Raw genomic sequence first — 55,495 nt, 5'->3', positions numbered from 1 at the left:
CGACAGCCTTCGGGTCCAGCGCCCCACGCTGCTGGAACAGCGACACGTTGAACAGCCCGTCCGAGTACGAGAACTGCAGCACTCCGGCCCCGGTGTCCTGGTGCACGTCGTACAGCTGCAGCGCCCCCGGCAGCTCGCTCGTACAGGTCCAGCCCTGTGTCCGCAGCCCGTCGACCCCGCTGAGCCCCATCGAGTCCGACCCACCGGGCAGCATCGGCGGCAGGTGCCCGAGGAACTCGCTGTTCTCGATCTCCAGGTCGGTGAACACCGTCGCCCGCACCAGCGCCTTGCCGTCGGCACCGAACAGCTGCCGCTGCAGCAGCAGCCCGGTCGCCTGGTCGATCCAGAACCGCGCCGCCAGCGTCTGGTCGCCACGCAGCGCCTCCACCAGTACGGCGGCCCGCCCGATCGTGTCCGTGCAGCACCGGTAGACCAGCTGGTACGTCGCCTTGAGCAGCGCCAGCGGTCCGCCGTCGACAGAGGGGCTCTCCCCTTCGGTGGCCCGCTGCACGAACGACTTGGCGTCCGAGTCGCTGGAGCCGACCAGACTGATCTCCGACCCCTGTGAGGCCGCGTGCACGATGTCCAGCATCGCGGAGCTCGAGCCCTGCGGTCCCCACGAGGTGACGATCTGAGTGCCGTGGTACGAGATGTGGTCCGGCGCGGCAGCAGCTCGCTCCAGCCAGCTGACCGCCAGCGGCGCGTCCGCCCGGGGAGCCGCCGGAGCAGGCATAGCTGTGGCGGGCAGGGGCAAGCCGATGCCGATCAGGACAGTGCTGACCAGCACCGCGAGCCGGGCAGGGCCGACCAGACGGGTGGTGCTCACGACTCAGCGCCCGCTCAGAGCCACCGGCTGCAGCGTCGGGCTCAGCCCGGCGTACCCAGTCCCGTTGTAGGAGTTGAAGAACGCCACCGGGTCACCGAACGGGCTGCCACCGGTCGTGGCCGCGTGATCCGCCGAGAAGCTGGCCACCGGGGGGGCCAGCACCGGCGGCTGCTCGGTGCCACGCGCCGGGTCGCCCAGCACGAAGGCCGTCCCCAGCAGGGACGCCACGGCAGCAGCCGACCCAGCAGCACCCAGTACGCCGGTACGCCGGCGCGACCTGGTCGTCGTACGGGCAGCAGGCCTGGTGGCACCGGTCCGGGCAGCCGGGAACGCCGAGCGCTGCGGGCTGAGCGTGACGGACGGCGTGAGCACCGGCCGCACCTCCTCGCGCGGCTCCAGCGAGAACGCGGGCACACCCATCAGCCGCTGCATCAGATCGGTCGACGGCTCCGGAGCCTCCAGCGCGGACATCCGCGCCTTCAGCCGGCGCTGCGCCTCGACCTCGGCGCGGCAGGAGTCGCAGCAGACCAGGTGGCTCAGCACGCGGTCACGCGAGTCGTGGTCGAGCTCCCCGTCGACGGCGGCACTCAGCTTGTCCAGCGGGTGCTGCACGGTCATCGGTCGCCACCTCCACCGGGAAGGGGTCCGTCGGCGGGCGGGCCGCTGACACGGGAGTGGCCGGTCCGCGGCGCACGGTGCTCGAGGTGCTTGCGCAGCATCGAGCGGCCGCGGTGGATCCGGCTCCGGACGGTGCCGAGCTTGACGTCCAGCACCTCCGCGATCTCGTCGTACGTCATGCCTTCGATGTCGCACAGCACCACGGCCGCACGGAAGTCCTCCGGCAGCGCGGCCAGCGCGTGCTGGACGTCGTGGTCGAACTGGTCCTGGTCGAGCTTCTCGGCCGGGCCGCTGCCCTTGGCCGGCAGCCGGTCGTGCGCGTCCTCGGGCAGCCCGTCGAAACGGATCCGCTGCTTGCGGCGGGCGCCGTCGAGGAACAGGTTCGTGGTGATCCGGTACAGCCAGCCCTCGAACGTGCCCGGCGTGTAGCTCGACAGCGACCGGAAGACCCGGACGAAGACCTCCTGCGTGAGGTCCTCGGCGTCGTGCTTGTTGCCGGTCAGGCGGTAGGCCAGCCGGTAGACGCGCGCCGAGTGGGTCCGGACGATCTCGTCCCACGAGGGCAGGACGTCGGGCTGGTCCTGCGGGAGGGTCTGGGGAGCCAGAGCAGGCGCCACGGAGGTGTCGACCGGCTTCACGGCAACGCCTCCCTGGGTCCTCTCGGCAACGAGCGTGACCACCATGGTGCCGTGTTCACCGTCCTCTGCGCACGTCGGGGACACCCGGGCCGAACCCTGAGATGCCGGTACGACGGTCCAACGGCGCGCGCGGACGGGAAGTTCCCGGTGATCACTCGTCCCCAGTAGACGCCACCGCGGTGGCGATCGGTTGACCGGGTGACCTATTTCTCCTCGATCACCGCGATCGGGTCCCCGTCCCGCACCACTTCACCCTCGGCCACCTTGAACTCGGTGATCGTCCCCGCCACCTCGGCCAGCACCGGAATCTCCATCTTCATCGACTCCAGAATCACCAACGTGTCCTGCGGCCCGACCTCGTCCCCGGCCTGCGCGGTGATCTTCAAGACGTTCGCCACCAGCTCCGCCACCACGGTGTGACCCACGAGCACTCCTCCATAGCCGGACCCTGGCTGCCGATCCTAGGCGCTGCCCCACCCGGCACGAGACGACTCCCAGCCGGTCACCCACCACACCTGGCACGAGACGACCCCCAAGGCAGTCGCCCGCCAGCGCCACTCCTAGCTAGTGGCCCGCCGCGCCCGGTGCGAGGCGACCCTGGTGCGGCTCGCGCAGGTCGGCGTACAGAATCTCCGCGGCCTTCGAGCCGCCGGGTTCACGAACACCCGCTCACAGTCGCCCGCCGCGCACACACCGATCGCCCCGAAGCCGTGCGCAGCGGCAAACCCCGACAGCCCGAGCGCAGCCCCCGCCGCCAACCACTCAGCCCAGCTCGCCTCCGGCCTGGCGACATGCAGATGCCACGGCGTCCCATCGTGATCCGACAAATACGGCCGTACGGCGTACTCCGCCAGCAACCCATTCAGCATCCCCGCAGCCTTCCCCGCCCCAGCCCCTCCGACCGCGGCCGCGGCCCCGGCCCCTCCGACCGCGACCGCGGCCCCTCCGGTTGTCTCCGCCGCCCCGGGCGCGCCCGCGTGGAAGACCGGGCGGATCAGCTCGCGGACCTCGCGGACCTCGATCAGGTCCTGTTCGTTGATCCGGACCGGTTCGGGCTCGCCGTGGTCGAGCAGGAACCGCCGGAGGTCGGCCGGCTTCGTCAGCTTCTCCGGCTCGAGCGTCCGGGTGTTGACCAGGTCGACCGCGAGTCCGACCAAGCGGTTCGGCGTCAGCAAACTTTCCATTGGCGCCATCGTAACGCCATTGCTAACGTAACGCGTAACTACATGTTACGCGTTACAAGGAGTCCCAATGCGCGAACTGCTCGGCATCCGAGCCATGCCCGCGTACTTCCTCGCGGCGACGCTCGCACGGGTCGGCGACGAGATGGTCGCCTTCACGCTCGTCCTGCTCGTCCTCGAACGCACCGACAGCGCCGCACTCGCAGGAATCACCGGCGCCGCCTACGCACTCCCTGCGGTCATCACCGGCCCACTGCTGGGCGCCTGGCTCGACCGCACGGCGTACCGGCGTACCGCACTGGGCGTGAACCAGGCGGTGCTCGGCGCGGTGATGCTCAGTTTGCTGTTCATCACCGGGCACGGACCCGCGTGGACTACTCCGGCACTCGCGGCCGTGGCGGGCGTGACGCTGCCGATGGTCAGCGGTGGGTTCACCAGCATGCTGCCGACACTCGTCCCCGGCCGCCTCCTGGCGGAAGCGAACAGGTGGGAAGCAGCAAGCTTCGGCGCGGCCACGATCACCGGCCCGGCAGCTGCGGCGACCATCGCCGCTGCCGTCTCGGTCGACGCCGCCGTACTGGTCATCACAGTGACCGCGACGCTCAGTATCTTCGCCATCGCCCGGCTGCCCGCCCTGCCCGCCGCAGTCACAGCGGACGATCGCGAGCCGTTCCTGACATCGGTCGTCGGCGGCCTGAAGCATCTGGCCCGCACACCCCCGCTGCGAGCATCCACGATCAGCAGCACGATGCTGATGGGAGCTGTCGGCATCCTGCTGATCACACTGCCGCTCCACATGACCACCCTCGGCGCGCCCCGCTCGGCCGCCGGCTACCTCTGGACCGCTCTGCAGCTCGGCAGCGTCACCACCGCCGTACTGCTCGGCCGCCTGCAGGCCAGGTGGCGCCCTGAGCACATCGTCATGGTCACCGTGGCCGCCTACGGACTGGCGATGACCACCTGGCCACTGGCCTCCAGCTTCGTCGTACTGGTCGTCCTGGCGGCGGCCACCGGCCTGATCGAGGGACCGATGTTCCCGGCCATGCTTGCTGCCCGGCAGCAGTACAGCCCGGTCGCACTGCAAGGCCGAGTCAGTACGACGGCCGCCAGCCTCCGAGTAGGCGCAGCCGCCCTCGGACAGGCCGCCGGCGGCCTGCTGGTCCCGGTCATCGGCACCCACGCGGCGCTGCTGGCCGTAGCCCTCACACTGGTCGCCGCTGCAGCCGTCGGCCGGCTCTCTGCCTTCACCACCCACCAGGAGCCAGCTCAGGTCACCAGCCCTTGACCACCTGGAGGCCTGGGCTCCCTACAGGGCAAGCGGTAGGTGCGGCCCGGCATACGCAGACCACAGATCGCCTCGCTCAAGCCTCGGTCACTCGACCGTGCGGGCCAAAATGCCGAGCGTCGCGCGGAGGCCGGCTTCCGGGATGACCGGGAAGATCTCTGCCTCGCGGTAGCGGTCGGCGATCTGGCTCCAGTCGTAGTACGAGGTCACGAGCGTGCCGGTCTCCGACGGTTCCAGCCGGTAGCCGTACAGGTGCTTGATCGGTGGCTGGATCGTGCCGGAGATGGTCCACTCGATCTCCGTGTCCGGTACGAACCGGGTGATGATCACGGTGACGTCGTACTTGCCCATCGGCAGGTCGTTCAGCGACTCGCGATCCATGTGTACGACGAACTCGTCGCCCACAGCACCGACTACCGACCCCTCGGCCGACTGCAGCATCCCGGAACTGTCGATCGCGACATGCCCCCGCGGATCGCGCAAAACCTCGAACACCCGCTCCGGCGTCGCCGCAACCTGCCGCTGGACCTCGAACCGCTCAGTCGTCATACGCCCACCCTGCCACCCGCCCGGAGACCGGGCCGGGTGGGGCGAGCGAGCCGGGCAGCCAACTAGGCCGACCCCGCACGCGATCCACGGCGCTGCCCCGCAGAAGCACCGCGCGAGCGGGATCGTCCGCCAACTCGCCGTACCTACTGATCCAGGATGACCGACCGGCTGAGGCTCCGCGGCTGGTCCGGGTTGAGCCCCAGCGCCAGCGACTTGGCGACGGCGACCCGTTGGGCGACCACCAGGGACGCCATCGGGTCGAGGTCCTCGTGGTGGACGACCGTCGCGCCGGTGGCGGTGATGTCGTCGAGGAGGCCTTCGGGGGCGTCGCCGAAGAGCCAGGCGCCGCGGCCGGGCTGGGCGATGGCGATGGGGCCGTGGCGGTAGTCCATGGCCGGGTACGCCTCGGTCCAGGCCGATGCTGCCTCGCGCTGCTTCAGGCCGGCCTCGTGGGCCAGGCCGATGGTCCAGCGGGTGCCGAGGTAGCTGACCTGCTCGAGCTTGGCGAGCTCGTCGACGTCGATCGTCAGCGCGGTCTCGGCGTCGGCGGCGGCCTGGGTCAGGTCCTGGCCGAGGGACAGCCGCAGCAGCGCCAGGGCCGTGGTCGCGAAGCGGGTCTGTACGACGGACTGCTCGTCGGCGAAGTCGAGCATGATCGTGTGGTCGGCCAGCTCGACGATCGGTGAGCCCGGGGTCGCGGTGATCGCGATCGTCGGGACCGACGTCCGGCGGATCAGGTCGAGCACCTCGGTCGTCGTACCGGAGCGGCTGATCACCACGATCGCGTCGTACGAACGGCTGAAGGCGAACTCGGACCCGGCGAACGCGTCGGTCTCGCCCTGGCCGAGGTCCTCGCGCAGCGCGGCGTACGCCATCGCCATGAACCAGGAGGTGCCGCAGCCCACGGCCGCGACCCGTTGACCGGGCTGCGGGAGTGCGCCACCGTACTGCGCGAAACCGGCCGAAACCTGTCGCCACAGGGCCGGCTGGGTGGCGATCTCGGTGCTCACGAACGGGGTGTCGGTCATGTCGTCTCCGTCGATGTAATGGTCGAAACTGCTCGAACGTGATCGAATGGTGCCAACCGGCAGCCGCCCGGCTGACCGATTGTGTGCTGTGCCGACTCCTTTAGGAGGAGCCCCGGGTGAAGCGTTATGAACGGCTGAACACGTTGCTCGAGACGCTGGCCGAAAAGGGCGCGATCGACGTCGACGAGCTCGCCGAGCAGCTGCACGTGTCCGCGGCGACGATCCGCCGCGACCTGGACCACCTGGGCAAGCAGCAGCTCCTCACCCGGACCCGCGGCGGCGCGGTCGCCAACGCGGTCTCCTACGACCTGCCGCTGCGCTACAAAACTGCGCGTTTCGCGTCGGAGAAGCAGCGGATCGCGCAGGCCGCGGCCACGCTGGTCCGCCGTGGCATGGTGATCGGCATGAACGGCGGCACCACCATCTCGGAGGTGGCGCGCACGCTCGCGACCCGGCCGGAACTGTCGGCCGAGCACGGCGAGCCGGCCTTCACGCTCGTCACCAACGCGCTGAACATCGCCAACGAACTGATCGTCCGGCCGCACGTGAAGATGGTGCTCACCGGTGGCGTGGCGCGGCCGCAGTCGTACGAGATGATCGGCCCGCTGTCGCACCGGATCCTGGCCGACCTGTCGCTGGACATCGCCTTCATCGGGGTCGACGGCATCGACGAGACCGGCGCCACCGCCCACCACGAGGGCGAGGCGAACATCAACCAGCTGATCGTCAGCCGGGCCGCCAAGGTGGTCGTGGTCGCCGACTCCAGCAAGCTCGGTCAGCGCGCCTTCGCCCGGATCTGCGAGCTGAGCGAGATCGACACGCTCGTCACCGACGCGCAGGCCGACGAGTCCCAGCTGGCCGTGTTCAAGGAGGCCGGGATCGACGTGATCCGGTCCTGATTCACTGATTCTTCGCACTGGCCACCTCCTCGGGCGATCTCTGACTCGTCAACGCGATCATATCTGACTCAAGCGGCGGTGTAATGAGCAAGAGTGCGCAGTCTCAGCGCGGGAGGCACGGAACGAGGACCGCAGGGCGCTAGGCTTTCGACGGATGAGGACTGCAGCGGCGAGACATTGGGAGGGCATCATCGCCACCGGCATCGACCCCGCGTCCTGGGCGTACGCCGAGGACTACACCGGTGAGACCGAAGCGGTCACCGGTGCCCGGGCGAGCGCTGCCGACAGCGGGGTGTCCGCGATCGGGCCCGGCGCCGCCTCCGCGCTGAGCGTGCTCGCCGCCGCCGTGGGCGCCAAGTCGGTCGTCGAGATCGGCACCGGTACGGGGGTCTCGGGCCTCGCCCTGCTGCGCGGCATGCGCCCCGACGGCACGCTGACCACGGTCGACATCGACGCCGAGAACCAGCGGCTGGCCCGCAAGACCTTCCTGGACGCCGGGGTCCCCGCGAACCGGTTCCGCCTGATCGCCGGCTCCGCCCTGGACGTCGTCACCCGCCTGACCGACGGCCACTACGACCTGGTCTTCTGCGACGCCGACAAGCGCGAGTACACGGCGTACCTGCACGAGGCCCTGCGCCTCCTGCGTCCCGGCGGCGTCGTCGCCTTCGACAACGCCCTGCACGCGGGCCGCGTCGCCGACCCCTCCCAGCGCGACCCCGACACCACCGCCGTCCGCGACCTGATCCGCGCGATCCGCGACGACGACGACCTGGTCTCCGCCCTCCTCCCCTGCGGCGACGGCCTGCTCGCCGCCGTCAAACGCGCGGAGTGACTGCGTCGCGCACCGTTAGTCACTGAACGGGCAGGAAACTACCTAACAAAACCAACAAACATACTAAGATGGACTCTAGTTAGTATGTTTGTTGGTTCTTTGGGGGTTTCCTGTGCGCTCGTTCGCCACTCTCGACCGGCTGATCGGCCACGTACCGGCCGATGTCGTCATGCGCCTGCGTGCGATCGACACCGGCCGCGGCAGTGAAGCTCTCTTCCGCCACCAGTTGCCCGCCCTGCTGACGGAGCTCGCCAACCGGGCGCGGGTGCAGAGCATCACCGCCTCGTCGGCGATCGAGGGGGTCGTGGTTCCCGACGTACGACGAGCCGCAGACGTCATCGACGGACGCGCAGGGGTGCTGCGGACAAGGAGTGAGAAGGAGCTTGCCGGGTACCGCAAGACCCTCGACTACCTCTTTCAGGAGGACTGGCATCCCCTGAACCTGGGTCTGCTCCTGCACCTGCATCGGTTGCTCTGGTCGGAGACGGAGTACGGCGGCGGGCAACTGAAGACGGACGACAACCTCGTGGTCGACCGGTCGCCCGACGGAACCCAGACGGTCCGGTTCCGGCCTGTGCCGGCGAGTGAGACGCCGGACTGCCTGGTGAACCTGATCGACCGGTACGACGCGGCGCAGCGCGCCGGTCGGCATCATCCTGTGCTGCTGGTCGGGCTCGCGGTCCTGGACCTGCTGGTCATCCACCCCTTTGCCGACGGCAACGGGCAGGTTGCTCGGGCGCTGACGAACGCACTGCTGATCGACGCGGGGTACGAGGTCTGTCGGTGGGTCTCGCTCGAGCAGCTCATCGCCGAGTCCGCCGACGGGTACTACGACGCGTTGCTGGCCTCCACGAACAACTGGCACGAGGACAGCGCGGACCCCTGGCCATGGCTGAAGTACTTCGTGACCGTTCTGTCGTCGGCGTACGAGACCTTCGCTCAGCGCGCGGCGTCCGACCGCTCCGGTGGGACCAAGCAAGAACGGGTCCGGAAGTACATCCTCGAGCACGCTGCGCCGGTGTTCCGGCTGGCCGAGGTGCGGTCGGCGCTGCCGGGGATCAGCGACCAGACCATTCGCCTGGTGCTCGACCAGCTCAAGGTCGAGCACCTGGTCAGTCCGGACGGAGTCGGGCGGAGTGCCGTGTGGAGGCGGTCGCCGGACGCGAACCTGCGGTTCTGAGCGTTGTCAGGCGTGGCCGGTCAGGCGGGTGATTTCGTTCGTGACCGTGTGCCAGGCCTCGCTCAGGGGGTCGATGAGCTCGTAGTGGCCCACGCCCTCCAGCCGGTCCAGCTTGGCGGTGGGGTGGGCCGCGACGTACGACTCGGAGATCGACAGCGGGACCCGCTGGTCGCGGGTGCCGTGGATGAGGGCTACCGGGGCGATCGGCGCGGGCAGGTGGGTCGGGTCAAGGTCGTTGCGGACTCCGGAGCTGATGAAGTCCTGTACGGCGCCGTCGTCGAGGATGAGCTGGTCAGCCATCAGGAGGTCCGCGACGGGGGCCAGGGCGACCACGCCGCGGAGCTGGACCGGGTTGAGGGTTGCGGCGGCCCACAGGGCCAGGTGGCCGCCCGCTGAGTGGCCGACGAGGACGTAGCCGGCGTGCAGGTCCAGGAGGCCGGGGAGACGGTCCAGGGCCTCGCGGATGTCGTTCGTCGTGAGGTCGGGCTGGCCGGGGACCCGGCGGTACTCCACGGACGCCACCGGCCAGCCCTCGGCGGCCAGGGCCTCGCCGAGCGGGCGGGCGTGGACCCGGTCGTACTCCGGCCGCCAGAAGCCGCCGTGCAGGAAGATCACGGCCGGGCGGTATTCCTTGGCGTGCCAGACGTCGACGACGTGGTCGGCATCCTCGCCGTACCGGAGCTGCTCGTCGGGCTCGCGGGTCTCACGGGACAGCACTGAGCGGTCCTCGGTCATCCAGACCTCCCCAGGTAACGCATCGCGTTGGCGGACAGCAGCTTGTGCCGTTGCCCGTCGGACAGGAAGCCGGCCGTGCGCACCACCGCTCCGGCCGGACGCTCACCCAACGGGTACGGGTAGTCGCTACCGACCATCACCCGGTCCTCGCCCAGCGTGTCGACCAGGAGCCGCAACGGGGCCTCGTCGAACACCACGGTATCGACGAAGAAGCGGTCCAGATAGTGGCTCGGGGCATGCATCGAGGCGCCGCGGACGATGTCGCCGCGCCGGTGCCAGGCGTTGTCCAGCCGGCCGAGCCAGAACGGGAAGCTGCCGCCGCCGTGCGCGAAGCAGATCCGCAGCTCCGCCGGCAGGCGGTCGAACGCGCCGCCGAGGATCATCGCGAGCACGGACAGATGCGTCTCCGCGGGCATCCCGGTCAGCCAGCGCGCCATCCAGCGGTCGAGTCGCGGGCCGCCGGGCATGTCCCACGGGTGCACCAGCACCGGCGCGCCGACCTCGGCACAATGGGTGAGGAAGGCAACGATCCGGGCGTCGTCGAGGTCGCGGTCGCCGACGTGGTTGCCGATCTCGACGCCCACGTGCCCGCCGTCGAGGCAACGATCCAGCTCGGCGCAGGCCGCGTCGGGATCCTGCAACGGGACCTGGCAGAACGGCACGAACCGGTCGTCACCCGCGAGCGTCTCGAGGGTGCGGTCGTTGAATATCCTGGCCAGCTTCGTCGCCTGGTCCGCGGGGCGCTCGTACCCGAAGAACACCGGGGTCGGCGACACCACCTGCAGCTCGATGCCGTCGGCATCCATGTCCGTACGCCGGACGCCGGTGTCCCACGCCTGCGGGCCGACCGGCCGGAACTCGGTCTCCCCGACCATGATCATCGCGGCCCGCTCGGAGTCGACCCGCAACCACGGCCAGTCGGTCCCTCCACAGGCTCCGGCCAGGTCGGGCCAGCCCTTGGGGACCAGATGGGTATGAACGTCAACTGCCATCAGGCTTTGCCCGGGTGCAGCGTGCCGCACTCGGGACACGTGCGGGCGTCCTCGCTGGCGTAGAAGGCCTTGAAGACCGGGGGCAGGTCCTCGACGATGTCGGTCACCTGGAGCTCGACCTCGTGGACGACCGCGTTGCAGTTGGCGCAGTACCACCGGAACTTCTCCAGTACGCCGGCCTCGCGCACCCGCTCGATCACCAGCCCGATCGACTCCGGCCCGCGCTGCGGGGAGTGCGGCACGTTGCGCGGCAGCACCCACATCTCGCCCGCGTTCACCTCGACGGTCGCCGGGCCGTCCTCGGTCATCACGTTGACGCGGAGCTGCCCGGAGATCTGGTAGAAGAACTCCTCGTACGGGTCGACGTGGAAGTCGGTGCGCTGGTTCGGCCCGCCGACCACCATCGTGATGAAGTCGTCCCCGGTCGGGAACATCTGCTTGTTGCCGACCGGCGGCTTCAGCAGGTGCTTGTTCTGCTCGACCCACTCCGGAAAGTTCGTCGACTCCAGGTTGACCATCGTCAGCTCCTCTGCGGAATAACTGCTACAGCGGATATCTCGATCAGCAAGTGCGGATGCGGCAGTTGATGCACCGCCACGGTCGTCCGCGCCGGCCCGGTCTCGTCGAAGAACTCGCCGTACACCGCGTTGTACCCGCCGAAGTCGTTCATCGACACCAGGTACGCCGTGACGCTGACCAGGTCCTCCAGCCCGGCGCCGACCGACGCCAGGATGTCCCGGATGTTCTCCAGTACGGCGCGCGTCTGCACCGCGATGTCGAGCGTCGCGGTCCCGAGCTCGTCCACCGACGCGCCCGCGATCGTGTTGTCCGGCAACCGGCTCGACGTACCGGAGACGTACGCGAACCCGCCCGCCGTCTTCACGTGCGGGAACCGCCCGCGCGGCACCGCCTTGCCCGCCACCACCTTCGCCTCGTCCACAGGTGCATCCTCTCCCGGACCGGCGGATCCGGCCAGTGCGGCGCGGCCGGGATCCATCGGTGGCTGATCTACGACATGGCGGTATCAGGCCAGCCGATCACCTTGCCGGGACCGGGCGGCGCTGACGAGGATCGAACGCGGTCTTCGTCCGGTCCGCGACGAGCGACCGCCACCCGTCTGGGGAGGAACCCCGTGCAGTCCCGTCGCCGAATACTGACCGCTCTCGCTCTGCTGGTCGCGATCCCGCTCCAGGGAATCGTTGCCACCACTCGGTCCCACGCCGCAAAGGCCCCGAGCAAGCTGCCGCCCGCGCTGGCCGCTCAGCTCGCCGAAGGCCCGGGCGACTTCTGGGTCCGCTTCGCCGCCCAGCCCACGGTCACAGCGACCGTCAACACCAGCTGGAAGGCCCGGGGCGAAAACGTCCTCGAAACCCTTCAGAACAAGGCGACCAGGGACCAGGCGACGGCCGTCCGGACCCTCAGTCAGGCGAAAGCCCGCTACACCAGTCTGTTCATCGACAACTCGATCTACGTGCACGGCGGCACCCGCGCGCTGGCCGACCAACTCGCCCAGCAGCAAGGTGTCGTCTCCCTCGCGACCCCGCGCACCTACGACCTGCCGAAGCTGCAGCCTGCCGAGCAGGTGAAGGCAGCCGGCCTGGAGTGGGGACTCAGCGCGATCCGCGCCGACAAGACCTGGGCCCGGTACGGCGCGACCGGCCAGGGCGTCGTGATCGCGAGCATCGACTCCGGCGTCCAGTTCGACCACCCGGCGCTGGCCGATGCGTACCGCGGCGCGAAGAGCGGCCACGACTACAACTGGTACGACCCCGCGAACGTCTGCGGCGCCGCGCCTTGCGACAACGCCGGGCACGGCACGCACACGATGGGCACGATGGTCGGCGACGACCACGCCGGCAACCAGGTCGGGGTCGCTCCCGGTGCCACCTGGATCGCGGCCAAGGGCTGTGAGACCAGCACCTGCACCGATCTCTCGCTCGCGCTGAGCGCCCAGTGGATGCTCGCCCCGACCAAGCTCGACGGCACCGACCCCGACCCGGCGCGCAGGCCGAACATCATCAACAACTCCTGGAGCTCGGTCCACCACGACGACTGGTTCCGCGACTTCGTCCGCCAGTGGGTCGCCGCCGGCATCTTCCCCACCTTCGCCGCCGGCAACGACGGCCCCGGCTGCGGCACGGTCGCGACGGAGGGCGGCTACAGCGAGGCGTACGCCGTCGGCTCGGTCAACCAGGCCGGCCAGGTCAGCTCGTTCTCCGCCCGCGGGGACGCCGCGCACGACGGCAAGCCCAACCTCACCGCGCCCGGCGACGGGATCCGTTCGAGCACGCCGGGATCCCGCTACGGGATCAGCAGCGGTACGTCGATGGCGACCCCGCACGTCAGCGGGACGGTCGCCCTGCTCTGGTCGGCCGCGCCGTCGCTGGTCGGTGACATCGCCAGGACCCGCGCCATCCTCGACGCCTCGGCCCACGACCACCCGGACAACACCTGCGGTGGCACTCCCACCGCCAACAACACCTACGGCGAGGGCACGCTCGACGCGTTCGATGCCGTCAGCAACGCACCTCGTACCGACGCCGGTCTCGTCACCGGCAAGATCTCCGACGCGGCCGGCAAGGCGCTCCGGAACGTGTCGATCAGCACGCCCGACGGCAGCACCGTCAAGACGGATGCGGACGGCAACTACCAGCTCTACCTCGACGCGGGCACGCACGACGTCACGGTCAAGCTCTTCGGCTACGACACCCAGGTCTTCACCGGCCTGGTGATCACCCCGCAGAGCACGACGACCGAGAACGCCACCCTGGCCACCACTCCCCGATCGACCGTGACCGGCCTGGTCCGCGACGCCTCCGGGCACGGCTGGCCGCTGTACTCGAAGGTGACGGTCGAAGGCGCTCCCGGCGAATGGTTCACCAACCCGGCCACCGGCCGCTTCTCGATCGACCTTCCCGCCGGTACGACGTACGCCGTGACCGTGCAGCCCGTCTACCCCGGCTACCCGGCGACCACCACCGAGCTCGAGGTCGGCACCGCGGACGTCGCGAAGGACTTCGGCGTACCGATCGACACCGACGACTGCAAGGCTCCCGGGTACGACGCCGAGTGCGCCAAGATCCCCGGCGGACTCGTCCAGGGCAAGCTCACCGACGCCAACACCCGCAAGCCCGTCGAAGGCGCCACGGTCATGGCCGGCCGGTCGAGGGCGGACGGCTTCTACTATGCCTTCGCCCCGACGGGCACGAAGCGGCTGACCGCGACCAAGCGCGGCTACCAGGACCTCAGCAAGGCGATCACCGTCGACCCCGACTGGACGGTCCAGGCCAACTTCGCGCTCAAGGCCGGCATCCTCTCGATGACCCCCAGCACGGTCGCCGCGACCGTTCAGCTGGGCAAGGCGACCACCAGCCAGGTCGTCATCACCAACACCGGCACCGCGCCGGCGACGTACAGGCTGGGCGAGTCCCAGCAGGGCTCCCGCGTCCAGAGCCTGAAGAACAACACCCCAGTACGCCGTACGCCGGTCACGGGCCTGACGCCGGGCCGGATCAGCGGCAGCGTGAAGGGCACTCCGGCGGCGCCGACCGCCGGTTCCTGGGTGGGTCTGCCCGACTACCCGTCGACGATCCAGGACAACGTGGCCGGTTACTCGAAGGGCCGCCTGTTCTCCTTCGGCGGCACCATCCAGGGGTACGGCGCGACCACCGACGTCTACTCCTACGACCCCGCGACCCTGGCCTGGACCCAGCTCGCGGCGATGCCGGAAGGCAGGCAGCGACCAGCGGCCGGCTTCGTCGACGGCAAGTACTACGTCGTCGGCGGCTGGGGCGCACAGGCCGGCGCTTCGGCGAAGACCCTGATCTACGACCCGGCCACGAACCTGTGGAGCGGCGGCGCCGACAATCCCAAGCCCTGGGGAGCGGTCGGTTCGGCCGTGCTCGACGGGAAGCTGTACTCGATCGGCGGCTGCACCGGTGACTGCCAGTCGGGGACGACCGACGTGATGGTCTACGACACCACGGCCAACCGGTTCCGCGAGGCGGCGTCGTACCCCGAGCCGGTCTCCTGGACCTCGTGCGGCGGAATCAACGGTCGCGTCTACTGCGCCGGGGGTCTGGTCGACGGTCCCGACGGCGGGCCGACGAGCTCCCAGAAGACCTACTCGTACGACCCGAAGACCGATGCCTGGACCCGCGTGGCCGATCTGCCGGTCGACCTGTGGGCGAGCAGCCACGCGGTGGCCAACGGCCGGCTGATGGTCAGCGGCGGTGCGGCGTACGGCTCGTCGGTGCTGACCAACGAGGGCTTCGGCTACGACCCCGACCTGGACCGGTGGTCGGCGATTCCGAACGCGACCGAAGGCGCGTTCCGCGGCGCCGGTGCTTGCGGGCTGTACCGGATCGGGGGAAAGGGCCCGAACTTCGCGCTGCCGATCGCCGAGTCCCTGCCGGAGTACGGCGACTGCGAGGAAGCCGGCTCGGACGCTCCGTGGCTCAGCGAGTCCGCTCCGACCGGGACCGTCCCGGCGAAGTCCAGCGTGACGGTCACGCTCACGCTCGACGGGCAGCAGGTCGGCCAGCCGGGCACCTACAAGGCCCGGCTGACGCTCGGCGAGGACACCCCGTACCCGGCGGTCTCCACGGACCTGACCCTCACCGCAAAGGTACCGGCCACCTGGGCCAAGCTGTCGGGAACCGTGAGCGGCAAGCAGTGCGACGGATCGACGACAACGTTGCCCGGCGCAACCATTGCGGTCGATCGCGGGGCCGGGTCCTGGACGCTCACCAGCGGCGCCGACGGCGGCTACGCGCTCTGGGCGCCGGGCAACAAGACGAAGGCGCACGTGGTCGCCGCACTGCCGGAGTACCGGCCGGCGTCCCTCACCGTGGTGCTCAAGCAAGGCGCCGCGGTGGTGCAGCCGATCACTCTGCAACGACTCGGCTGCTGACCGAGGCCTGACGGCCCCACCTCACCGTGGGGTCGTCAGGTCAGTTCGACGCAGACGTTGGTCAGGTCGGAGTAGAAGTCGACCGAGTGGGTGCCGCCCTCGCGGCCGAGGCCGGACAGTTTCATGCCACCGAACGGCGTCCGCAGGTCGCGAAGGAACCACGTGTTGACCCAGACCAGGCCGACGTCCAGCGCAAAGCCGGCCCGGTGGGCGCGGCCGACGTCGCGGGTCCATACCGTTGCCGCCAGCCCGTACTTGCTGTCGTTGGCCAGGGCGAACGCCTCGTCCTCGCTGTCGAACGGCGCGACGTGGCAGATCGGGCCGAACACCTCCTCGGTGTTCGTCCGCGCGTCGGCAGGCAGGCCGGTGACCACCGTCGGTTGCACGTAGCAACCGTTGTCGCGGACGTCGCCGAACGACGGGACGCCGCCACCGGCCAGGACCGTCGCTCCTTCGGTGCGCGCCAGGTCGTAGTACGACAGGACCTTCGTCCGGTGGTCCTGGGAGATCAGCGGCATGTTCACGGTCGCCTCGTCGGACGGCCACCCGAAGGCGAGCTTGTCAGCGGCCGATGCCAGGCGGGCGCAGAACTCGTCGTAGACCGGGCGTTCGACGTACAGGCGTTCGGTGCACAGGCAGACCTGGCCGCCGTTGGTGAACACCGAGCGGACCGAGCCGGCGACCGCCGCGTCCAGGTCGGCGTCGGCGAAGACCAGCCCGGCGTTCTTGCCGCCGAGCTCGAACGAGACCGCCTTGACGCCGTCGGCCGCGGCCTTGGCGATCGCAGAGCCGGTGCTGGACTCGCCGGTGAAGGTGATCGCATCGACGCCCGGGTGCGTAGTGAGGAACTCCCCCGCTGACGATGGGCCAAAGCCGTGGACGAGGTTGAAGACCCCGTCCGGTACGCCGGCCGCCGCCATCACCTCGGCGAGCACGGTCGCCGAGGCCGGCGTCTCCTCGGACGGCTTCACCACCACGGTGTTGCCGCAGGCAAGCGCCGGCGCGACCTTCCAGGTGAGCAGCAGGAGCGGCAGGTTCCAGGGCACGATGATCGCGACCACACCGGCAGGCTTCCGGACGGCGTAGTTCAGCGCCCGGCGACCGTCCGGCAGGGTGGTCGTGTAGGACTCGGTCGGAGTGGTCGTCGCGAAGTCGGCGAACGCCCGGAAGTTGGCCGCACCGCGCGGGATGTCCAGCGTCCGCGCCTGACTGATCGACTTGCCGGTGTCCCCCACCTCCGCGGCGACCAGGTCCTCGAACCGCCGCTCCAGCTCGTCCGCGACGCGACGCAGTACGGCGGCGCGCTCCTGCTCGCTCATCCGTCCCCAGGGGCCCTTCAACGCGCTGGAAGCAGCCTCGACCGCGGCATCCACGGTCGACTCGTCAGCCTCACACACGTCGAAGATGTGCGCACCGGTCACCGGGCTCAACTTGGCGAACGTCGAGGCACTCTCGACGAACGCGCCGTCGACGAAGTTCCGCAGCTTGCCGGGCTCACTCACGACGCCGGTCAGCAGTTCAGGCCGCCACAAGGAAGTCATCGCGGCGCCCACCCTGTCGGGTGGGAAAGACAGGGGGTGAGGGGGCCTGCTCGCCCCGGGCCGACGGCGCCTCCGGCGCCCGGCGCGCAACGCGGCGTCACCGAAGCCTCCGCGCTGCGGCCCGGACGAGGGCGGCGAGGGCACCTGTCCCCACGAGCACCGCCGCGGCCAAGGCCTGGTGCTGACGTCGGACCCGGTGGCGCACTTCGGCGTACGGCGTGGTGCTGAAGCTGACCAGCTCGTACCGGGAGACGTAGCGCCCGGGCAGCAACCGCTCGACCGCGTGCTCGAACCGCTTGCCCAGCCGGAAGACGGGCGAGGAGACCTTGTCGCGCATCTCGACGAAGTTCGCCAGCGCCATCTCGGCGATCGCCTCGGTGTTTTCGCGGCGCCGGGCCTCGAAGAGCGGCAGGGCACGGGCCCACGAACCGCCCGTGTCGTCCAGGCAACGGTCCAGTGCGACGACGTCCTCGAAAGCGCAGTTCGCGCCCTGCCCGTAGAACGGCACGATCGCGTGCGCGGCGTCGCCGATCAGCGCGGTCCGCCCGTGCGCCTGCCACGGATGCGTGTGCACGGTCCCCAGCACACCGACCGGGTTGTGCAGGTAGTCGTCGACCAGTGAAGGGGCCAACGGCAACAGATCCGGGTAGTGCTCGCCGAAGTACCCCAGGATCAGCGCCGGCGTCGTCAGCGCGTCGAAGGATCCCGCGGGCCAGAACAGCGTGCAGGTGAAGGACTTGTCCGGGTTCGGCAGCGCGATCATCATCGACCTCCCACGCGGCCAGATGTGCAGCGCGCCGGGATCCAGCGCGAACTCCCCACCCGCGGCGGGGATCGACAGTTCCTTGTACCCGTAGTCCAGGAAGTCGACGTCGTCCACGATCGACCCGTCCCCCACGAGCTGCCCACGCACCGCGGAGCCGGCACCGTCAGCTCCCAGTACGACGTCCGCCTCCACCCGCACCACGCCGGACGGCGTCTCGAACCCCATCACCCCGGCCTGCGAGTCCAGCGAGACCAGCCGGTGCTCGAAGACCACCGTCACGCCCGGCGCCTTCTCGGCCGCGTCGAGCAGCGCGTTGTTCAGCGCACCCCGGCTGATCGAGTTGATCGCCCGATCCTGCGAGGCGCTGTAGGAGTGGAAGTCCAGCGGCCCTTCGACCGGGTGGATCATCCGCCCCTTCATCGGCAGCGCGTCGGCCATCACCTCGTCGGCGAGGCCGATCCGCCGCAACGCGTCCAGCCCGCGTTCGGAGATCGCGAGGTTGATCGACCGCCCGCGCTCGGCCTCGCCGGTCCGCGGGTCGGCCCGCTTCTCGTACAAGGTCACCGACAGACCGCGCCGCGCCAGGAAGCAGGCGAGCAGGCTGCCCGTCAGCCCGGCACCAACGATCGCGACAGTCATCTGGCCTCCGTCAGGCAGTCTCGGGTACGGCGGCCGCGAGAGCCCGCGCCGCACGCCAGCAGTCGTGGTAGAGCGAGTACAACGGCACCGGCGCGAGCCGGACGACATCCGGTTCGCGCGCGTCGGCGATCACGCCGTACTCGAAGCGCAGGGTCTTGCACAGCTCGCCCGCGCGCAGCCCGCCGCCGACGCGGATCGACAGCTGCGCCCCGCGCCGCGAGGGATCGCGCGGTGTGATGACCTCGAACGGCCGGCCCGGAATCACCTCGTCCAGCAACCGTTCCAGGTACGCCGTCAGCCGCAGGCTGCGGGCGCGCAGCACGTCGAGACCGACCTTGTCGAACAGCTCGTACGACGTGCGCACCGGGCTCATCGCGAAGATCGGCGGGTTCGACACCTGCCACGCGTCGGCCGAGCGCGGCGGCCGCGACTCCGGCGCCATCTCGAACCGCGTGGCCGGCTCGGTGCTCCACCAGCCCTCGAACCGCGGCAGGCCGCCGCCGTGGTGCCGCTCGTGCACGTAGGCGCCGGCGAGCGCGCCCGGGCCGGAGTTCAGGTACTTGTACGAGCACCAGGCCGCGAAGTCCACGTCCCAGTCGTGCAGCTGGAGCGGAACGTTGCCTGCGGCATGGGCCAGGTCCCAGCCGACGACCGCGCCGGCCGCGTGCCCGGCGGCGGTGATCGCCGGGACGTCCATCAGCTCGCCGGTCAGGTAGTTGACGCCGCCGAGCAGGACCAACGCGATGTCCGGGCCGAGCTTGTCGATGACGTCCTCGGTCCGCAGCGTGTCCTCACCGTCGCGGGGACGCAGTCGCACGATCGCGTCGTCCGGGTCGAGCCCGTGGAAACGCGCCTGCGACCGTACGGCGTAACTGTCGGACGGGAACGCGGAGTCCTCGATGACGATCTTGTAGCGCTCGCTCGTCGGCCGGTAGAAGGAAACCATCAGCAGGTGCAGGTTGACGGTGAGCGAGTTCATCACGACCGTCTCGTTCGGCAACGCACCGACGAGCCGCGCAGCAGGTGCCGTCAGCAACTCGTGGTACGGCAACCAGGGGCGCTCGGCATCCAAATGTCCCTCGACCCCCAGGGCGGCCCAGGAGTCGAGATCGGCCAGCAGCTCCCCCCGCGTCGCCTTGGGCCTGAGCCCGAGCGAGTTCCCCGCGAAGTAGGCGACGTCCGGGTAGTACCCGTCGTCCACAGGCGGTACGTCGAACAGCTCGCGATGCCCCGGATCGCCGGCATCCAGCGCGAACGCCTCGGCCTCCGAGCCCGGGACCGGCTGCTCCGCCTCCGCGGTCACGCCTCGGCGGCCTCGTCCGCGGGCTCGGCGGCGGCCGCCGGCGGCTCGACCACCTGCCCCTTGCCGAGCACGGTGACCCCGCCCTTGGACACGGTGAACCCGCGGGCCCGGTCGTGGTCGGGATCGACGCCGATCTGCACGCCCGGCGGGACCTCCACGTTCTTGTCCAGGATCACGTTCTTCAGCACCGCGCCGGCACCGATCTTGCAGTTGTCCATGATCACCGCGCGCTCGACGTGCGCGCCGACGGCGACGATCACGTTCGACCCGAGCACCGAGTGGTCGACGACCGCGCCGGACACGATCGAGCCCTGGCAGATGATCGACTCGCTGACCGTCGCGTGGTCGGTGAACTTCGCGCCCGGCAGCTGCGGGTGCGAGGTGAAGATCGGCCAGTCGGAGTTGTACAGGTTGAACACCGGCTGCACCGAGACCAGGTCCATGTGGGCCTCGTGGTACGAGTCGAGCGAACCGACGTCGCGCCAGTACGAGCGGTCGCGGTCGAGCGCACCCGGTACGTCGTTGTCCTTGAAGTCGTAGACCCCGGCCTTGCCCTCGGCAACCAGCATCGGGACGATGTCGCCGCCCATGTCGTGCCTGCTGGCCGGGTTCGCGGCGTCCTTGCGCAGTGCCTCCACCAGGACGTCGGCGCTGAACACGTAGTTGCCCATCGAGGCGAACGTCTCGTCCGGGGAGTCCGGCAGGCCCGGCGGGTCGGCCGGCTTCTCCAGAAACTCCGCGATCGTGTGGCCGTCGTCGGCGGTCTTGATCACGCCGAACTCCGACGCCTCGGCCCGCGGCACCCGGATCCCGGCCACCGTGACGCCGTTGCCGCGCGCGATGTGGTCGGCGACCATCTGCGAGGCGTCCATCCGGTACACGTGGTCGGCGCCGAACACGACGATGATGTCGGGCTTGGCGTCGTTGATCAGGTTCATCGACTGGTAGATCGCGTCCGCGCTGCCCTGGTACCACTGCGGGCCGAGCCGCTGCTGGGCCGGGACGCAGGTGACGTAGTTGCCGAGGAACGTCGACATCCGCCAGGTGATCGTGACGTGCCGGTCCAGCGAGTGCGACTTGTACTGGGTCAGCACGCACAGGCTGCGGATGCCGGCGTTGACCAGGTTGGACAGCACGAAGTCGATCAGGCGATAACTCCCGCCGAACGGCACGGCCGGTTTGGCCCGGTCCGCCGTCAGCGGCATCAGCCGCTTGCCCTCGCCGCCGGCCAGCACGATTCCGAGAACTCTGGGTGCCTTCGCCATGTCCGCACCTTAACCGCGGATCCCCCTTTGCATAAGACGCTTGCGAGTGTCGCCACACTGAGTACATGCCAACCCTCATCGAACCCACCACTGCCGTTCACCGATCGTTCCTCGCGGCCTGGGACGAGTTGGGGCCGGAAGAGGAGCGGTGGATGGGTGCGCACGCCCTCGACGAGGACTGGACCAGGGCCCAGGCCGAGGACCCCGCGGAGTTCGCCCGGCTGGTCGACCGGATCCGGTCGGAATCAGATGAGCGCACCGAGCTCCCGCCCGGCCTGGTCCACCAGACCGTGCTCTGGTTCACCGACGGCGACGAGTGGCTCGGCCGGCTGTCCATCCGCCACGAACTCACCCCCGCCCTGCTCGAGCTCGGCGGCCACATCGGGTACGTCGTACGGCCATCGGCCCGTCGCCAGGGTCACGCGACCGCGATGCTCACCCAGTCGCTCCCCCGCGCGGCCGAGCTCGGCATCGACCCCGCGCTGCTCACGTGTGACACCGGCCACGACACCTCCCGCAAGGTGATCGAGGCAGCCGGCGGCGAGCTGGAGGACGAGCGCCACGGCAAGCTGCGTTTCTGGGTGCCCACTCGGCTGTCCTGATCTATGGTCAGGCTTATGAAGGTCGGCATCCTGACGCGTGAGTACCCTCCGGACGTGTACGGCGGGGCCGGTGTGCACGTGGACTTCCTGGTCCGCGAGCTGCGCCGCCTGGTCGACGTGGACGTGCACTGCATGGGCGAGCCCCGGGCCGGCGCGACCGCGCACTCCGAGGAGGACGCCCGGATCTCGACCGCCAACTCCGCGCTCCGGGTGCTGTCCACGGACCTGACGATGACCGCCGGCGTCGGCGGCAGCGACCTGGTCCACTCCCACACCTGGTACGCGAACATGGCCGGCCACTGGGCCAAGCTCCTGTACGGCGTACCGCACGTGGTCACCGCGCACTCGCTCGAGCCACGCCGACCGTGGAAGGCCGAGCAGCTCGGCGGCGGCTACCGCCTGTCCAGCTGGGCCGAGCGCACGGCGTACGAGGCTGCCGACGCTGTCGTCGCGGTCAGCCGGGGCATGCGCGACGACGTCCTGGAGTGCTACCCGACCGTCGACCCGGCCAAGGTGCACGTGATCTCGAACGGGATCGACGCGGACTTCTACCACCCGGATCCGGCCACGCACGTGCTCGACCGGCTCGGGGTCGACCAGAGCCGCCCGTACGTCACCTTCGTCGGCCGGATCACCCGGCAGAAGGGCGTGCCGCACCTGCTCCGCGCCGGCCTGCAACTGGACCCGTCGGTGCAGCTCGTCCTGCTCGCCGGAGCCGCTGACACCCCGGAGCTGAAGGCCGAGACCGACGCGCTGATCGACGAGCTGAAGGCGGCCCGCGACGGCGTGTTCGTCGTGTCGGAGATGCTGCCGCGCGAGGACGTCCGCCAGGTGCTCACGCACGCACTGGCGTTCTGCTGCCCGTCGGTCTACGAGCCGCTCGGCATCGTCAACCTCGAAGCGATGGCGTGCGAGACCGCCGTCGTCGCGAGCGCGGTCGGTGGCATCCCCGAGGTCGTCGACGACGGTGTCACCGGCACGCTGGTCGCCTACGACGGGAACGACGTCGTCACGTTCGAACGCCGGCTCGCCGAGGGCATCAACGAGCTCGTCGCCGACCCGGCCAAGGCCGAGGCGATGGGCAAGGCCGGCCGCGAACGCGCGGTCTCGGAGTTCGGCTGGGACGCGGTCGCGGACCGGACCGTCGCGCTCTACAACTCGCTACTCGCTGCTGCTCAGTAGGAAAAACCCCACCCCAGGTGTGGGGTCATCCCCATGGTCCGCCGGGTCGGGCGGCGGTTGGCTGGTCGCATGACATCTCGCGCCAGCAAGGCCGTCGCCGCCACCCTCGCCACTGCCGCACTCCTCGCGGCACCCCTGTCCGCGTACGCAGCGGTGAGCCAGCCGACGCTGTCGGAGGCCGCGGTCACCAGCGTGCACACTTCGCGCGGCACGCTCGTCTCCGCTGTCCCGATCGCCCGCCTGAAAGCCGCCGAGCTCGACAAGGCCGCGGTCGACGCCGGCTTCGTCGGCATGCCGAAGTCCCGGTACGACGTCACGGCGTACCGCTTGATCTACCGGACCGTCGGTCCCTCGGGCCGGTCGACGACCGCCAGCGGACTCGTCGTCCTGCCGGACGGCCGCCGCGGCGCGCTCACCGCGGCCGAGTACCTGCACGGCACGATGGCGACCAAGGAGTACGCCCCGTCGGTCGATCCCGAGTCGACCGACGGGCTGGTCACCGCGCTCTTCGCCGGCACCGGTCTGGCCGGGGTCGCGCCCGACTACCTCGGGCTGGGCCTCGGCCCGGGCAAGCACCCGTACATCGACACCAGGACCGAGACCACCGCGTCGGTCGACCTGCTGCTCGCGGCCCGGTCCTTCGCGCTGAAGCACGGGGTCGTGCTGAAGCGGGACGTCCTGGTCACCGGCTTCTCCCAGGGCGGCCGGGCGACGATCGGCGTCGCGCGAGCGCTCACCCGAGGCGAGGCCGGACCGTTCCGCCTCGGCGCCGCGCACGGTGTCTCCGGCCCGTACGACCTGCTCGGCGTCGAGCTGCCCGCCGTGTTCAGCGGTGCCGTCGAGCCGCACGTCGCGACGATGTACCTGGCCTACTTCACCACCGCCTGGGACCGCACGGTCGGCCTGTACGACGACCCGCGCGCGGCCTTCCGGGCGCCGTACGCGGGGATCGTCGAAGGGCTGCTCGACGGGACGCACTCGGACGACGAGATCGCCGCGCGCCTGCCGGGCAGCCCGGCGGAGCTGTTCACGAAGGAGTTCCTGGCGAAGCTGGAGCACCCGGCCGGCCGCTTCCGCCAGGCGCTGGTTCAGGCCGACCGGATCTGCAAGGACTGGACGCCTGGTGTCCCTGTGCACCTCTACTCAGGCACGAAGGACACCGACGTGGTCGCGACCAACGCAGACTCGTGCGCGGCGTCGTTGCGTGCGCGGGGTGCTGACGTGCGGATCCACTCGATGGGCGCCGTCGACCACTTCGGCACGGCGATGGCGGCGTACCCGCAGATCGTCCGTGCCTTCAGCCGGTACTAGTGGTCAGGCTGCCCAGCAGATTGAGGGCGTCAGCACTACGGGAGCCGGGCTCGGCGTGGAAGACGACCAGAATGAGATCGTCGGTGCCACTGACGACGAACTTGTTCGACTGCAGGTCGAGCTCGCCGACGAGTGGGTGGTGCAGCCTGCTCACCCGGCCCCGCTTCGGCCGGACGGCGTGCTGCGCCCACAGCCGACGGAACAGCTCACTGCGCACCGACAGCTCACCGACCAGCTCGACCAATCGTGGGTCCTCGACATCCGGACCGACGTGGGAGCGGAGACTGGCGACGCCCTCGGTCACCGTCTCTTCCCAGTCCCGCCGCAGCAGTTGCTCGTCCGGGTCGAGGAAGACCGCCCGCAGGACGTTGACCCCGACCGCGTAGTTCGGCGACAACGCCGCCGCCAGCTGGTTCACCGCCAGAACATCGGCGAACTTGTTCTGCAGGTACGCAGGGTTGTTCGGCCACCCGTCCATCAGCTGCCTCACGCTCGCCGGCGCCTCGGGTCGTGGTTCGGCCTGAGCGCGCGGCCGTTCGCGGGTCAGCTCCATCAGGTACGACGTAGCGTCGGCGTCCAGCTGGAGCACCTCGGCCAGCGCGTCGAGCACCTGGACCGACGGGTGCCTGTCGCGCCCCTGCTCGAGCCGCAGGTAGTAGTCGGAGCTGATCCCGGCGAGCATCGCGACCTCTTCACGGCGCAGGCCGGGGACCCGGCGCAGACCCACGCTGCGCAGCCCTACGTCCTCGGGACGGACCAGCTCGCGCCGGGCCCGGAGGAACTCACCGAGCAGGTTGCTCTCCATGCTTACACGGTAACCGCGGCCGGACCGCACAGCCTGTGCCCTGTCAGTCCCAGGAACGACAGGGCGCTCCCAAATCCGCTGAGAGCGACGAACAGTAGGAGGTAGAGATCCACTCCTTCGAAAGGCACCTCATGAGCAACGTTCCCGGTGGCACTCTTCGCCTGGCCGACGACCTCGTCGTCAGCCGGATGGGGTACGGCGCGATGCAGCTGGCCGGCCCCGGCGTCTTCGGGCCGCCGAAGGACCGCGACCAAGCGATCGCCGTACTGCGTGAGGTGGTCGAGCTCGGCATCACGCACATCGACACCAGCGACTTCTACGGCCCGCACGTCACCAACGAGCTGATCAAGGAGGCCCTGCACCCGTACGCCGCCGACCTGCGGATCGTCACCAAGGTCGGCGCCCGGCGCGGCCCCGACGCGAGCTGGATCATGTCCCGCGACCCGGCCGACCTCCGGGCCCAGGTCCACGAGAACCTGGAGCACCTGGGCGTCGACGTGCTGGACGCGGTGAACCTGCGCATGGGCGCCCCCGAGGGACCGATCGAGGAGTCGCTCGCCGAACAGTTCGGTGCCCTGGCGGACCTGCGGAAAGAAGGACTGATCCGGCACCTCGGCCTCAGCACCGTGACCGCGCACCAGTTGTCCGAGGCCCAGGCCATCGCGCCGGTCGTCACCGTGCAGAACCTCTACAACCTGGCCAACCGGCAGGACGACGCCCTGGTCGAGCTGTGCGCCGCGGAGAACATCGCGTTCGCGTCGTACTTCCCGCTCGGCGGCTTCAGCCCGCTGCAGTCCGGCACGCTGACCGCGGTCGCTGAACGGCTCGACGCCACACCTCAGCAGGTCGCGCTCGCCTGGCTGCTGCAGCGCTCCAGCACGAGCGTGGTCATCCCGGGCACGTCATCGGTCGCCCACCTGCGGGAGAACGTCGCCGCAGCGGACCTGGTCCTCCCCGCCGACGCCATCGCCGCACTGGATGGAATCGCCGGGGCGACGCCCACCACTGACTAACCTCCGCCGAGCGCCCGGGTGGACCCACCGCTGGGCATGCGGCCGACTGTCTCGCCGCGGTTGATCAGTGGTGCACGTCGGCGATCGCCGGCGCCCGAAAGCCCTGACTACGTCCGAAGAACCCGCATGCGTCCGAAGAACCGAGGCCTATAGCGCACCCTTCTTCGGACGCATGCGGGTTCTTCGGACGTAACGGAGACGAAAGGGGTGTCAGACGATCCCCGCGAGCGGGTCTTCCGACGTGAGCCACGTGGTGAGCAGCCGAGCGCCGGCACCCGTGGCTCCGACCGAGTACTCGTACTCGTCGCGGGGCGACTCGGCGATGCTCGACAGGTCGAGGTGGGCCCACGGGACGTCACCCGCGAACGCCTTCAGGAACAGGGCGGCGGTGATCGACCCCGGGCCCTTCGAGCTGTTCACCGAGTCGGCGATCGGCGTGGAGATCAGGTCGGCGTACTCGGCCGGCAGCGGCATCCGCCACAGGCGCTCGCCGGAGACCTCACCGGCCGCCGCGAGCTGACCCGCGAGCGCGTCGTCGGTCGCGAACAGACCGCCGTACAGCATCGCGCCGAGCGACACCTTGATCGCGCCGGTCAGCGTCGCGATGTCGACGAGCGCGTCCGGCTTCAGCTCCTTGACCGCGTAGGCGAGCCCGTCGGCCAGCACCAGCCGGCCCTCGGCGTCGGTGTTCTTCACCTCGGTGGTCCGGCCGCCGTAGTGCCGGATCACGTCGTCCGGGCGGTACGCCGTACCGGACGGCATGTTCTCGGCCGAGCAGACCAGCCCGGTGACGCGGACCTTCGCGCCCAGCTCGCGCAGCGCCGACATCGTCGCGATCACCGAACCGCCACCGGTCATGTCGCGCTTCATCGACACCATCGACTCGCGCGGCTTCAGCGACAGACCGCCGGTGTCGTAGGTGATGCCCTTGCCGACCAGGACGACGTACGGCGTGTCGGGGCCCGCACCCTCGGGCGTGTAGTCGATCCGGATCAGCCGCGGCGGCCGGGTCGAGCCCTTGCCGACCGCGAGGATCCCACCGAACCCGTCGGCGGCGAGCTGCTTCTCGTCCCAGACCGTCACCTCGAGGCCGCCGTGCGCGGCCAGCTCGGTCGCCCGCGCGGCGAGCCAGGCCGGGTCCTTCTCGTTCGACGGGGTGGTGGCGAACTGGCGGGCCAGCCAGCCGGTCCGGCCGACCACCAGGCCGCGGTCGACCGCCGCGGACCGGTCGGCGTCCGAGCCGTCGGTCAGCGTGATCCGGCCGGCCACCGGCAGACCCGCGTCGACGGTCTTGAGGGTGTAGGTGAACGACCCGAGCACGAGCCCCTCGGCGAACGCCTGCAGCGCCTCAGCATCGATGCCTTCGGCAACCAGTGTGGTGAGCTCGTCCTTGCCGCGGCCGAACCGGGCGACCGCCGCCCCGGCGTGTCGCAGCTCGGCCGGCGTACCGGATCCGGCGCCGACCAGCAGCACCTCGGTGACGTCGCCGGTCAGCAGCGGGTACGCCGCGGTGGCGCCGGCCGTCGGGCTGAAGCCGGTGTCCTGCTGCACCTCGAGCAACCGGTCGAGGTCGACCCCGAGCCGCTCCCCCGCCTCCTTGGCGGCGGCGGGCAGACCGGCTTCGCCGACCACGACGACCCAGCTGGGTGCACCGTGAACAGGGAGCCCGGGCTGCCAGGCGACGGCCGGCAGGGTCGGGAAGACGAACTTGGCGCTACGGCGAGCCACAGGAGACCTCACGGGGTTTGATCAAACTGGCTGTGTTGCTTGTTGTCCGGACTTTACTTCGCAGGCGGAAGTAACAACCCCGGTGGGTGCCGGAATCCGGCACCCACCGGGGTTGTCGCACTAGGAGGGTGCGCCAGGCGGCACCCCGGGGTCACGTCAGCCGACTACGGCCTTGAGCGCGTTCCCCAGCTCGGTCGCCTCATCCGCGTTCAGCTCGACGACGAGCCGACCGCCGCCTTCGAGCGGAACCCGCATCACGATGCCCCGGCCCTCCTTGGTGACCTCGAGCGGACCATCGCCCGTCCGCGGCTTCATCGCCGCCATGCGCGCACCCCTTCCCTCATTCGGATACTGTCCTCATCGGTTTTGAGCGACGACACCGCGCGGTGACCGTCGCCGGCGCCACGCGGTGATGCGCCGTCGGCGCGTATCGCAGTGTGTATCGCGACCCATTATCCCCGATCCGAGGCCAGAGCCGCGCACCATACGGCAGACTCAGGTCTCGTGCACGCCCGATCAGCCCTCTTCGACCTGTACGGCGACCACCTGCGTGCCCGCGGCGCGCGGGCACCCGTGGCCGCGCTGGTGCGGCTGCTCGCGCCCTTGGGCGTCCAGCCACCGGCGGTCCGGACGGCCGTTTCGCGGATGGTCCGGCAGGGCTGGCTCGAGCCGGTCCGGACCGACGGCCAGCCCGGATACGCGCTGACCACCCGGGCGCGTCGCCGGCTCGACGACGCGGCCGTGCGGATCTACCGGACCGACCAGGACGGCACCGGCCCGGACGTCGTACCGGCGTCGGCCGGACGGTGGGACCGGCACTGGCACCTGTGCATCCTGCGCGAGGTCCCGAACGCTCGCCGCCGTGAGCAACTGGTGAGCCAACTTTCCTTCCTGGGTTGGGCTCCGCTGTCCGACGGCGCCTGGGTCGGGCTGCGGCACGACACCGAGGTGGACCAGATCCTGGAGGCCGAAGGGATCGCCGCGGACCGGTTCCGGGCACCGGTCGACAACGACGCGGTGGAGTTCGCCCGGAGGGTCTGGAAGCTGGACGACCTGGGGGCCTCGTACGACACGTGGCTGGCCGGGGCGAAAGCTCTCGTGGCGCGCGCCGACGGCGAGGTGTGCGACGAGCAGGCGTTCGCCGTACGGTCGGAACTGGTGCACGAGTGGCGCAAGTTCCTGTTCGTCGACCCGGGCCTTCCGGCCGAGCTGCTACCGGCCGGCTGGGCCGGTGCGCGGGCGGCCACGTTCTTCGATTTTCACGCCGCACGCCTGGGCCACGCGGCCGGGCGTTTCGTCGACAACTGCCTGACTGTTCATTGACCTTTTTCACCGACTGTTGGGAGCCCGCAACGATGAGTGACTCTGTGGTGTACGACGTGACCGACGGCGTCGGCACGATCCGGCTGAACCGGCCGGACGCGATGAACTCGCTGGACACCGCGACGAAGATCGCGCTCCGCGACACCGTCCGGGCCGCCGCCGAGGACGCGGCGGTGCGGTGCGTCGTACTGACGGGGACCGGGCGGGCGTTCTGCGTCGGGCAGGACCTGAAGGAGCACACCGGCCTGCTCGAGGCCAACGACCTGGACGCGCTGTGGTCCACGGTCCCCGACCACTACGCGCCGATCGCGCTGGCGCTGGCCGAGATGCCGAAGCCGGTCATCGCTTCCTTGAACGGCGTCGCCGCCGGCGCGGGCGCGTCGATGGCGTTCGCCTGCGACTTCCGCGTGGTCGCCGACACAGCCGGCTTCAATTTCGCCTTCACCGGCATCGCCCTCTCCTGCGACACCGGCATCTCGTGGACACTCCCCCGCCTGATCGGCCAGGCGAAGGCCACGGAGCTCCTCTACTTCCCCCGCACCATCCCCGCCACCGAGGCTCTGACCCTGGGCCTGGCCACGTCCGTAGTCCCGGCCGCTGACCTAGCCACCGCCACCGCCGACCTGGCCGCCAAACTGGCCGCCGGCCCCACCCAGGCCTACGCCGGCGTCCGCCAGTCCCTCGCCTACAGCGCCTCCCACACCCTCGAAGAAACCCTGGCCTTCGAAGCCGCCCAGATGCAGTCCACCGGCAGCACAACAGACCACCGCAACGCCGTAGCCTCCTTCGTAGCCAAACAAAAGCCAACCTTCGAAGGCAAGTAGCCGAGGTCGCCGGGCAGCTCCGGCTCCTACCTCAACAACTCTTTCCGGCCGCAGCGACCTCAACTCCGCGCCGACCGGGTCGGCCGCATGACCGCGAGCTGAAGGGCAGGTCAGCGAGCGATGCAGTCCGCGAGGTGGTCGTTGACGATGCCAGTGGCCTGCATCAGCGCGTAGGCGGTGGTCGGCCCGACGAAGACGAAGCCCTTCTTCTTCAGCGCCTTGGCCATCGCGATCGACTCGGGAGTGGTCGCCGGTACGTCGGACAGCGTCTTCGGCGCCGGCCGGCGCTCGGGCTGGAAGGACCAGACGAACTCGGCGAACTCCCCCGGCTCCAGCTCCAGCAGCGCCCGCGCGTTCACGATCGCGGCGTTGACCTTCAGCCGGTTGCGCACGATCCCGGCGTCGTCCATCAGCCGAGCCCGGTCGTCCTCGCCGTACGCCGCGACGACCTCCGGGTCGAACCCGGCGAACGCGCGCCGGAAGTTCTCCCGCTTCCGCAGGATCGTGATCCACGACAGCCCGGACTGGAACCCCTCGAGCGTCATCCGCTCGTACAGCCCCCGGTCGTCGCGGATCTCCTGCCCCCACTCGTCGTCGTGGTAGGCCACGTACTCCGGCGCCGACACCGCCCAGTCACACCGAGGCCGCCCGTCGGCCCCCAGCACACTCACCGCCCCGGACGCCGAACCACATCAGGCGCCGCACTGTGCCGCCCGCGAGGTGCGTCCCCGGAGCCGTCACCCGCCTCGCCGTTGTCAGTCTGCTCGCCGGTAGACCCACTGCTCGTCGAGCCGACCGTCCCAGTCCCAGTCCCAGCCGACCAAACACCTGTCGGCCCAGCCGTGCCCTGCTCACCACTCGCAGGACCGGCGGTTCCCTGTTCAGCGCTCGTAGGACGAGTGGTCCGCTGCCCAGCGCTCGTAGGACCGACGGTCGCCCGCTCATCAGTCGCAGGATCGGAGAGGCCCGGTCCGCTGCCCGCAGGTCCAGCGGTCCCGACCTCGGCCGCAGCGTCCTCGGCGGCGCCGGTGCCAGTGCCGGTTCCGGCGGAGGGGCGCCAGACCCCCTCGGCCCCAGGGGAGTCAGCCGCAGCCAACCGGTCGGCGTCAGCCGGGTGGTCGGCGTCAGCCGGGTGGTGATCGGCCGCGGTCGGGTGGTGATCGGCCGCGCTCGGTTGGTCGGCGTCAGCCGGGTGGTCGGTGCCAGCCGGGTGGCCGGTGCCAGCCGGGTGGTCGGTGCCAGCCGGGTGGTCGGTGCCAGCCTGGTGGTCCAGCGGCAGCTGCTCGGCCTGCGGTGCGGGCGGTGGCACGTGCTGGAACCACGCCTCGGGCTCAGCCTGCGGTGCAGCGACGGGCTCCTGCGCACCGAGCTGGTCCAGCGTCGGCGAGTACTCATCCACCTGCCGGACCGGGTACGCCTCCGCACTCCCGTTCCAGCCCGGCGCAGCACCCGACTCCCCCGAAGCCGCGTACGGGTCAGCCTGCCCGCCCAACGGAGCCGCATAGGGATCCGCTTGTACGGCGCCAGGGGCAGCCTCGTACTGGTCCGTCTGTGCGCCAGCCGACGTCTCGTACGGGTCCACCTGTACGCCGGCCGGCGCATCAGCCGACGCCTCGTACGGGTCCACCTGTACGCCGGTCGGCGCATCAGCCGACGCCTCGTACGGGTCCGGCTGCACGGCGGCGGGCGCATCAGCCGAGGCCTCATACGGGTCCGGCTGTACGGCAGCCGGAACGTCGGCTGAGTCGGCGTAGGGGACTGCCTGTGCCGGAGCCTTCGCCGAGCCCGCGTACGGGTCGGCTTGCTGGGTGGCCGGGGCTGTGTACGGGTCTGCTTGTGCCTCGGTCGGAGCGGCGTACGGGTTGGTCTGGGACAGGGCGGGGTCCGGCGGGAGGACGGGCTCAGGCTGCGGCGGCAGCTCCGGCTCAGGCGGGGGTGCCGACTCCGGCTCACGCGGAAGGACCGGGTCCGGCGGCAGCCCCGGCTCGGGCTGCGGCGGCAGAGCGTCTGTTGGGTATCCCAGGCCGGCTTGAGGCGGCAGGGCGTCCGTCGGTGTCGGCTCGGCCGCAGACTCCTGGGGCTCAGCGGCAGACTTCCGTGCCTCGAGGGCGGCCAACCGTGCGTCAAGAATGGTCTGGTGCCCTGTGGCAGCCAGCGGCTGCTGTGCGGCGGCGGCCTGCTGCTCGACGGCGAACGCCCGCTCTGCATCAGACTGCGGCGCAGCGACGGCCTGCGACTCAACGGCAGTTTGAGGGTCGGCGGCGGCCTGCGGCTCAGCGGCACTCTGAGAGGCGGCGGCCTCCGGGCCAGCAGCAGCCTTCTGCTCGGCGGCGGGGTGCTGCTCGGCGGCGGCTGCCGCGGGAGCGCCCTGCGGGAAGTCCCCGCCGACGAGGATCGGCTTCTGGTAGCCGGTGTCGTCGAAGTCCGTCGGGTCGTAGTCGGCTCGGGAGGCGAAGCCGGCGCCTTCCGGGCCGTGCAGGATGGGGGTGACGGCGCGTTCGAGGTCGGCGATGCGGCGGTCGCGTTCGGCGAGCTCGCGGGCGAGGCGTTCGAGCAGGCCGTCGACCTCGTCCATCCGGTAGCCGCGCAGCGTCACCGCGAACCGCGTGGTGGCGATGTCGTCGGACGACAGCACCTGGCGGGCGGGTACGGACACGTCCGGCCGGTCGTCGTAGGCGGGGCTCATCCCGCCCCAGCGCCCGGAGGCGACAACGGCGACAGCCCCGATCAGTACGACGACAACGAGCCCGAAGAACCACATCACGGGACCGATCGTGCCACGCCGGGGTGCACCGGCGCACAATCCCCGCGGGTTTCCGCCACCGAGACGCCGGTCACCAGTCCCGGAGTTGCACACTCGTCAACTTTCGCGCGGGCGCACCACAGCGCGCCTGCCGACTTGTGGTGTCAGGCCTGCCTCGGTCCGCGCAGGCCGAACGCCTCATGGCGTCAGCTGCCGTCCGAGCCCAACCTGTGCTGCTCCCGCCGCTCGCGGGCCTCCGGGTTGTCCTCCACGTCGGCAGCGGCGGCCGCAGCGGCTTCCTCCGCCGCGGCGTCCGCCATCTCGCCGGCCTTGACGATGTAGCTGATCGCCTCGTCGACGTCGTCGGTGATCGTGAACATGTCCAGGTCCGCCGCGGAGATCTTGCCGTCGGCAAGCATGGTCTCGCGCAGCCAGTCGGCCAGACCACCCCAGTACGACGTACCGAACAGCACCACCGGGAACGACGTCACCTTGCGCGTCTGCGCGAGCGTCAGCGCCTCGAACAGCTCGTCCAGGGTCCCGAACCCTCCGGGCATCACCACGAAACCCTGCGCGTACTTCACGAACATCGTCTTGCGGGTGAAGAAGTACCGGAAGTTCATCCCTATGTCGACCCACTCGTTCAGGCCGTTCTCGAAGGGCAGCTCGATGCCGAGCCCGACCGACACACCGCCGGCCTCGGAGGCGCCCTTGTTCGCGGCCTCCATCACGCCCGGCCCGCCACCGGTGATCACGGCATAACCCGCGTCGACGAGCTTCCGCCCGAACGACTCCGCCGCGGCGTACATCGGATCGTCCGGCTTCGTCCGCGCCGACCCGAACACACTGATCGCCGCCCCGAGCTCGGCGAGCATGCCGAAGCCCTCGATGAACTCCGACTGGATCCGCAACACCCGCCACGGGTCGGTGTGCACCCAGTCCGAGGGGCCGCGGCTGTCGAGCAGCCGTTGCTCGGAGGTCCCCTGCTGCACCTGGTTGCGCCGCATGACCACCGGCCCCCGCTGCTGGGACTGGGGGCGGTCGGGGTGAATGGAATCTGCCATTCCCCCAGATTAGTGCGGGCCGCCGACGGGCAGCGGGGACTCGCGCGGGCGAATCAGGCTGTCAACCAGCTCCTCAGCCGCTGTTCACACTGCTCGATCTCCGCCTCGGGCACGTACTCCTCCTGCTTGTGCGCGAGCAGCGGGTCGCCCGGCCCGTAGTTCACCGCCGGTACGCCGAGCAGCGTGAACCGGGCGACGTCGGTCCACCCGAACTTCGGCTGCGGTTCCCCGCCCACGACCTCGAGGAACGCGGCCGCCGCGGGCCGCTGCAGCCCCGGCAGCCCACCCGGCGCGGTGTCGGTCACCACCACGTCGTACCCGTCGAAGACCTCGCGCAGATGCGCTTCCGCCTCGGCCTCGGTCCGGCTCGGCGCGAACCGGTAGTTGACGGTCACCGTGCACAGATCCGGTACGACGTTGCCGGCGACGCCGCCGCTGATCCCGACCGCGTTCAGCCCCTCGCGGTACTCGAGTCCGTCGATCGGCACCCGCCGCGGCTCGTACGCCGCCAGCCGCGCGAGCACGTCACCGGCGGCGTGGATCGCGTTGACGCCCATCCACGAGCGCGCCGAGTGCGCCCGCTCGCCGCGGGTGGTGATCTCGATCCGCATCGTGCCCTGGCAGCCGGCCTCGACGACCGCGTTCGACGGCTCCATCACCACCGCGAAGACGCCGTCGAGCAGTTCCGGGTTGGACTGCGAAAGCTTGAAGAGCCCGTTGCGCTCGGACTCGACCTCTTCGCAGTCGTAGAACACGTAGGTGACGTCGCGGTTCGGCTCGGCGAGCGTCGCGGCCAGCCGGAGCCCGACGGCGACGCCGCCCTTCATGTCGCAGGCGCCGAGCCCGTGGATCAGCCCGCCCTCACGCCGCGACGGCAGGTTGTCGTTCAGCGGGACGGTGTCAAGGTGTCCCGCGATGACGATCCGCTCGTCGCGCCCCAGGTCGGTCCGGGCGACGACGGTGTTCCCGTGCCGGAACACCTTCAGATGCCCGTACGCCGACAACGCGGCCTCGACCACGTCCGCGATCTCCTCCTCGGTCCCGCTCACCGACGAGATGTCGACGAGCGCGGCCGTCAGGTCGGGTCCGGATTGGGTCAGGTCCAGCTTCGCCATCAAACGTCCTCGGGTCGGGGCAGGAACACGCAGAACTCGTTGCCCTCGGGATCGGCGCAGATCGACCAGCCGATCTCGTCGTCCTGGGGCCGCAGCAGTGTCGCACCCGCGGCCAGCACCGCGTCGAGGGTGTCGGCGTCGACGTCCCAGTGGATCCGGTTCTTCACCGTCTTCGGCTCCGGCACCTCGATGAACACGAAGTAGTCGAACGGCAGTCCCGGCACGTTCTCGAGCCAGCTGTACGGCTTCCCCTCGCCGGCGTTGAAGTCGCCGCCGAGCAGACCGTGCCACCAGCGCGCCTGCGCCTCCGGGTCGGCCGAGTCGACCACGACCTCCATCAACCGGTACGCCGGAACGCTGTCGCGTGGGAACCCGCAGAACTCCCCGCCCTCCGGGTCCTCCATCACCGCCCAGCTCTGCGCGTCGCTGATCGGCGACTGCTCGATCGCGCCGAGCGTCTCCAGGTCGGCGATCGCCGAAGTGTGCACGTCGAGATGCACCCGCTGCTTGACGGTCCGCGGCTCCGGCACCTTGTTGATCCAGACCGTCTGCGCGGGCGAGTCACCGCGCAGCGGCACCGGCCCGTCCGCCGCGGCGTCCGCCGGGGGTGTCAACCCCAGCACCGTCCCCCAGAACTCGGTCATCGGGCCGACCGCGCTCACGTCGACACAAAGGTCCTTGAACCGCGCAACACTCATTGCCCCAGGCTAGAGGGATCCTCCGACTGTGTCCGGTAGTACCGGTTGACGCGCTCGCGGTTCCCACAGGACGGCGAGCAAACAAGTTCCGTACGACGCCCCGCAGCTCGACCAGCGCAGACCCGGGCGCCAGCTGCCATGTGAAGTCCTCGTCTAGGGTCCTGACGTCAAGTCTGGTGACTGCCGTTAGGAGCGTCATGCTGAAACCCGAGGTCCCGGCCGCCGTGCAGCGGTTGAACGTGCTGCTCACCGAGGTCGACGAGGACAACGCTCGCGAACCGTCGGCGCTGCCGGGCTGGTCGCGCGCGCACCTGCTCGCCCACATCGGGAACTTCGGCGACGCGATGACGCGGCAGGTGACCGAGGCCCTGGAGGGCCGCCAGGTCGACATGTACGACGGCGGCCCGCCGGCCCGGAACGCGGCGATCGAGAGCGATGCGGCGAAGCCCGTCGACGAGCTGACCGGGCACATCACCGAAGCGCTGGGGAACCTGGTCGCAGCCTGGGAGCGCGTCGACGACTGGTCGCGCCCGATCCGCCACCGCAACGGCAAGCTCGCCGACACGGTCCTCAACGCCTGGCGCGAGGTCGACATCCACGCCGCGGACCTCGATCTGAGCTACACCACCGACGACTGGTCGCAGGATTTCTGCATGCACCTGCTCGCCTTCCTCCGCCCGCGCGTCCCCGAGGGCAACCGCCTGGTCCTGCAGGCCCCGGGTGTCCGCTGGGCCCACGGCGACGGCGACAAGCTGACGATCGAAGGCAAGCTCACCGACCTCACCGCGTGGATGGCAGGCCGGCAGCCCCGAGGTCCCCTCACCGGAGACCTCCCGGAGCTGCAGCCCTGGCCCTAACCGACGGTGAAGTCGTCCACCTGGATGAAGGTGTCGGTCCCGGGCGCGTCGAACCCGGCGTACAGGGTGACCTCGTGCACCCCGGCCGGCACCTTCACCGTCACCTCGTGATGCACATACCCGGTGGACGCCCCGAACGTCTTCTCGCCGAGCACCTTGGACCCGTCGGTCCCGAGCCGAACGCCGAAGCGGCCTTGCCCGGCCGGCAGCGCCTCCGACGCGTTGATCCACGACCCGAACGTGTAGGTCGCGCCCGGCTGCACCGGCACCTTCTGCGTCAGCGCGCTGAACCCCGTCCCCGACGTCCGGATCCACCCGTTGTTCGCCCCGGAGTGCGCAAACCCAAGTCCCCGATCCACCCCGTTCGCGGCAGTGCCTTCGAACAACCAAGCAGGCTTCCCACCGCCGATCCCCTCAAAGCCACCATCAGCCACCTGTACGGCGTACCGCACGGCGACCTCGGCGACCGACGTGTAGCTCCGCGTCCCACCTGGCAACCCGATCACCCGCACCCCGTCGGTCTCCACCGCCGGGAACGTCAGCGTGTACGTCTTCTGAGCACCCGCAGAAACATCACCCGGGTACGCCGGGCTCACGGTCTGCGCGCCGACCTCGACCCATGAACCGTCGCGCTTCACCTGCACCCGAGGCCGCCCGGTGAAGAACCCACCCTCGGCCGACACCGCGCCCGACGTGAACTCGACCCGATTCACCTTGTGCTGCGAGGGCCACGTGTAGCCCCACCACGAAGCCCCCTTCACCTCGTCGTCGAAGTCGGTATCACTGCCGGTCAGCAGGCCGTCGTTGAGCAGGGCAAGCTTCCCGGATCGCACAGACTTGGAAACAGCTACAGCCCCAGAACCAGGCGTCGCCAGGTTCGCGGACCCCGGCAGATCCGGAGAAGACCCACCAACCGCAGGCGTCAGCACCAGCTTGCGCAGGTTGAAGTTGTAGACCGACGTCCCGATCCCACCACCGCCGCACGGGCAGACGTTCGCCTGCAGGTACATCGTCTTGCCGTCCGGCTGGAGGAACTTCGACGGGATCGTCACGCCGTACCCGCCGTACTTGGACGTCGACCACGGGTACCCGCCGAAGTCCTTCGACAGGAAGTGCTTCCACGGCCCCCACGGCGTCGGCGACTCGTAGAACTCGAAGGTGTACTCGGTCCACGAGGTGTAGACGTAGCGCTTCTGCTGCGGCAGGTACGTCGTACCGCCCTGACTGATCACCGACAGGTTGCTCGCGTTGGTCCCGTACGTCTGCTGGTAGAGCCGCCGCTGATCGGTCAGCACCGGCCGCCGGTCGGCGCCTTTCGCGACCACTCCGGCTTCCCACGGTCGTTGCTACCAGCAAAGAACTCCCAGGCCTTTCGGTCCTGCACCTTCTTCTTGGGTACGCGGGCCAGGAACACGCTCTGCGGATCAGCGACCGTGTCGTCGAAGGAGTCCCGCCAGTTCCCGTCCAGCCCGTACGCGTACACGTACCCGTCCGGCGCCGCGGCCCCGCCCTGGCCGAAGTCCGCGAACCAGATCGTCGTGAACACGTGGTCGCCGAACATCGGCTTGCGCTTGTCCCACGTCCAGGTCCGGCCACGGTCCACCGACTTCAGAATCGTCGCCGCCGGTACGTCGTTGAAGTCGAGCGCGAGGTCCTGCGCGGCCAGGTACATCGTGTCGCCGACGCAGACCATCCCGGTCGGCTTCCGGTTGTACCCCGCACCGCTCCAGATCTGCCCGACCTGGTCGCCGCGGGCAACAGTCGCACCCGTCAACGAGCCCGGCTGCCCCTTGATCTCGCTGACCGCGATGTCGGAGAACTCCGCGTCCAGGCTGAACCCCTTGCCGTCACCGTTCGCGGAGTACAGCTCGCCGTTCCCGGCCCAGCACGACGGCCACAGGTCACCGTCACTCGGACTGGCCTGCCCGGTCGTCTCGACCGTCGCCGTACCGACGTGGGTGCTCTCAGAACCACTGGCAGGAGACCCGACGTCCCCCGAGGAAGCCGTCAGTACGGCGACCGACCCGAAGGCCAACGGCAGGACGGCAAGCAACATGGCGCGCTTCACGACAGGCTCCTACTTGAGACCAGACGTCTTCATCGCGTCGACCAGGCGCTTCTGGCCGAGGACGAAGACGACGACGGTGGGAATCGCCGCGATCACCGCGGCGGCCAGGACGAGGTTCCAGGCGGCGGCGTACTGGCCCTGCAGGCCGGACATGCCGAGCTGGATCACCCGGAGATCGGGGTTGCGGGTGATGGTCAGTGGCCACAGGAACGCGTTCCAGTTGGCCAGGAAGAACAGCACCGACAACGAGGCCAGGATCGGTCGGCTGAGCGGGAGGATGACACTCCAGTACCGCCGCCAGTACCCGCAGCCGTCCAGATCGGCGGCTTCCTCGAGCTCCTTGGGAATGTTCAGGTAGTACTGGCGCAGCAGGAAGATGCCGAAGGCGTGGAAGATGCTCGGCACGATCAGCCCGGCGTAGCTGTCCAGCAGGTTCAGCTGCTTGGCCACCAGGAACAGCGGGACCAGGATCACCGGCAGTGACACCAGCAGCGTCGACATGATGCCGGAGAACAGGAAGGCCCGGCCCGGGAAACGCAGCCGGGCCAGCGCGTAGGCGGCCATCGAGTGGAAGAACAGCGCCACCACCGTCACGACGATCGACACGATCGCGCTGTTCATCAGGAACAGCGGCATCGGGATCTCGAACAGCACGTAGCGCAGGTTCTCCAGCGTCCAGTTCTTCGGCCAGCCGAAGGTGAAGACGTCGGAGGCAGGTCGCAGGGCACTGATCACGACCCACAGCAGCGGCGCCATCACGATCAGCGCGAGCACGTGGGCCAGGACGGGGACGGCGAACCTAGTCTTCATCGAAACGGCCTCCTCGGGTGACGCCGAACATCAGGCCGGTGCAGACCACCAGCAGCGCGACGACCACGGTGGTCAGCGCGGCGGCGTACCCGATGTTGTTGAAGGTGAAGGCCTGCTCGTAGATGTAGAGCACGACCGTGCTGGTGGAGCGGGCCGGACCGCCCTTGGTCAGGACGAAGACCAGGTCGAAGGCCTGCAGCCCGGTGACCGCGCCGATCGTCGAGTTGACCACGACGAAGAAGCTGGTGGGCCTGAGCAACGGCCAGATCACGTACCGGAACCGTTGCCAGGCGCCGGCGCCGTCGATCTCCGCGGCCTCCTCCAGCTCCTTCGGCACGTCCTTGAGGCCGGCCAGGAACACCAGCATCTGGTAGCCCATCACGAACCACACGCTGATCACCACATAGGTGCCGAGGGCAAGTGAGGGCGTGCCGAGGAAGGACACGTCCCCCAGACCGAGCGGCCCGAGCAGGGTCGAGACGGCACCACGCTTGTCGACCAGCAGGAACTGCCAGATCAGTGCCACCACGACCAGACTGACCACGTGCGGCAGGAAGAACGCCGACCGCACCCAGCCGATGCCGCGGAACGTGTTGCGGACCAGCATCGCCAGGCCGAAGCTGACCACGAAGGCGATCGGGACGAACGCCAGGACGTAGATCGCGGTGATGCGCAGGGACTTCAGCAGTTGCTCGTCGCCGGCCATCAGCCGGTAGTTGCCGAGGCCGTTGAACTGGTAGTTGCCGAAGCCGTCGACCTTGAAGAACGCCACTCCGAAGGCCAGCAGCATCGGCACCGCGACGAACACGAGCAGGCCGAGCACGTCCGGGGTCAGGAAGGCGTACGCGGCCAGCGCTTCGCGGCGGCGCTTGGTCATCGCGGGACGGTCGCGCCGTCCTCCGGACCGTCGCCCCGAGGAGGGCCGGGCCGGCGGCCCGGACGAGGCGGACGTGGGAGTTCTGGTGGTGGAAGTCATCAGATGATGGGGGCGCCCTGGTAGGTCTGCAGGAAGGTGTCGATCTTCTGGGCGGCGTCGGCGGCCGCCTTGGCCGGGTCGGCGTTGTTCAGCTGACAGGCCTGGATCGCGTCCGCGATCGGCTGGTAGACCTCCGGTGGGAATCGGGGCTCCGGCTTGCCGGTCGGCGCGACCTGCTCGGCGAACGTCTTCAGGACGCCGGACTCGAACGAGCCCTTGGCGTCCGCGGCCTGCTGCACCGACTTGCGCGGCGGCACGTTGGTCTTGACCACGGTGTTCCACTGCCGCTGACGCTCGACGCCCTCGGCATCGGTCGAAGCGAGCGCCCAGGTGATGAACTTGGCCGCGGCCTCGGGGTTCTTGCCCTTGGAGTTGGCCACGAACGCCCAGCCGCCGAGGTCGGTGGCCGGCTTGCCACCGTCCGGCGTCGGCAGCGGGATAATGCCGTACTTGAAGTTCTTGGCCTGGGCGGTCATGTCCGCGACCGCCCAGATCCCGCTCTGCTGCAGCGCGACGGCCCCGGAACCGAGGTTGGCCACGACATCGCCGCCGCCGGTGCCGAGCACCTTGCGCGGGGCCACCTTGTTGTTGATCGTGTCCTGCCAGAACTTGAGCGCGTTGGCAGCCGCCGGAGAGTCGAACGTGACCTTGCCGTCGGTGATCACCGAGCCGTCGCCCTGCCAGAGGAACGGGTACCAGGTGAAGTTCTGGTAGTAGCCGGGCAGCGTCTCGAACATCACGCCGTTCTGGCTCTTGCCGGTCAGCTTCTGGGCGACGTCGAGGGTCTGCTCCCAGGTCTTGGGCAGATCGGCCTCGGACAGGCCGGCTTTGGTGAAGGCGGCCTCGCTGTAGTACATCGCCAGCGGCTCGACCTCCATCGGCAGTCCGTAGACCTTGCCGTCGACCGACCGGGCGTCCAGCAGCCCCGGCAGGTAGTCGTTCTTGGCCTCGCCGGTCAGCGAACCGGACAGGTCCTGCAGCACGCCGCCGTTCGCGTACCGGAGGAAGTCACCGGGGCTGATCAGGAAGATGTCCGGGCCCTCGCCGGACTGGAACGCCGTCTGCAGCGTGGTGCCGTTCTGGTAGTCGCGGCCGGGGAAGTACCGGAGCTTGACCTTGACGTCGTTGTTGGCGTTCCACTGCTCCGCGACGTCCACGAACCACTTCGACTGCGCTCCACCGTCGTCGGAGGGGCCGTAGAAGTTCCAGAACGACATCTCCTTGCCGTCGCCACCGCTGCCGCCGTCACCTCCGCACGCGGTCAGCAGGGGGCCGCCGAAACCGGCTGCGGCCAGGGCGCCGAGACCACCGCGCAGGACGGAACGCCGGCTGATCGGCCTGTGCGGGGAGGGATGTGCGGGCATCTGAAGCTCCAGGGGGTAGCGCTCCGGGAACGGGCAATCGATTTCTCGCAATCTACGAGCGGTCACCGGAACGGTCAAGAGGGTGACGGCCACAACTTTGACCGGACATGGTGGTTGGCCTTGTTTTGCACAGGATGTAGACGTTGACACCGTCGCGACCCGCTGCCTACGCTTCGGAAATCGATTTCTGACATGAGACCGGAAAGCGGGTCGAGGATGCCAGTAGTGCCGAACCGTGCGGACCGCCCCACCGCCGAGCTTCCTCGTGACCTGGTCACGCGAGGGCTGGCGGCGGCGCGGACGGCGATCGAGACCGAGGCCGCGGCCGTCTCCGCCCTGGCGGACCGGTTGGACGGGGTCTTTCTCGACGTACTGACCGCCGTGGCCGCGTGCGAAGGGCACCTGGTCGTCACCGGGCTCGGCAAGTCCGGGCTGGTCGGTCGCAAGATCGCCGCGACGCTGGCCTCGACGGGAACTCCCGCGACCTTCATCCACTCCGGCGACGCGCTGCACGGCGACTCGGGCGCGGTCACCTCACGCGATCTCGTGCTCGCCTTGTCGGCGTCGGGCGAGACGGCCGAGGTGTGCGCGTTCGCGCGGATGCTGGCCGAGCGGCAGATCCCGGTGATCGCGATGACCGGCGCCGAGGAGTCCACGCTCGCCCAGCTGGCGACGTACACGCTGGACACGATGGTCCTGCGTGAGGCCGACCCGTTGAACCTCGCACCGACCGCGTCGACCACCGCCGCGCTGGTGATGGGTGACGCGCTCGCGTGCGCGCTCGTCGTACTGCGGGAGTTCACGCACCACGACTTCGCGCGCTTCCACCCGTCGGGTGCGCTCGGCCGGCGACTGCTCGACGGGGAGCAGGCATGAGCGGGTACGACGTGTGCGTGCTCGGGTCGTTCATGAAGGACCTGGTCGCGAGCGCCGAACGGCGGCCGCTGCCCGGGGAGACCTTGCACGGCACGGGGTTCGCGGAGTTCCTCGGCGGCAAGGGCGTGAACCAGGCGATCGCCGCGGCCCGGATGGGCGCGCGGACGGCGATCGTCGGCACGATCGGCGACGACCGGTACGGCGAGGAGTTCCTGGAGCTGCTGAAGACCGACGGCGTCGACACCGATTGGGTGATCCGGCACCCGTCACTCGGCACGGGCGTCGGGCTTCCTCTGGTGCTGCCCGACGGGAGCAACTCGATCATCATCGTGTCCCGCGCGAACGCGGCGATCACCCCGGACGACATCGAGGCCGCCGGCGAGCTGCTGACCGGCAGCCGGGTGCTGAGCGTCCAGCTCGAGCTCCCGGTCGAGGCGAGCCGCGCTGCCCTCCGGCTCGCCTCGGCCGCGGGCGTCACCACGATCCTGACGCCGGCACCGGTCGGGCCGGTCGATCCGTCGCTGGCGGCGTACGTCGACATCCTGGTCCCGAACGAGGTCGAGGCCGCGGCGCTGACCGGGCTCGACTGCGACGACGAGTCGCAGGTGCCGGTGATCGCGCGTCGGCTGGTCGACGAGTGGGATCTGCGCGGGTGCGTGGTGACGTTGGGATCGCGCGGGGCCTACGTGCTGGATCGGTCCGCGGGGGTCGAGCTGCGGGTGGCGCCGCACCGGGTCGACACGGTGGACACGGTCGGGGCCGGGGACGCGTTCTGCGGATCGCTCGCGGCGTCGCTGGCCGAGGGGGCTTCACTGGCGGACGCCGTACGGCTTGCGAATGCTGCCGGGGCGCTGTCGACGACTGTGAACGGAGCTGCTGCTTCGGCTCCTTCGCGGGCGTCCGCCGCTGCTTTGCTCGACGGCTCGGACATCGATTCGCCGTCGTTCGCCGCCGCTCCACCCAACCCGTGAGACTCTAGATGCCGTCCAGACGGCAGCTTCGGGTTGAACGGGGAGTGAGCATGACGACGATCTACGACGTCGCGCGTAGATCAGGCGTGTCCCCGGCCACCGTCTCGCGGGTGCTGAGCGGGCGGCGCAACGTGGACCCGGAGCTGTCGGAGAAGGTCCGCGCCGCCGTCGCCGAGCTCGGCTACCGGCCGAACGGCGTCGCGCGGAACCTGCGCCGGGCCAGCACGAACCTGTGGGCCGTGGTGATCTCCGACATCGAGAACCCGTTCTTCACCTCGCTGGTGCGCGGGCTCGAGGACGTCGCGCAGACCGAGGGCTACCACGTCGTCCTGTGCAACTCCGACGAGGACCCGGCCAAGGAAGCCGCGTACGCCGGTGCGGTGCTGACCGAGCAGATGGCCGGCGTGGTGATCTCGCCGACGTCGACCGCCGAGGGCGTGCAGCAGCTGGCCGACGCGAAGACCCCGATGGTGCTGATCGACCGCCGCGTCGAGGGCGTCGAGGCCGACACCGTCCTGGTCGACAACGAGCACGGCGCCGCCGAGGGCGTGAAGCACCTGATCGACGGCGGCTATTCGAGGATCGCTTGCATCACCGGCCCCCGCCGCGTCAGTACGGCGATGGACCGCCTCGCCGGCTACCGCGCCGCCCTGCGCGCCGGCGGCATCCGCTACGACAAGGACCTGGTCCGCCACGCCGACTTCCGCGAGGCCGGCGGCTACGCCGCGATGGAAAGCCTGCTCGAACTCCCAGAACCACCCGAGGCCCTCTTCGTCACCAACAACCTGATGACCGTCGGCGCCCTCGAATGCCTGGCCAAGAAGGGCGTCCGCGCCCCCGACGACATCGCCGTCGTAGGCTTCGACGACATCCCCTGGGCCGACCTCGTCGTCCCGAGCCTCACCACCGTCGCCCAACCGACGTACGAACTCGGCCGCACCGCGGGCCTCCTCCTCAAGGACCGAATCGCCGCCCCCGGCCGCCCCCCGTCAACGGTCACCCTCCGCACCGAGCTCCACATCCGCGCGACATCGGCTCCTAAGAACCCGCAAAAGAAGAACTGAGCAGCTCTCCGCCACTGACGCACTTTGTGCGCGGGCCAGTTATCACGACAGCCCATACACGGCTGAGCCGTGCACAAGGTGGGAATCAGGTCACCGCTCGGCCGCGGCTCAAGTCAGTTCGGCGGGTTGGTGGTACCGACCGACAGGAGGTCTACGGCCTGCCGGCGTTCTCGGCCTCGCCTTCGCGCCTGGATCGGACCTGCGCGGCGTAACTGGCGGGGTGACCTCCTGTCGGTCGGTACCAGTTCGCACTTGACCGACCGTTGCCTGGCCACGTGGAGTGCTTTCAGCTGGCCTGGGACAGGGACTTCTTCTGGTGACGGGGGTCGAAGGTTGGGACCCACTTGGCGAGCCAGGTGCTGCCGGTGAGGGTTAGGGCTCCTAGGGCTACGGAGGCGGCGGCCAGGGGGAACGCCAGGGTGATGGCGCCGATGAGGACCGGGCCGATGCCTGAGCCGAACTCGGCGCAGAAGGTCCAGCCGGCCAGGAACTGGGCGCGGTGGCCGGCGGGGGCGGCGTCGGCTCCTAGGGTCTTGACGATGCCGGAGCCCAGGCCGTTGCCTACGGCCATCAACGTGCCTACGGCGAGGATGCCGGTGAAGGCGGTGGAGAGGGGCAGGGTGAGCATGCCGATGCCCAGGAGGACTGTGGCGGGGACGGCGATCCAGACCCTGCCGAGGCGGTCCATGATGACGCCGGCCGGGTAGAAGAGCAGCATCTCGATGCCGTTGGTGATGCCGAAGACGATCGAGGTGTCGGTCGCGGACAGGCCCAGGTGCTCGCCCCACAAGGGAATCAGGCTGGTGCGGGCGGCTCGGGCGACGGCGATGACGAAGACGCCGGTGCCCAGGGTGAGGAACGTGCGGCGGTGATCCCAGAGGACCTGTTTGAGGGGTAGGCGTTCGACCTGGAGGGGTTCGTGGGCGCCTTGGGGTTCGCCCGCGGTGAGCAGGACGACGATCGCGCCGACCGAGCCGGCCACGCCCACGCCGTACGCGCCGGTCATGCCCCAGTGGTGACCGGCGAAGGCGCCGAGGAACGGGCCGATGAAGAGGCCGATCCGGCTGACGCCGCCGAGGGTGGACAGCGCGCGGGCGCGGAGCTCGACGGGGACGACTTCGGTGACGTACGACTGGCGGGCCAGGCTGAACACGGCGCCGGCCAGGCCCGCGACCAGGAGGCTGAGGCCGAGCAGCCACGGCGTACGGACGATCATCGCGGTGCACCACGCGACCGCGCTGACGACGGCCGCGACGAGGAGTGCGCGGCGTTCACCGATCCGCACGACGAGCGCGCCGGCCGGCAGCGAACCGGCGAACTGGCCGATGCCGAGCACGCCGACGAGGAAGGCCGCGAAGCCGACGGAGGCGCCCAGTTGGAGCGCCGACAGCGCCACCACCGGCAGAACAGCACCTTGCCCCACAGCGTTCAGCACCGTCGGACCGAACGCAGGCACAGCAATGCGCCAGAGGCTGAAGCCGCTCATCTTTTCCTCCATATCTCTCGACATCAAGATACATGAGGTGAAGAGAAGTTAGTGCGGCGGTGGCGGCGGGATGTTGCCGGCGCGGATCCAGCGGACGCAGTCCAGCGCGCTCGCCGACGGCGGCCGCACGCGCAGCCCAGCAGCGACAGCGCGCGAGTTGTCGAGCTGGAAGGTGCCGTCGTTCGAGCCGTCGCGCGGCAGGTGGAAGCGGTCGACCTCCGGCTCCCAGTCCACCCCCAGCTCAGCCGGTACGACGGACCGCCACGCCTCGGCCAGGTCCCGCATCGTCCACGTCTCGCTCACGGCGGTGAACGGCCCGGCCAGCCGCCGCGACGTGACCAGCAGCAGGAAGTCGGCCAGGTCCCGCGCATCCAGCCACTGGATCGGCTGCTCGGGCCGCGCCGCGCACTCGAGCGTGCCCATCGACGCGATCGCCTGTCCCCAGTTGCCGAAGTCGGGGGTGTACGGGCCGACCACGAAACCGGAGCGGATCGCGGCCGTGCGTTCGCCGTACAGGTCGGTCAGGAGCCGCTCGGCGCGGACCTTGGACGGGCCGTAGAGGTCCATCGAGAAGACGGCCTCCGGCGCATCGGTTGGCCAGGGCAACAACTCCGCGTCCTCGGTCTGGCCCGGCGTCCGCTGGTCGGCGTACACGCCGATCGTGGACATGAACGTGTAGTGCCCGACCCGGTCGCGCAGCACGTCAGCGCTGAGCCGCATGTCCCGGACGAGGAAGCCGGACATGTCGATCACGCCGTCCCACTCACCCTCAGCCAGTACGCCGGGCGCCGCGCGCTCCCCCGCGATCCACTCGGCCTCCGGGAAGAGACCGGGATTGGTCAGTCCGCGGTTGAAGAGGGTGACCTCGTGGCCGTCGCGCAGGGCGGCTTCGACGACGTGGCGGCCGAGGTTCTTGGTGCCGCCGAGTACGAGCAGTCTCACAGTTGCTCCAGCAGACCATCGAGTTCTTCGAGCAGCGGGTCGATCCAGGTCTTCGACGACGGCACGGTGTGCACGCCTTCCTCGATCACCCAGGCCAGCGCGCGCAGCGTGAAGCCGCAGCCGCCGATCAGCACCTGGCGCTCGACCAGGTCACGGTCCGCCTCGGCGGCCTCGCAGTACCGGGCGACGAGCCCGTCGCGATCGTGGCCGAGGGCAACGGCTTCGCGGGTGAGCGTGTAGAGGTCGGGCAGCTGCGGCGCCAGGTAGGTCAGCGGCCAGTCGACCGGCGTCCAGCGCTTGCCGTCGGTGACGAGGTTCTTGCCGACGTAGTCGCCGTGCACCACCGCCGGCCGCACCAGTCGGTGCAGCTCGTCCACCGCGGGCCGCAGCCGGGTCTCGACCCGCTCAACCAGGTCGGCGGAGGACCCGAGCGCCGAGTCCTCGACCCAACCTTGGCGACCGGATGAAACCTCAGCCGCGAGCTCCGCCAATCGGCCGGCGCCGAACTCGCTCGGACCGTCGACCTCCACCGACCGGATCTCCGCCAGCAGCGCGATCGCCGCCAGGAACCCGTCCAGGCTCGGCTCCTGCTCCAGCGTCACCCAGCCGACATCCTCCATCACCAGCAGCACCGCCCCGTCCAGCCGCACCAGCTCGATCAGCTCCGGAGCCGGCAGCCGCAACGGCCGCACGTACTGCTCGTACGCCATACCTTCGGTGCTCTGCGCGTCACTCCCCCGCTTGACGATCACGCTGCGCAGCCCGTACGACAGCCGCCAGACCTCCGACGACCCCCAGTACCGCAACCGGTCGCCGCTCACCTCATCCAGCGCCGGTGCCCCGGTCGCCTTCAGCACGGCCGGTTCGACGGCCTCGATCCACACCGGCTGCACGCCCGTAAACCCCCTTCTCAGACCAGTCAGTGAAGCACGCCCTGTCCGCACTGTGCGTACCAATTAGAACGCGCCCGCGCCGTCTGGCAGGCTTGCCGCATGACTGAGACTGCCGCGCACGCCTGGGGCTACGGCCTCGCCACCGTCACCGAGTCGGGCTCGGTGCTCGACGTCTGGTACCCGGCGCCCGCACTGGGCACCGCGCCGGCGGACGCGAAGGCGCCGGCCGAGCTGATCGCTGCCGAGGGCAACGACGACCTGCGCAAGGTCCGTCGTGAGGTGGTCAAGGCCGAGATCGCGCTGGACGCCGCCCCAGACGGTACGGCGGACGCCTACCTGCGGCTGCACCTGCTGTCGCACCGTCTGGTCCGCCCGCACGGCGTCAACCTGGACGGCATCTTCGGCGCCCTGCCGAACAACGCCTGGACGTCGCACGGCCCGGTCCCGGTCGACCAGGTCGAGCAGGTCCGGCTGCGCGCGCGGGCCGCGGGCCTGCACCTGTCGGTCACCAGTGTCGACAAGTTCCCCCGGATGACCGACTACGTCGTGCCGTCCGGGGTCCGGATCGGCGATGCGGACCGGGTCCGCCTGGGCGCGCACCTGGCCGAGGGCACCACCGTGATGCACGAGGGTTTCGTGAACTTCAACGCCGGCACCCTGGGCACCTCGATGGTCGAGGGCCGGATCGTGGCCGGTGTGGTGGTCGACGACGGCAGCGACATCGGCGCCGGCGCGTCGATCATGGGCACGCTGTCCGGCGGTGGCACGCAGGTCGTCTCGATCGGCAAGCGCTGCCTGCTCGGCGCGAACGGCGGGATCGGCATCTCGCTCGGCGACGACTGCGTGGTCGAGGCGGGGCTGTACGTGACGGCCGGCACCAAGGTGACGCTGCCGGACGGCGCCGTGGTCAAGGCGCGTGAGCTGTCCGGCCGGCCGGGTCTGCTCTACCTGCGCAACTCGGTCACCGGTGCCGTCGAGGCGCGGCCGCGGCAGGGTGAGGGCATCACGCTCAACGAAGCCCTGCACGCGAACGCGTGATCATACTTTCTGACGATTTTGCCCCGGTAGCCGCCGCGGCCGCGAACCGGCAGGGGCCGCCGCACGTCAACCAGTTCGTGACCAACCACCCGGAACCCGCGCCCGTCCCCCGCACGTTGGGACCCGTATGGCGGTGAATCGTGGAGTGATCGTCGCGGTCGGGGCGATCGGCGCGCTCGCGCTGGCCGTCGGCGGGGCGATCGCCTGGGTCGGCGGCCAGGGCATCGGGCCGCTGATCCCGCCCCGGGAGCAGTGCGAGGCGACCGTCAACGGCACCACCGTGACGGTCGACCTGGAGCAGGCGCAGTGGGCCGCGGTGATCAGCGGCGTCGCCGTACGGCGTGGGCTGCCGCCGCGCGCGGCGACGATCGCGCTCGCGACGGCGTACCAGGAGTCCGGCCTGCGGAACCTGGCGCACGGTGACCGGGACTCGCTCGGGCTGTTCCAGCAGCGCCCGTCGATGGGCTGGGGCACGGCCACGCAGGTCCGGGACCCGCACTACGCGGCCGGGAAGTTCTACGACGCGCTGGTGAAGATCAAGGGCTACGAGAAGCTCGCGGTGACGGTCGCGGCCGACCGGGTCCAGCGCAGCGCCTTCCCCAACGCGTACGCCGACCACGAGGGTGACGCGCGGATCCTGGCCTCGGCGCTGACCGGGCAGACCAAGAGCGCGTTCAGCTGCACGCTGGACAACCCGTCCGGCGCCGTCGAGACGATCGGCGCGAACGGCCTGACCCCGCGCGCCGAGGCGGTCCGGCGGGACCTGATCAAGACGTTCGGCAAGCTCCCCACGGGCGGCTTCGCGGCCGGCGGGGTCCGGACGGGCCACATGGAGGGCTCGGCGCACTACGACGGCCGGGCGGTCGACGTCTTCGTCAAGCCGATCTCGGCGGCGAACACGACCCGCGGCTGGGCGCTCGCGCAGTACCTGGTCGCCCAGGCGGACCGGCTGCAGATCAAGACCGTCATCTTCAGCGACAAGATCTGGACCGCGGGCGGCCGCTCGGACAGCGGCTGGCGCGACTACCAGGCGCCGGACCGGGCCGGGAACCGCGACACGTTGCGGCACCTGGACCACGTGCACGTCGACGTCGTCGACGAGTGAGCACAGCAAAACTGCGGCGCACCGGTCCGGTGCACCGCAGTTCCGAAGGTCCGGTCTAGCTCACTCGTCGTGCTCCTGCGGGGGCAGGGCCGCGATGAACGCGTGGTCCTTGTCGATCTTGCCCATCTTCGACGCGCCACCGGGCGAACCCAGGTCGTTGAAGAAGTCGACGTTCGCCGTGTAGTAGTCCTTCCACTGCTCCGGCGTGTCGTCCTCGTAGTAGATCGCCTCGACCGGGCAGACCGGCTCGCACGCTCCGCAGTCGACGCACTCGTCGGGGTGGATGTAGAGCATCCGGTTGCCCTCGTAGATGCAGTCGACCGGGCACTCCTCGACGCACGCGAGGTCCTTGAGGTCAACACACGGCTGCGCGATGACGTAAGTCACTGGTACTCCTCCTATGGCCAGCAGGCGCAGCGGTCGGGAAATGCTGCGGTGCGGTAGTGCTCGGTTCTCTAGTATCACGGTAGTAGATGACCCACTCTGCCAGGAGTCCGCATCGTGTCAGGCGTCAGCGCCCGTGATATCGGCCACCGTGTCGTGGTTCGCCACCAGTTGGACGGCGGTCAGGCGACCGACGTCATCGGCGTGCTGCAGTCGTACGACGACCGGACCCTGGAGATCCGTCACGCCGACAGTACGCCGTACCGGATCCACCGGGAGGCCGTGGTGGCGGCCAAACCGATCCCCCCGATGCCGCTGCGGCGGGTGGACGCGGAGCAGTTGTTCCTGACCACGGCGCTCGGCCGGCCCGCCGCGGAGACCCAGTACGTCGGCGAATGGCTGCTCCGGGCGTCCGGTGGCTGGACAGGCCGGGCCAACTCGGTGCTGCCGGCCGGTGACCCGGGGCTGCCGTTCAGTGACGCCGCCAAGCAGGTGGAGGCGTTCTACCTGGAGCGGGGGCTGCCTCCGCTGGCGCTGACCCGGATCGGTCACCCGGAGTTCGAGGAGTTCACCGGGCTGGGGTGGACGGACGCTCGGCCTGAGAAGTCTGACGCCCTGGTGCTGCACACGACGCTCGACCACGTGAACGGCGTACCGGCGTACGAGGTGCTGGTGGCGGACCGGCCGGACGCGGAGTGGTACGCGGCGGCCTTCGACGGCGACGTGCCGGCTGCTGCGCCTGCGGTGATGGAGGGCCCGCCGAAGGCCGCCTTCGCGTCGGTGGAGCTCGACGGACGCGTGGTGGCCGTCGCGCGGGGCTCGATGACGGGTCACTGGCTCGGAGTGGACGCCGTGCGCGTCGATCCGGCGTACCGGCGGCGTGGGCTGGCCACGGCGGCCCTGCAGGGGCTGGCGCGCTGGGCAGGGCCGCTGGGAGGTCGCCGGACCTACCTGGAGGTCGAGGAGGAGAACGCGGGGGCTCTGACGACGTACACGGGTCTTGGGTACGTCGAGGCCTACCGCTACCGCTACCTGACCAAGCGGTAGGAGGCCAGCGCGCCGACCAGGCTCAGCGCGGCAAAGCCGGCCAGTACGACGCTGAGTGCGTGCTGCGGGTCTGTGCTGAGGCTGGAGTAGACGGCTCCGGCCAGGGCGACGCCGAAGGCTCCGGAGAGCTGGGCGTTGGTGACGACCACTCCGGACAGGTCGGCGGCGTACTGGTTGGGCATGCTCGAGGTGATGCCGCCGATGAGGGTGTTGGCGCTGATGCCCAGGCCAAGGCCGCCTACGCCCAGCAGGCCGAACAGGAGAGGGCCGGACGTGCCGCCTGCCAGCAGGTAGGTCAGGACGGCCAGGTAGCCGGTGCCGAGGATTGCGCAGCCGAGTACTGGGAGCCAGTGGATGCCCTCGGGGAGTCTGGGAAGCAGTGGGCCTGCGATACCGAAGGCGGCGACCCAGACGACCATGGCCAGGCCCGAGTACGCCGGGCTCTTGCCGAGGCCCTGCTGGAGGTAGAGGGCGAGCACGAAGAGCAGGGCGAAGTACGAGCCGGTGGTGGCGCCGTGGGCCAGGAGGCCCGCTCGGACGCGGGGGTTGCGGAGGACCTGACGGGCGATCAGCGGACGGCCGCCGGATGCGGCGGCCCGGCGTTCGCCGTACTCGAAGAGGGCGAGGGCGGGGAGGCTCAGGGCCAGGCTGATCCAGGACCAGGCGGGCCAGCCGCGTTCGGAGCCCAGGAGAAGGGGGACGATCACCAGGAGGACGGTGGCGGAGAGGGTGAGGACTCCCCTGGCGTCGAGAGGCTGCTTGGTGCCGCGGGCGGGGTCGAGGTGGCGCAGGCCGGCGATGGTGAGTGCGATGCCGATCGGGACGTTGACGAGGAAGATCGGCCGCCAGCTCGTGCCGAACAGGTCTGCGGAGATCAGCACGCCGCCCAGGACCTGACCGGCGACCGCTCCGCCGGACAGGGCGATCGAGAACCAGCCGAGGGCTTTGACGCGGTCGCGTCCGGCGTACGAGAGCTGGATGCCGCTGAGGACCTGCGGGACCATCAGCGCGGCTCCGGCGCCCTGGAGGAAACGGGCGACGGTCAGGGTGCGAATGTCGGGGGCCAGGCCGCAGGCGAGGGAGGCGAGCGTGAAGAGCTGCAGGCCGGTGAGGAAGACGCGGCGGTAGCCGATGGAGGAGCCGAGGCGGGCGCCGGTGACCAGGAGGACGGCGAACGCGACGACGTATGCGGAGACGACGAGGGCAGCCTGGCCCTCGGTGGCGTGCAGGTCGGACTGCAGTGCTGGGGCGGCGATGTTGGCGACGGCCGTGTCGACGTTGGCCATGAACTGACCGGTCAGCAGGACGGCGAGCATCGCGCCGCGGGAGGAGGTGGTTGTCCGCGTGGTCATGGGGGTGGAACGCGCGGCGGGGCTGGTGTGTGAGCCCGGGGAGCGTTCGGTCGGCGTACTAGGGTCGGCTCATGGCGGATCACGCGGCGGAGCGGCCGGAGTACCCGGGTGACTACGAGGGAACGGTGCGGGTCGAGTACACGCCGCACCCGGACGACGGGGTGGCGGACCCGGGCGAGATCGTGTGGACCTGGGTGCCGTTCGAGGAGGACCACCATCGGGGGAAGGACCGGCCGGTGCTGGTCGTGGGGTCCGACGGGGCGTACCTGCTGGCGCTCATTCTGACCAGCAAGGACCATGACCGCGACGCCGCCGACGAGGCCCGCTGGGGGCGCGTGTGGCTGGACATCGGCAGCGGGCCTTGGGACAAGGAGAACCGCAACAGCGAGGTCCGGCTCGACCGGGTCCTGCGGGTGGAGCCGGGGCAGGTCCGGCGAGAGGGCGCGGTGATCGGCGAAGAGCTGTTCAACCAGGTCGCCGCGCAACTGCACGAACTACACCGAGCATGACAAAGGGCCACCTTTTCAGGCGGCCCTTTGCTTTCAGCTCGGTGGGCGGGTGCTGCCGGAGGGCTTGCCCATCCCGGGGGTGGGCGGCGTGTCCGGGGTGTTCGGCGGGGGCGTCGTGCCGGGCTTGGGGCCGCAGCGGATGTCGTCGGCCGCGTTGTAGTTGGTGGTGAAGGACTCGGTCTTCACGCGGGCGCCGTTCTTGGCGAAGTACCGGTAGATCTTGATGTCGAAGCCACCGGTCGGCGCCTGCGGACGGCAGCCCGCCTCCTGGCTGTAGACCAGGCCGGGCGAGCGGAAGTTGTACTTCGCCGACTGGCCGGCGGTGACGTTCCAGACCTTGGTACCCCAGATCTTCACCGTCAGGCTGCCCTGCTTGCCGGGCGTCGAGGCCGAGAAGATGGTCTGCACGAAGACCCCGTGCCCGGAGTCGTTCTGGAACTTCAGGTCCACCGACGGCCACGCGACGGTCGCCTCACGGCCGACCGGGTACCGGTTGATGTAGACGCTGTGCGCCTTGTGCTCGACGTCCTTCAGCCCGGCGAAGAAGGCCGCGTTGAAGGTCGTGGTCGCCGACTGCGAGACACCGCCGCCCAGGTCGAGCACGAACTTGCCGCCGTTGATGATGTTGCCCTCGGTGAAGCCGTTCTCCTTGGTCCGCTCGCCGACGATCTTGTTCAGGCTGAACGTCTCGTTCGGCTTGAGCAGGGTGCCGTTGATCTTGCGGGCCGCGGTCCCGATGTTCACGTTGCGGTACTCCGCGTGCGGGAACCGGGTGGTGAACTGCCCCATCACCTCCTTGACCCCGAGCGCCTGCGCGGCCTCGGTGGTCAGCTCGGCCTTCGACTTGGCCAGCCCGACCGACGCCTTCCGCTCCCCTTCGGCCTTCGGCAGCACCGACAGGATGGCCGGGATCACCTTGTCCCGGGCGACGATCTGGCCGTCGACCGCGGGCACCACCTGCGGCCGGCCGCCGACGACCTGGATCGTGGCGTCCTTCGGCAGCGTCTCGAGGTCCTTGAACCGCTTCTTGAACAGCGGCTCGAGCTTCTTGGCGTCCAGGCTCGGGGTGAACTTGCCGTCCTTGGCGACCAGCTTCAGCGCCGGTGCCAGCTCGGCCGGAGTGAGGTTCACGCCCTTGTCGCCGACGGTCAGCCGGACCGGACCGGACATCGCCGGCTCGGCGTACTCGGTCATCGCCTTGCTGATCGCGTCGGTCCCGGCCTGCGGCTTGGTGACACCGACCGGCAGGTCCTTCGGGTTCCCGTCGGACGGGAAGCCGGACACCACGGTCTCGGTGGCCTTGTCGTTGTCGAGCTGCAGCCCGTCGGCCGGCGCGTGCTGGACGGCCTTGGCTTCGGGGAACGTGATCGTGCCTTCGGTGGCCGGGCGGTTGACCTGCTGGGCCAGCCGCTCGACAGCGGCCTTCAGCTTGCCCTCGTCCTGGGCGATCACCGGCTCGACCGCGTCACCGCCGGTCAGCACCTGCCACATCCGCGCCGGGTTCAGGCTACGGCCCGCGCCGGCGTCGGCGACGGTCGCGTCCACGTCGAGGCTGAGCCCGGCGTCAGCCGGCTTCACCTGGTACGTCGAGTCGCCGGCCTTGAGCTTGATCGGCAGCTTGAGCCGGTCGTCGATGCCCGCCTGGAGCTTGGCCTTGGCCTCGTTCTCGGACAGTCCGCCGAGGTCGATGCCCAGCACGGTCGTGTCCCCCGGGACCTTGTCGCCGGTCAGCGCGAACGCCACGCCGTACGCGACGACGAGCACTCCGAACCCCGCCGCGGCGATGATCCCCGCGAGCTTGTTTCTCCCCACCGGACAGAGTCCTCCTGCTCGAACCAGATGACAGACGGCACATCCTACGCGACCGGGCACGCCGGTTTCGCCGTCGATCTGCCCCTCGGTGCCCTCAGTCGGCCCGGAGGTCCCGGTACTGCCCCGCGTAGTAGATCAGGGCGCTGGGGTCATCGGCCGCGCTCAGACTGAGCACCTCACCGACCACGATCGTGTGGTCACCGCCTGCATACGTCGCCCACGTCCGGCACTCCAGCCACGCCGGGGCTCCGGCCACGAGCGGGCAGCCCGTCTTCGGCCCCGGCACGGTCTCCACCCCGTCGAACTGGCTGTACAGGTCCCGTCCCGACTTCGCGAAACGCTCC

At 70.0% G+C, this 55,495-nt stretch carries 54 protein-coding genes (2 of these 54 cut by a window edge); 19 read left to right on the top strand and 35 right to left on the bottom strand.

Going from position 1 to position 55,495, the window contains the following annotated elements:
- From ACLQ2O_RS14025 to ACLQ2O_RS14005, 5 genes are all read right to left on the bottom strand, one after another.
- Window positions 1–826: the 5' portion of a sigma-E factor regulatory protein RseB domain-containing protein gene (locus ACLQ2O_RS14025; protein WP_425831167.1), read on the bottom strand. 254 nt of this gene lie to the left of the window's left edge; the window shows 826 of its 1,080 coding nt (coding positions 1–826); it begins with the start codon at window positions 824–826; the stop codon falls past the left edge of the window.
- 3 nt (window positions 827–829) lie between these two features.
- Entirely contained in the window at window positions 830–1,444 is a 615-nt protein-coding gene (locus tag ACLQ2O_RS14020) for an anti-sigma factor family protein (protein ID WP_425831165.1), read from the bottom strand.
- A complete protein-coding gene (gene sigE / locus ACLQ2O_RS14015; protein WP_425831163.1) occupies window positions 1,441–2,127 on the bottom strand; it encodes an RNA polymerase sigma factor SigE in 687 nt (228 codons plus the stop codon). Before sigE ends, ACLQ2O_RS14020 begins: the two co-directional genes overlap by 4 nt.
- A 158-nt stretch (window positions 2,128–2,285) precedes the next feature.
- On the bottom strand, window positions 2,286–2,507 hold the full coding sequence (locus tag ACLQ2O_RS14010) for a biotin/lipoyl-binding carrier protein (protein WP_425831161.1): 222 nt from the start codon (window positions 2,505–2,507) through the stop codon (window positions 2,286–2,288).
- 135 nt (window positions 2,508–2,642) lie between these two features.
- On the bottom strand, window positions 2,643–3,266 hold the full coding sequence (locus ACLQ2O_RS14005; RefSeq protein WP_425831159.1) for a CGNR zinc finger domain-containing protein: 624 nt from the start codon (window positions 3,264–3,266) through the stop codon (window positions 2,643–2,645).
- A 67-nt stretch (window positions 3,267–3,333) separates the two neighbouring features.
- On the opposite strand from ACLQ2O_RS14005, the gene ACLQ2O_RS14000 reads away from it, so the two are divergent.
- The gene (locus tag ACLQ2O_RS14000; protein WP_425831157.1) at window positions 3,334–4,548 is read left to right on the top strand and encodes an MFS transporter; all 1,215 of its coding nucleotides are present in this window, start codon (window positions 3,334–3,336) and stop codon (window positions 4,546–4,548) included.
- Between the two features lie 87 nt (window positions 4,549–4,635).
- Here the strand turns inward: ACLQ2O_RS14000 and ACLQ2O_RS13995 are convergent, their stop codons facing one another.
- Both ACLQ2O_RS13995 and ACLQ2O_RS13990 read right to left on the bottom strand, forming a co-directional pair.
- Entirely contained in the window at window positions 4,636–5,097 is a 462-nt protein-coding gene (locus ACLQ2O_RS13995; protein WP_425831155.1) for an SRPBCC family protein, read from the bottom strand.
- Window positions 5,098–5,240: 143 nt separating this feature from the next.
- Complete coding sequence (locus ACLQ2O_RS13990; RefSeq protein ID WP_425831153.1) at window positions 5,241–6,125, bottom strand: SIS domain-containing protein; 885 nt, start codon at window positions 6,123–6,125, stop codon at window positions 5,241–5,243.
- A gap of 116 nt (window positions 6,126–6,241) precedes the next feature.
- Between ACLQ2O_RS13990 and ACLQ2O_RS13985 the strand changes: the two genes are divergently transcribed.
- The 3 genes from ACLQ2O_RS13985 (at window position 6,242) to ACLQ2O_RS13975 (ending at window position 9,036) form a co-directional block, all read left to right on the top strand.
- Complete coding sequence (locus ACLQ2O_RS13985) at window positions 6,242–7,024, top strand: DeoR/GlpR family DNA-binding transcription regulator (protein ID WP_425831151.1); 783 nt, start codon at window positions 6,242–6,244, stop codon at window positions 7,022–7,024.
- A gap of 154 nt (window positions 7,025–7,178) precedes the next feature.
- Entirely contained in the window at window positions 7,179–7,856 is a 678-nt protein-coding gene (locus tag ACLQ2O_RS13980) for an O-methyltransferase (protein WP_425831149.1), read from the top strand.
- Between the two features lie 112 nt (window positions 7,857–7,968).
- Window positions 7,969–9,036 (top strand): Fic family protein, encoded by a 1,068-nt coding sequence (locus tag ACLQ2O_RS13975; protein ID WP_425831147.1) that lies wholly within the window; start codon window positions 7,969–7,971, stop codon window positions 9,034–9,036.
- 6 nt (window positions 9,037–9,042) lie between these two features.
- Here the strand turns inward: ACLQ2O_RS13975 and ACLQ2O_RS13970 are convergent, their stop codons facing one another.
- The 4 genes from ACLQ2O_RS13970 to ACLQ2O_RS13955 are packed head-to-tail and all read right to left on the bottom strand — an operon-like array spanning window position 9,043 to window position 11,703.
- Window positions 9,043–9,771, bottom strand: coding sequence for an alpha/beta hydrolase (locus tag ACLQ2O_RS13970; RefSeq protein ID WP_425831145.1), 729 nt, complete (start codon window positions 9,769–9,771; stop codon window positions 9,043–9,045).
- Window positions 9,768–10,763: an amidohydrolase family protein gene (locus ACLQ2O_RS13965; RefSeq protein WP_425831143.1), complete on the bottom strand. Its 996-nt coding sequence runs from the start codon at window positions 10,761–10,763 to the stop codon at window positions 9,768–9,770. The genes ACLQ2O_RS13970 and ACLQ2O_RS13965 overlap by 4 nt, the downstream gene beginning before the upstream one ends.
- Entirely contained in the window at window positions 10,763–11,281 is a 519-nt protein-coding gene (locus ACLQ2O_RS13960; RefSeq protein WP_425831141.1) for a 3-hydroxyanthranilate 3,4-dioxygenase, read from the bottom strand. Before ACLQ2O_RS13960 ends, ACLQ2O_RS13965 begins: the two co-directional genes overlap by 1 nt.
- Before the next feature lie 2 nt (window positions 11,282–11,283).
- Window positions 11,284–11,703, bottom strand: a complete 420-nt coding sequence (locus tag ACLQ2O_RS13955; RefSeq protein ID WP_425831139.1) for a RidA family protein — start codon at window positions 11,701–11,703, stop codon at window positions 11,284–11,286.
- Between the two features lie 192 nt (window positions 11,704–11,895).
- Between ACLQ2O_RS13955 and ACLQ2O_RS13950 the strand changes: the two genes are divergently transcribed.
- Window positions 11,896–15,675, top strand: coding sequence for a S8 family serine peptidase (locus ACLQ2O_RS13950; protein WP_425831137.1), 3,780 nt, complete (start codon window positions 11,896–11,898; stop codon window positions 15,673–15,675).
- A gap of 35 nt (window positions 15,676–15,710) precedes the next feature.
- Here the strand turns inward: ACLQ2O_RS13950 and ACLQ2O_RS13945 are convergent, their stop codons facing one another.
- The 4 genes from ACLQ2O_RS13945 to glgC form a co-directional block, all read right to left on the bottom strand.
- Window positions 15,711–17,216 carry a 2-hydroxymuconic semialdehyde dehydrogenase gene (locus ACLQ2O_RS13945; protein WP_425831135.1) on the bottom strand — a complete coding sequence of 502 codons (1,506 nt, stop codon included), beginning with the start codon at window positions 17,214–17,216 and terminating at the stop codon, window positions 15,711–15,713.
- 97 nt (window positions 17,217–17,313) lie between these two features.
- Window positions 17,314–18,621: an FAD-dependent oxidoreductase gene (locus ACLQ2O_RS13940; RefSeq protein ID WP_425831133.1), complete on the bottom strand. Its 1,308-nt coding sequence runs from the start codon at window positions 18,619–18,621 to the stop codon at window positions 17,314–17,316.
- Between the two features lie 10 nt (window positions 18,622–18,631).
- On the bottom strand, window positions 18,632–19,924 hold the full coding sequence (gene kynU / locus ACLQ2O_RS13935) for a kynureninase (RefSeq protein ID WP_425831131.1): 1,293 nt from the start codon (window positions 19,922–19,924) through the stop codon (window positions 18,632–18,634).
- Window positions 19,921–21,189, bottom strand: a complete 1,269-nt coding sequence (gene glgC / locus ACLQ2O_RS13930) for a glucose-1-phosphate adenylyltransferase (protein WP_425831129.1) — start codon at window positions 21,187–21,189, stop codon at window positions 19,921–19,923. The genes kynU and glgC overlap by 4 nt, the downstream gene beginning before the upstream one ends.
- Window positions 21,190–21,254: 65 nt before the next feature.
- Here glgC and ACLQ2O_RS13925 point away from each other — a divergent pair, with 65 nt between their 5' ends.
- The 3 genes from ACLQ2O_RS13925 (at window position 21,255) to ACLQ2O_RS13915 (ending at window position 24,284) form a co-directional block, all read left to right on the top strand.
- Window positions 21,255–21,791, top strand: coding sequence for a GNAT family N-acetyltransferase (locus ACLQ2O_RS13925; RefSeq protein ID WP_425831127.1), 537 nt, complete (start codon window positions 21,255–21,257; stop codon window positions 21,789–21,791).
- 15 nt (window positions 21,792–21,806) lie between these two features.
- The gene (gene glgA, locus ACLQ2O_RS13920; RefSeq protein ID WP_425831125.1) at window positions 21,807–22,973 is read left to right on the top strand and encodes a glycogen synthase; all 1,167 of its coding nucleotides are present in this window, start codon (window positions 21,807–21,809) and stop codon (window positions 22,971–22,973) included.
- 69 nt (window positions 22,974–23,042) lie between these two features.
- Entirely contained in the window at window positions 23,043–24,284 is a 1,242-nt protein-coding gene (locus ACLQ2O_RS13915; RefSeq protein ID WP_425831123.1) for a hypothetical protein, read from the top strand.
- On the opposite strand, the gene ACLQ2O_RS13910 is transcribed toward ACLQ2O_RS13915, so the two are convergent.
- Window positions 24,271–25,089 carry a helix-turn-helix domain-containing protein gene (locus ACLQ2O_RS13910; protein ID WP_425831121.1) on the bottom strand — a complete coding sequence of 273 codons (819 nt, stop codon included), beginning with the start codon at window positions 25,087–25,089 and terminating at the stop codon, window positions 24,271–24,273. The two genes, ACLQ2O_RS13915 and ACLQ2O_RS13910, sit on opposite strands and share 14 nt — an antisense overlap.
- A gap of 131 nt (window positions 25,090–25,220) precedes the next feature.
- Here ACLQ2O_RS13910 and ACLQ2O_RS13905 point away from each other — a divergent pair, with 131 nt between their 5' ends.
- Complete coding sequence (locus ACLQ2O_RS13905) at window positions 25,221–26,102, top strand: oxidoreductase (RefSeq protein ID WP_425831119.1); 882 nt, start codon at window positions 25,221–25,223, stop codon at window positions 26,100–26,102.
- A 210-nt stretch (window positions 26,103–26,312) separates the two neighbouring features.
- Here the strand turns inward: ACLQ2O_RS13905 and ACLQ2O_RS13900 are convergent, their stop codons facing one another.
- Window positions 26,313–27,830 (bottom strand): leucyl aminopeptidase family protein, encoded by a 1,518-nt coding sequence (locus ACLQ2O_RS13900; RefSeq protein ID WP_425831117.1) that lies wholly within the window; start codon window positions 27,828–27,830, stop codon window positions 26,313–26,315.
- A gap of 156 nt (window positions 27,831–27,986) precedes the next feature.
- Window positions 27,987–28,154, bottom strand: coding sequence for a DUF3117 domain-containing protein (locus ACLQ2O_RS13895; RefSeq protein ID WP_012923066.1), 168 nt, complete (start codon window positions 28,152–28,154; stop codon window positions 27,987–27,989).
- A gap of 180 nt (window positions 28,155–28,334) precedes the next feature.
- Here ACLQ2O_RS13895 and ACLQ2O_RS13890 point away from each other — a divergent pair, with 180 nt between their 5' ends.
- Both ACLQ2O_RS13890 and ACLQ2O_RS13885 read left to right on the top strand, forming a co-directional pair.
- A complete protein-coding gene (locus ACLQ2O_RS13890) occupies window positions 28,335–29,153 on the top strand; it encodes a PaaX family transcriptional regulator C-terminal domain-containing protein (protein ID WP_425831113.1) in 819 nt (272 codons plus the stop codon).
- Window positions 29,154–29,185: 32 nt separating this feature from the next.
- Entirely contained in the window at window positions 29,186–29,977 is a 792-nt protein-coding gene (locus ACLQ2O_RS13885; protein WP_425831111.1) for an enoyl-CoA hydratase/isomerase family protein, read from the top strand.
- Between the two features lie 110 nt (window positions 29,978–30,087).
- Here the strand turns inward: ACLQ2O_RS13885 and ACLQ2O_RS13880 are convergent, their stop codons facing one another.
- The 5 genes from ACLQ2O_RS13880 to ACLQ2O_RS13860 form a co-directional block, all read right to left on the bottom strand.
- Complete coding sequence (locus tag ACLQ2O_RS13880) at window positions 30,088–30,648, bottom strand: DNA-3-methyladenine glycosylase I (protein ID WP_425831109.1); 561 nt, start codon at window positions 30,646–30,648, stop codon at window positions 30,088–30,090.
- Window positions 30,645–32,738: a DivIVA domain-containing protein gene (locus ACLQ2O_RS13875; RefSeq protein ID WP_425832606.1), complete on the bottom strand. Its 2,094-nt coding sequence runs from the start codon at window positions 32,736–32,738 to the stop codon at window positions 30,645–30,647. The genes ACLQ2O_RS13880 and ACLQ2O_RS13875 overlap by 4 nt, the downstream gene beginning before the upstream one ends.
- A 188-nt stretch (window positions 32,739–32,926) precedes the next feature.
- Window positions 32,927–33,784, bottom strand: coding sequence for a TIGR00730 family Rossman fold protein (locus ACLQ2O_RS13870; RefSeq protein ID WP_425831107.1), 858 nt, complete (start codon window positions 33,782–33,784; stop codon window positions 32,927–32,929).
- A 53-nt stretch (window positions 33,785–33,837) separates the two neighbouring features.
- On the bottom strand, window positions 33,838–34,899 hold the full coding sequence (gene dapE / locus ACLQ2O_RS13865) for a succinyl-diaminopimelate desuccinylase (protein WP_425831105.1): 1,062 nt from the start codon (window positions 34,897–34,899) through the stop codon (window positions 33,838–33,840).
- Window positions 34,899–35,597: a VOC family protein gene (locus ACLQ2O_RS13860; RefSeq protein WP_425831103.1), complete on the bottom strand. Its 699-nt coding sequence runs from the start codon at window positions 35,595–35,597 to the stop codon at window positions 34,899–34,901. Before ACLQ2O_RS13860 ends, dapE begins: the two co-directional genes overlap by 1 nt.
- A gap of 197 nt (window positions 35,598–35,794) precedes the next feature.
- Here ACLQ2O_RS13860 and ACLQ2O_RS13855 point away from each other — a divergent pair, with 197 nt between their 5' ends.
- Window positions 35,795–36,454 (top strand): maleylpyruvate isomerase family mycothiol-dependent enzyme, encoded by a 660-nt coding sequence (locus tag ACLQ2O_RS13855; protein WP_425831101.1) that lies wholly within the window; start codon window positions 35,795–35,797, stop codon window positions 36,452–36,454.
- Here ACLQ2O_RS13855 and ACLQ2O_RS13850 read toward each other — a convergent pair.
- From ACLQ2O_RS13850 to ACLQ2O_RS13830, 5 genes are all read right to left on the bottom strand, one after another.
- On the bottom strand, window positions 36,451–37,779 hold the full coding sequence (locus tag ACLQ2O_RS13850; RefSeq protein ID WP_425831099.1) for a hypothetical protein: 1,329 nt from the start codon (window positions 37,777–37,779) through the stop codon (window positions 36,451–36,453). The two genes, ACLQ2O_RS13855 and ACLQ2O_RS13850, sit on opposite strands and share 4 nt — an antisense overlap.
- A complete protein-coding gene (locus tag ACLQ2O_RS13845; protein ID WP_425831097.1) occupies window positions 37,743–38,522 on the bottom strand; it encodes a DUF4185 domain-containing protein in 780 nt (259 codons plus the stop codon). The genes ACLQ2O_RS13850 and ACLQ2O_RS13845 overlap by 37 nt, the downstream gene beginning before the upstream one ends.
- Window positions 38,523–38,531: 9 nt before the next feature.
- Window positions 38,532–39,332: a carbohydrate ABC transporter permease gene (locus ACLQ2O_RS13840; RefSeq protein ID WP_425831095.1), complete on the bottom strand. Its 801-nt coding sequence runs from the start codon at window positions 39,330–39,332 to the stop codon at window positions 38,532–38,534.
- Window positions 39,322–40,209, bottom strand: a complete 888-nt coding sequence (locus tag ACLQ2O_RS13835) for a carbohydrate ABC transporter permease (protein ID WP_425831093.1) — start codon at window positions 40,207–40,209, stop codon at window positions 39,322–39,324. The genes ACLQ2O_RS13840 and ACLQ2O_RS13835 overlap by 11 nt, the downstream gene beginning before the upstream one ends.
- 98 nt (window positions 40,210–40,307) lie before the next feature.
- Complete coding sequence (locus ACLQ2O_RS13830; RefSeq protein ID WP_425831091.1) at window positions 40,308–41,672, bottom strand: ABC transporter substrate-binding protein; 1,365 nt, start codon at window positions 41,670–41,672, stop codon at window positions 40,308–40,310.
- Window positions 41,673–41,897: 225 nt separating this feature from the next.
- On the opposite strand from ACLQ2O_RS13830, the gene ACLQ2O_RS13825 reads away from it, so the two are divergent.
- The 3 genes from ACLQ2O_RS13825 to ACLQ2O_RS13815 are packed head-to-tail and all read left to right on the top strand — an operon-like array spanning window position 41,898 to window position 44,583.
- Entirely contained in the window at window positions 41,898–42,548 is a 651-nt protein-coding gene (locus tag ACLQ2O_RS13825) for a KpsF/GutQ family sugar-phosphate isomerase (protein ID WP_425831089.1), read from the top strand.
- Complete coding sequence (locus ACLQ2O_RS13820; RefSeq protein ID WP_425831087.1) at window positions 42,545–43,519, top strand: ribokinase; 975 nt, start codon at window positions 42,545–42,547, stop codon at window positions 43,517–43,519. The genes ACLQ2O_RS13825 and ACLQ2O_RS13820 overlap by 4 nt, the downstream gene beginning before the upstream one ends.
- 8 nt (window positions 43,520–43,527) lie before the next feature.
- Complete coding sequence (locus ACLQ2O_RS13815; protein WP_425831085.1) at window positions 43,528–44,583, top strand: LacI family DNA-binding transcriptional regulator; 1,056 nt, start codon at window positions 43,528–43,530, stop codon at window positions 44,581–44,583.
- 286 nt (window positions 44,584–44,869) lie between these two features.
- Here the strand turns inward: ACLQ2O_RS13815 and ACLQ2O_RS13810 are convergent, their stop codons facing one another.
- From ACLQ2O_RS13810 to ACLQ2O_RS13800, 3 genes are read right to left on the bottom strand one after another with little or no spacing between them, the layout of a single operon-like run.
- Window positions 44,870–46,069, bottom strand: coding sequence for an MFS transporter (locus ACLQ2O_RS13810; protein ID WP_425831083.1), 1,200 nt, complete (start codon window positions 46,067–46,069; stop codon window positions 44,870–44,872).
- 48 nt (window positions 46,070–46,117) lie between these two features.
- Window positions 46,118–47,011, bottom strand: a complete 894-nt coding sequence (locus tag ACLQ2O_RS13805) for an NAD-dependent dehydratase (RefSeq protein ID WP_425831081.1) — start codon at window positions 47,009–47,011, stop codon at window positions 46,118–46,120.
- The gene (locus ACLQ2O_RS13800; RefSeq protein WP_425831079.1) at window positions 47,008–47,904 is read right to left on the bottom strand and encodes a phosphotransferase family protein; all 897 of its coding nucleotides are present in this window, start codon (window positions 47,902–47,904) and stop codon (window positions 47,008–47,010) included. The genes ACLQ2O_RS13805 and ACLQ2O_RS13800 overlap by 4 nt, the downstream gene beginning before the upstream one ends.
- Window positions 47,905–48,003: 99 nt before the next feature.
- Here ACLQ2O_RS13800 and dapD point away from each other — a divergent pair, with 99 nt between their 5' ends.
- Window positions 48,004–48,942 carry a 2,3,4,5-tetrahydropyridine-2,6-dicarboxylate N-succinyltransferase gene (gene dapD, locus ACLQ2O_RS13795; protein WP_425831077.1) on the top strand — a complete coding sequence of 313 codons (939 nt, stop codon included), beginning with the start codon at window positions 48,004–48,006 and terminating at the stop codon, window positions 48,940–48,942.
- Window positions 48,943–49,069: 127 nt separating this feature from the next.
- Complete coding sequence (locus tag ACLQ2O_RS13790; RefSeq protein WP_425831075.1) at window positions 49,070–50,047, top strand: hypothetical protein; 978 nt, start codon at window positions 49,070–49,072, stop codon at window positions 50,045–50,047.
- Window positions 50,048–50,107: 60 nt separating this feature from the next.
- Here the strand turns inward: ACLQ2O_RS13790 and fdxA are convergent, their stop codons facing one another.
- Window positions 50,108–50,434, bottom strand: a complete 327-nt coding sequence (fdxA, locus tag ACLQ2O_RS13785) for a ferredoxin (RefSeq protein ID WP_020385626.1) — start codon at window positions 50,432–50,434, stop codon at window positions 50,108–50,110.
- Between the two features lie 114 nt (window positions 50,435–50,548).
- Between fdxA and ACLQ2O_RS13780 the strand changes: the two genes are divergently transcribed.
- Window positions 50,549–51,478 carry a GNAT family N-acetyltransferase gene (locus tag ACLQ2O_RS13780; protein WP_425831074.1) on the top strand — a complete coding sequence of 310 codons (930 nt, stop codon included), beginning with the start codon at window positions 50,549–50,551 and terminating at the stop codon, window positions 51,476–51,478.
- On the opposite strand, the gene ACLQ2O_RS13775 is transcribed toward ACLQ2O_RS13780, so the two are convergent.
- Complete coding sequence (locus ACLQ2O_RS13775; RefSeq protein ID WP_425831072.1) at window positions 51,460–52,830, bottom strand: MFS transporter; 1,371 nt, start codon at window positions 52,828–52,830, stop codon at window positions 51,460–51,462. The genes ACLQ2O_RS13780 and ACLQ2O_RS13775 overlap by 19 nt on opposite strands.
- Window positions 52,831–52,901: 71 nt before the next feature.
- Here ACLQ2O_RS13775 and ACLQ2O_RS13770 point away from each other — a divergent pair, with 71 nt between their 5' ends.
- The gene (locus ACLQ2O_RS13770; protein WP_425831070.1) at window positions 52,902–53,339 is read left to right on the top strand and encodes a type II toxin-antitoxin system PemK/MazF family toxin; all 438 of its coding nucleotides are present in this window, start codon (window positions 52,902–52,904) and stop codon (window positions 53,337–53,339) included.
- Window positions 53,340–53,372: 33 nt separating this feature from the next.
- On the opposite strand, the gene ACLQ2O_RS13765 is transcribed toward ACLQ2O_RS13770, so the two are convergent.
- Both ACLQ2O_RS13765 and ACLQ2O_RS13760 read right to left on the bottom strand, forming a co-directional pair.
- Entirely contained in the window at window positions 53,373–55,151 is a 1,779-nt protein-coding gene (locus ACLQ2O_RS13765) for a VanW family protein (RefSeq protein ID WP_425831068.1), read from the bottom strand.
- A 94-nt stretch (window positions 55,152–55,245) separates the two neighbouring features.
- Window positions 55,246–55,495, bottom strand: the 3' end of a protein-coding gene (locus ACLQ2O_RS13760) for a flavin reductase family protein (RefSeq protein ID WP_425831066.1). It continues 260 nt past the right edge of the window; only the last 250 of its 510 coding nucleotides appear in the window; the start codon falls outside the window, past its right edge; it ends in the stop codon at window positions 55,246–55,248.

Origin of the sequence: Kribbella sp. DT2 (genome assembly GCF_049844575.1) — a bacterium.
GTDB lineage: Bacteria > Actinomycetota > Actinomycetes > Propionibacteriales > Kribbellaceae > Kribbella.
The sequence above is the reverse complement of the archived record's forward strand: the minus strand, read 5'-3'. Positions and strand labels throughout refer to the sequence as shown.

What these genes read in the sequence shown, in the direction of transcription:
- ACLQ2O_RS14020 (WP_425831165.1), bottom strand. Translation starts at nt 1,444, where the DNA reads ATGACCGTGCAGCACCCGCTGGACAAGCTGAGTGCCGCCGTCGACGGG.
- sigE (WP_425831163.1), bottom strand. Translation starts at nt 2,127, where the DNA reads ATGGTGGTCACGCTCGTTGCCGAGAGGACCCAGGGAGGCGTTGCCGTG.
- ACLQ2O_RS14005 (WP_425831159.1), bottom strand. Translation starts at nt 3,266, where the DNA reads ATGGAAAGTTTGCTGACGCCGAACCGCTTGGTCGGACTCGCGGTCGAC.
- ACLQ2O_RS14000 (WP_425831157.1), top strand. Translation starts at nt 3,334, where the DNA reads ATGCGCGAACTGCTCGGCATCCGAGCCATGCCCGCGTACTTCCTCGCG.
- ACLQ2O_RS13995 (WP_425831155.1), bottom strand. Translation starts at nt 5,097, where the DNA reads ATGACGACTGAGCGGTTCGAGGTCCAGCGGCAGGTTGCGGCGACGCCG.
- ACLQ2O_RS13990 (WP_425831153.1), bottom strand. Translation starts at nt 6,125, where the DNA reads ATGACCGACACCCCGTTCGTGAGCACCGAGATCGCCACCCAGCCGGCC.
- ACLQ2O_RS13980 (WP_425831149.1), top strand. Translation starts at nt 7,179, where the DNA reads ATGAGGACTGCAGCGGCGAGACATTGGGAGGGCATCATCGCCACCGGC.
- ACLQ2O_RS13970 (WP_425831145.1), bottom strand. Translation starts at nt 9,771, where the DNA reads ATGACCGAGGACCGCTCAGTGCTGTCCCGTGAGACCCGCGAGCCCGAC.
- ACLQ2O_RS13965 (WP_425831143.1), bottom strand. Translation starts at nt 10,763, where the DNA reads ATGGCAGTTGACGTTCATACCCATCTGGTCCCCAAGGGCTGGCCCGAC.
- ACLQ2O_RS13960 (WP_425831141.1), bottom strand. Translation starts at nt 11,281, where the DNA reads ATGGTCAACCTGGAGTCGACGAACTTTCCGGAGTGGGTCGAGCAGAAC.
- ACLQ2O_RS13945 (WP_425831135.1), bottom strand. Translation starts at nt 17,216, where the DNA reads ATGACTTCCTTGTGGCGGCCTGAACTGCTGACCGGCGTCGTGAGTGAG.
- ACLQ2O_RS13940 (WP_425831133.1), bottom strand. Translation starts at nt 18,621, where the DNA reads ATGACTGTCGCGATCGTTGGTGCCGGGCTGACGGGCAGCCTGCTCGCC.
- glgC (WP_425831129.1), bottom strand. Translation starts at nt 21,189, where the DNA reads ATGGCGAAGGCACCCAGAGTTCTCGGAATCGTGCTGGCCGGCGGCGAG.
- ACLQ2O_RS13925 (WP_425831127.1), top strand. Translation starts at nt 21,255, where the DNA reads ATGCCAACCCTCATCGAACCCACCACTGCCGTTCACCGATCGTTCCTC.
- glgA (WP_425831125.1), top strand. Translation starts at nt 21,807, where the DNA reads ATGAAGGTCGGCATCCTGACGCGTGAGTACCCTCCGGACGTGTACGGC.
- ACLQ2O_RS13915 (WP_425831123.1), top strand. Translation starts at nt 23,043, where the DNA reads ATGACATCTCGCGCCAGCAAGGCCGTCGCCGCCACCCTCGCCACTGCC.
- ACLQ2O_RS13910 (WP_425831121.1), bottom strand. Translation starts at nt 25,089, where the DNA reads ATGGAGAGCAACCTGCTCGGTGAGTTCCTCCGGGCCCGGCGCGAGCTG.
- ACLQ2O_RS13905 (WP_425831119.1), top strand. Translation starts at nt 25,221, where the DNA reads ATGAGCAACGTTCCCGGTGGCACTCTTCGCCTGGCCGACGACCTCGTC.
- ACLQ2O_RS13895 (WP_012923066.1), bottom strand. Translation starts at nt 28,154, where the DNA reads ATGGCGGCGATGAAGCCGCGGACGGGCGATGGTCCGCTCGAGGTCACC.
- ACLQ2O_RS13885 (WP_425831111.1), top strand. Translation starts at nt 29,186, where the DNA reads ATGAGTGACTCTGTGGTGTACGACGTGACCGACGGCGTCGGCACGATC.
- ACLQ2O_RS13875 (WP_425832606.1), bottom strand. Translation starts at nt 32,738, where the DNA reads ATGTGGTTCTTCGGGCTCGTTGTCGTCGTACTGATCGGGGCTGTCGCC.
- ACLQ2O_RS13870 (WP_425831107.1), bottom strand. Translation starts at nt 33,784, where the DNA reads ATGGCAGATTCCATTCACCCCGACCGCCCCCAGTCCCAGCAGCGGGGG.
- dapE (WP_425831105.1), bottom strand. Translation starts at nt 34,899, where the DNA reads ATGGCGAAGCTGGACCTGACCCAATCCGGACCCGACCTGACGGCCGCG.
- ACLQ2O_RS13860 (WP_425831103.1), bottom strand. Translation starts at nt 35,597, where the DNA reads ATGAGTGTTGCGCGGTTCAAGGACCTTTGTGTCGACGTGAGCGCGGTC.
- ACLQ2O_RS13855 (WP_425831101.1), top strand. Translation starts at nt 35,795, where the DNA reads ATGCTGAAACCCGAGGTCCCGGCCGCCGTGCAGCGGTTGAACGTGCTG.
- ACLQ2O_RS13840 (WP_425831095.1), bottom strand. Translation starts at nt 39,332, where the DNA reads ATGAAGACTAGGTTCGCCGTCCCCGTCCTGGCCCACGTGCTCGCGCTG.
- ACLQ2O_RS13835 (WP_425831093.1), bottom strand. Translation starts at nt 40,209, where the DNA reads ATGACCAAGCGCCGCCGCGAAGCGCTGGCCGCGTACGCCTTCCTGACC.
- ACLQ2O_RS13830 (WP_425831091.1), bottom strand. Translation starts at nt 41,672, where the DNA reads ATGCCCGCACATCCCTCCCCGCACAGGCCGATCAGCCGGCGTTCCGTC.
- ACLQ2O_RS13820 (WP_425831087.1), top strand. Translation starts at nt 42,545, where the DNA reads ATGAGCGGGTACGACGTGTGCGTGCTCGGGTCGTTCATGAAGGACCTG.
- ACLQ2O_RS13815 (WP_425831085.1), top strand. Translation starts at nt 43,528, where the DNA reads ATGCCGTCCAGACGGCAGCTTCGGGTTGAACGGGGAGTGAGCATGACG.
- ACLQ2O_RS13810 (WP_425831083.1), bottom strand. Translation starts at nt 46,069, where the DNA reads ATGAGCGGCTTCAGCCTCTGGCGCATTGCTGTGCCTGCGTTCGGTCCG.
- dapD (WP_425831077.1), top strand. Translation starts at nt 48,004, where the DNA reads ATGACTGAGACTGCCGCGCACGCCTGGGGCTACGGCCTCGCCACCGTC.
- ACLQ2O_RS13790 (WP_425831075.1), top strand. Translation starts at nt 49,070, where the DNA reads ATGGCGGTGAATCGTGGAGTGATCGTCGCGGTCGGGGCGATCGGCGCG.
- ACLQ2O_RS13775 (WP_425831072.1), bottom strand. Translation starts at nt 52,830, where the DNA reads ATGACCACGCGGACAACCACCTCCTCCCGCGGCGCGATGCTCGCCGTC.
- ACLQ2O_RS13770 (WP_425831070.1), top strand. Translation starts at nt 52,902, where the DNA reads ATGGCGGATCACGCGGCGGAGCGGCCGGAGTACCCGGGTGACTACGAG.